55 protein-coding genes and 2 pseudogenes (1 of these 57 running past the window's edge) are annotated in these 56042 nt (G+C 72.1%); 38 read left to right on the plus strand and 19 right to left on the minus strand.

Annotated elements, in window-relative coordinates; translation table 11 throughout:
- Positions 1-128: 128 nt before the first annotated feature.
- From tsf to ACWED2_RS28295, 4 genes are all read left to right on the plus strand, one after another.
- Positions 129-944, plus strand: coding sequence for a translation elongation factor Ts (gene tsf / locus ACWED2_RS28280; protein ID WP_191310245.1), 816 nt, complete (start codon positions 129-131; stop codon positions 942-944).
- A gap of 156 nt (positions 945-1100) precedes the next feature.
- Positions 1101-1844 carry a UMP kinase gene (gene pyrH, locus ACWED2_RS28285; RefSeq protein ID WP_013223864.1) on the plus strand — a complete coding sequence of 248 codons (744 nt, stop codon included), beginning with the start codon at positions 1101-1103 and terminating at the stop codon, positions 1842-1844.
- 48 nt (positions 1845-1892) lie between these two features.
- Positions 1893-2450 (plus strand): ribosome recycling factor, encoded by a 558-nt coding sequence (frr, locus tag ACWED2_RS28290; protein WP_003065592.1) that lies wholly within the window; start codon positions 1893-1895, stop codon positions 2448-2450.
- On the plus strand, positions 2450-3550 hold the full coding sequence (locus ACWED2_RS28295) for a CDP-archaeol synthase (RefSeq protein ID WP_449693535.1): 1101 nt from the start codon (positions 2450-2452) through the stop codon (positions 3548-3550). The genes frr and ACWED2_RS28295 overlap by 1 nt, the downstream gene beginning before the upstream one ends.
- Here the strand turns inward: ACWED2_RS28295 and ACWED2_RS28300 are convergent.
- Positions 3547-4392, minus strand: coding sequence for a VOC family protein (locus ACWED2_RS28300; protein ID WP_449693536.1), 846 nt, complete (start codon positions 4390-4392; stop codon positions 3547-3549). The two genes, ACWED2_RS28295 and ACWED2_RS28300, sit on opposite strands and share 4 nt — an antisense overlap.
- Positions 4393-4506: 114 nt before the next feature.
- On the opposite strand from ACWED2_RS28300, the gene ACWED2_RS28305 reads away from it, so the two are divergent.
- Positions 4507-5313 (plus strand): class I SAM-dependent methyltransferase, encoded by an 807-nt coding sequence (locus ACWED2_RS28305; protein ID WP_449693537.1) that lies wholly within the window; start codon positions 4507-4509, stop codon positions 5311-5313.
- On the opposite strand, the gene ACWED2_RS28310 is transcribed toward ACWED2_RS28305, so the two are convergent.
- The gene (locus tag ACWED2_RS28310) at positions 5256-5873 is read right to left on the minus strand and encodes a PadR family transcriptional regulator (protein WP_449693538.1); all 618 of its coding nucleotides are present in this window, start codon (positions 5871-5873) and stop codon (positions 5256-5258) included. The genes ACWED2_RS28305 and ACWED2_RS28310 overlap by 58 nt on opposite strands.
- A gap of 162 nt (positions 5874-6035) precedes the next feature.
- Here ACWED2_RS28310 and ACWED2_RS28315 point away from each other — a divergent pair, with 162 nt between their 5' ends.
- The 6 genes from ACWED2_RS28315 to ACWED2_RS28340 all read left to right on the plus strand — a co-directional run bounded on the left by ACWED2_RS28315 (position 6036) and on the right by ACWED2_RS28340 (position 12790).
- Positions 6036-7043 carry a FecCD family ABC transporter permease gene (locus ACWED2_RS28315; RefSeq protein ID WP_449693539.1) on the plus strand — a complete coding sequence of 336 codons (1008 nt, stop codon included), beginning with the start codon at positions 6036-6038 and terminating at the stop codon, positions 7041-7043.
- A complete protein-coding gene (locus ACWED2_RS28320; RefSeq protein WP_449693540.1) occupies positions 7040-8065 on the plus strand; it encodes a FecCD family ABC transporter permease in 1026 nt (341 codons plus the stop codon). The genes ACWED2_RS28315 and ACWED2_RS28320 overlap by 4 nt, the downstream gene beginning before the upstream one ends.
- Before the next feature lie 8 nt (positions 8066-8073).
- Positions 8074-8892: an ABC transporter ATP-binding protein gene (locus ACWED2_RS28325; RefSeq protein WP_449693541.1), complete on the plus strand. Its 819-nt coding sequence runs from the start codon at positions 8074-8076 to the stop codon at positions 8890-8892.
- Positions 8882-9889, plus strand: coding sequence for an ABC transporter substrate-binding protein (locus ACWED2_RS28330; RefSeq protein WP_449693542.1), 1008 nt, complete (start codon positions 8882-8884; stop codon positions 9887-9889). The genes ACWED2_RS28325 and ACWED2_RS28330 overlap by 11 nt, the downstream gene beginning before the upstream one ends.
- Positions 9890-9902: 13 nt before the next feature.
- Positions 9903-10388, plus strand: coding sequence for an Lrp/AsnC family transcriptional regulator (locus ACWED2_RS28335; protein WP_449693543.1), 486 nt, complete (start codon positions 9903-9905; stop codon positions 10386-10388).
- 107 nt (positions 10389-10495) lie between these two features.
- On the plus strand, positions 10496-12790 hold the full coding sequence (locus tag ACWED2_RS28340; RefSeq protein ID WP_449693544.1) for a transketolase-like TK C-terminal-containing protein: 2295 nt from the start codon (positions 10496-10498) through the stop codon (positions 12788-12790).
- Here ACWED2_RS28340 and ACWED2_RS28345 read toward each other — a convergent pair.
- Positions 12783-13355, minus strand: coding sequence for a hypothetical protein (locus tag ACWED2_RS28345; RefSeq protein ID WP_449693545.1), 573 nt, complete (start codon positions 13353-13355; stop codon positions 12783-12785). The genes ACWED2_RS28340 and ACWED2_RS28345 overlap by 8 nt on opposite strands.
- A 175-nt stretch (positions 13356-13530) precedes the next feature.
- On the opposite strand from ACWED2_RS28345, the gene rlmN reads away from it, so the two are divergent.
- From rlmN to ACWED2_RS28380, 7 genes and pseudogenes are all read left to right on the plus strand, one after another.
- Positions 13531-14637: a 23S rRNA (adenine(2503)-C(2))-methyltransferase RlmN gene (gene rlmN / locus ACWED2_RS28350; protein ID WP_449693546.1), complete on the plus strand. Its 1107-nt coding sequence runs from the start codon at positions 13531-13533 to the stop codon at positions 14635-14637.
- 35 nt (positions 14638-14672) lie between these two features.
- Positions 14673-14939, plus strand: a complete 267-nt coding sequence (locus ACWED2_RS28355) for a hypothetical protein (RefSeq protein WP_449693659.1) — start codon at positions 14673-14675, stop codon at positions 14937-14939.
- A 175-nt stretch (positions 14940-15114) separates the two neighbouring features.
- The gene (locus ACWED2_RS28360; RefSeq protein ID WP_449693547.1) at positions 15115-15594 is read left to right on the plus strand and encodes a hypothetical protein; all 480 of its coding nucleotides are present in this window, start codon (positions 15115-15117) and stop codon (positions 15592-15594) included.
- Between the two features lie 97 nt (positions 15595-15691).
- A pseudogene (locus tag ACWED2_RS28365) lies at positions 15692-15784 on the plus strand (sigma factor); the annotation flags it as partial.
- 108 nt (positions 15785-15892) lie between these two features.
- Positions 15893-16006: pseudogene (locus tag ACWED2_RS28370) on the plus strand (23S rRNA (adenine(2503)-C(2))-methyltransferase RlmN); the annotation flags it as partial.
- 33 nt (positions 16007-16039) lie between these two features.
- Positions 16040-16306, plus strand: a complete 267-nt coding sequence (locus ACWED2_RS28375; RefSeq protein ID WP_103343090.1) for a hypothetical protein — start codon at positions 16040-16042, stop codon at positions 16304-16306.
- Between the two features lie 92 nt (positions 16307-16398).
- The gene (locus tag ACWED2_RS28380; RefSeq protein WP_449693548.1) at positions 16399-16707 is read left to right on the plus strand and encodes a hypothetical protein; all 309 of its coding nucleotides are present in this window, start codon (positions 16399-16401) and stop codon (positions 16705-16707) included.
- Positions 16708-16726: 19 nt separating this feature from the next.
- Here the strand turns inward: ACWED2_RS28380 and ACWED2_RS28385 are convergent, their stop codons facing one another.
- The 3 genes from ACWED2_RS28385 to ACWED2_RS28395 form a co-directional block, all read right to left on the minus strand.
- Positions 16727-17806 carry an MAB_1171c family putative transporter gene (locus ACWED2_RS28385; protein WP_449693549.1) on the minus strand — a complete coding sequence of 360 codons (1080 nt, stop codon included), beginning with the start codon at positions 17804-17806 and terminating at the stop codon, positions 16727-16729.
- Positions 17803-18318, minus strand: a complete 516-nt coding sequence (locus ACWED2_RS28390; protein WP_449693660.1) for an ImmA/IrrE family metallo-endopeptidase — start codon at positions 18316-18318, stop codon at positions 17803-17805. Before ACWED2_RS28390 ends, ACWED2_RS28385 begins: the two co-directional genes overlap by 4 nt.
- Before the next feature lie 89 nt (positions 18319-18407).
- Positions 18408-20633 carry a molybdopterin-containing oxidoreductase family protein gene (locus ACWED2_RS28395; RefSeq protein ID WP_449693550.1) on the minus strand — a complete coding sequence of 742 codons (2226 nt, stop codon included), beginning with the start codon at positions 20631-20633 and terminating at the stop codon, positions 18408-18410.
- A 212-nt stretch (positions 20634-20845) separates the two neighbouring features.
- Between ACWED2_RS28395 and ACWED2_RS28400 the strand changes: the two genes are divergently transcribed.
- Entirely contained in the window at positions 20846-21877 is a 1032-nt protein-coding gene (locus ACWED2_RS28400; protein WP_449693551.1) for a serine hydrolase domain-containing protein, read from the plus strand.
- A 3-nt stretch (positions 21878-21880) separates the two neighbouring features.
- Here the strand turns inward: ACWED2_RS28400 and ACWED2_RS28405 are convergent, their stop codons facing one another.
- Positions 21881-23506 carry a DUF2079 domain-containing protein gene (locus ACWED2_RS28405; RefSeq protein WP_449693552.1) on the minus strand — a complete coding sequence of 542 codons (1626 nt, stop codon included), beginning with the start codon at positions 23504-23506 and terminating at the stop codon, positions 21881-21883.
- A 138-nt stretch (positions 23507-23644) separates the two neighbouring features.
- On the minus strand, positions 23645-23887 hold the full coding sequence (locus tag ACWED2_RS28410; RefSeq protein WP_449693553.1) for a helix-turn-helix domain-containing protein: 243 nt from the start codon (positions 23885-23887) through the stop codon (positions 23645-23647).
- 151 nt (positions 23888-24038) lie between these two features.
- Here ACWED2_RS28410 and ACWED2_RS28415 point away from each other — a divergent pair, with 151 nt between their 5' ends.
- Positions 24039-24656 (plus strand): DNA-binding response regulator, encoded by a 618-nt coding sequence (locus tag ACWED2_RS28415; protein WP_449693554.1) that lies wholly within the window; start codon positions 24039-24041, stop codon positions 24654-24656.
- Here the strand turns inward: ACWED2_RS28415 and ACWED2_RS28420 are convergent.
- Positions 24653-28255, minus strand: a complete 3603-nt coding sequence (locus ACWED2_RS28420; RefSeq protein WP_449693555.1) for an AAA family ATPase — start codon at positions 28253-28255, stop codon at positions 24653-24655. The two genes, ACWED2_RS28415 and ACWED2_RS28420, sit on opposite strands and share 4 nt — an antisense overlap.
- Positions 28256-28357: 102 nt before the next feature.
- Between ACWED2_RS28420 and ACWED2_RS28425 the strand changes: the two genes are divergently transcribed.
- The gene (locus tag ACWED2_RS28425) at positions 28358-29389 is read left to right on the plus strand and encodes a hypothetical protein (protein WP_449693556.1); all 1032 of its coding nucleotides are present in this window, start codon (positions 28358-28360) and stop codon (positions 29387-29389) included.
- 25 nt (positions 29390-29414) lie between these two features.
- On the opposite strand, the gene ACWED2_RS28430 is transcribed toward ACWED2_RS28425, so the two are convergent.
- Positions 29415-29846, minus strand: coding sequence for a MerR family transcriptional regulator (locus ACWED2_RS28430; protein WP_449693557.1), 432 nt, complete (start codon positions 29844-29846; stop codon positions 29415-29417).
- 24 nt (positions 29847-29870) lie between these two features.
- Between ACWED2_RS28430 and ACWED2_RS28435 the strand changes: the two genes are divergently transcribed.
- The 6 genes from ACWED2_RS28435 to ACWED2_RS28460 all read left to right on the plus strand — a co-directional run bounded on the left by ACWED2_RS28435 (position 29871) and on the right by ACWED2_RS28460 (position 35437).
- On the plus strand, positions 29871-31259 hold the full coding sequence (locus ACWED2_RS28435) for an MFS transporter (protein ID WP_449693558.1): 1389 nt from the start codon (positions 29871-29873) through the stop codon (positions 31257-31259).
- A 262-nt stretch (positions 31260-31521) separates the two neighbouring features.
- Positions 31522-31893 carry a YciI family protein gene (locus ACWED2_RS28440; RefSeq protein WP_449663394.1) on the plus strand — a complete coding sequence of 124 codons (372 nt, stop codon included), beginning with the start codon at positions 31522-31524 and terminating at the stop codon, positions 31891-31893.
- 49 nt (positions 31894-31942) lie between these two features.
- A complete protein-coding gene (locus ACWED2_RS28445; RefSeq protein ID WP_449693559.1) occupies positions 31943-32767 on the plus strand; it encodes an NAD(P)H-binding protein in 825 nt (274 codons plus the stop codon).
- Positions 32768-32850: 83 nt separating this feature from the next.
- Entirely contained in the window at positions 32851-33729 is an 879-nt protein-coding gene (locus ACWED2_RS28450; protein ID WP_449693560.1) for a M48 family metalloprotease, read from the plus strand.
- Positions 33730-33836: 107 nt separating this feature from the next.
- Positions 33837-34187: a YciI family protein gene (locus tag ACWED2_RS28455; protein ID WP_449693561.1), complete on the plus strand. Its 351-nt coding sequence runs from the start codon at positions 33837-33839 to the stop codon at positions 34185-34187.
- A gap of 5 nt (positions 34188-34192) precedes the next feature.
- Positions 34193-35437: an RNA polymerase sigma factor gene (locus tag ACWED2_RS28460; protein ID WP_449693562.1), complete on the plus strand. Its 1245-nt coding sequence runs from the start codon at positions 34193-34195 to the stop codon at positions 35435-35437.
- Between the two features lie 63 nt (positions 35438-35500).
- On the opposite strand, the gene ACWED2_RS28465 is transcribed toward ACWED2_RS28460, so the two are convergent.
- Together ACWED2_RS28465 and ACWED2_RS28470 are read right to left on the minus strand one after the other, a co-directional pair.
- Positions 35501-36124, minus strand: a complete 624-nt coding sequence (locus ACWED2_RS28465) for an enoyl-CoA hydratase/isomerase family protein (protein WP_449693563.1) — start codon at positions 36122-36124, stop codon at positions 35501-35503.
- Positions 36121-36714 (minus strand): TetR/AcrR family transcriptional regulator, encoded by a 594-nt coding sequence (locus tag ACWED2_RS28470; protein ID WP_449693564.1) that lies wholly within the window; start codon positions 36712-36714, stop codon positions 36121-36123. The genes ACWED2_RS28465 and ACWED2_RS28470 overlap by 4 nt, the downstream gene beginning before the upstream one ends.
- Before the next feature lie 53 nt (positions 36715-36767).
- On the opposite strand from ACWED2_RS28470, the gene ACWED2_RS28475 reads away from it, so the two are divergent.
- Positions 36768-37121 carry an arsenate reductase family protein gene (locus tag ACWED2_RS28475; RefSeq protein ID WP_449693565.1) on the plus strand — a complete coding sequence of 118 codons (354 nt, stop codon included), beginning with the start codon at positions 36768-36770 and terminating at the stop codon, positions 37119-37121.
- Here the strand turns inward: ACWED2_RS28475 and ACWED2_RS28480 are convergent.
- Positions 37118-38329: a threonine synthase gene (locus tag ACWED2_RS28480; protein ID WP_449693566.1), complete on the minus strand. Its 1212-nt coding sequence runs from the start codon at positions 38327-38329 to the stop codon at positions 37118-37120. The two genes, ACWED2_RS28475 and ACWED2_RS28480, sit on opposite strands and share 4 nt — an antisense overlap.
- 30 nt (positions 38330-38359) lie before the next feature.
- On the opposite strand from ACWED2_RS28480, the gene ACWED2_RS28485 reads away from it, so the two are divergent.
- The gene (locus ACWED2_RS28485) at positions 38360-39139 is read left to right on the plus strand and encodes a DUF1295 domain-containing protein (protein WP_449693567.1); all 780 of its coding nucleotides are present in this window, start codon (positions 38360-38362) and stop codon (positions 39137-39139) included.
- Positions 39140-39185: 46 nt separating this feature from the next.
- On the opposite strand, the gene ACWED2_RS28490 is transcribed toward ACWED2_RS28485, so the two are convergent.
- The 3 genes from ACWED2_RS28490 to ACWED2_RS28500 all read right to left on the minus strand — a co-directional run bounded on the left by ACWED2_RS28490 (position 39186) and on the right by ACWED2_RS28500 (position 42161).
- Positions 39186-39932 carry an SDR family NAD(P)-dependent oxidoreductase gene (locus ACWED2_RS28490; protein ID WP_449693568.1) on the minus strand — a complete coding sequence of 249 codons (747 nt, stop codon included), beginning with the start codon at positions 39930-39932 and terminating at the stop codon, positions 39186-39188.
- An 82-nt stretch (positions 39933-40014) separates the two neighbouring features.
- Positions 40015-40908, minus strand: a complete 894-nt coding sequence (locus tag ACWED2_RS28495; protein WP_449693569.1) for a LysR family transcriptional regulator — start codon at positions 40906-40908, stop codon at positions 40015-40017.
- On the minus strand, positions 40908-42161 hold the full coding sequence (locus ACWED2_RS28500) for a cytochrome P450 (RefSeq protein ID WP_449693570.1): 1254 nt from the start codon (positions 42159-42161) through the stop codon (positions 40908-40910). Before ACWED2_RS28500 ends, ACWED2_RS28495 begins: the two co-directional genes overlap by 1 nt.
- Positions 42162-42208: 47 nt before the next feature.
- Here ACWED2_RS28500 and ACWED2_RS28505 point away from each other — a divergent pair, with 47 nt between their 5' ends.
- Positions 42209-42937: an alpha/beta fold hydrolase gene (locus ACWED2_RS28505; RefSeq protein WP_449693571.1), complete on the plus strand. Its 729-nt coding sequence runs from the start codon at positions 42209-42211 to the stop codon at positions 42935-42937.
- Positions 42938-43178: 241 nt separating this feature from the next.
- Positions 43179-46424 carry a tetratricopeptide repeat protein gene (locus tag ACWED2_RS28510; RefSeq protein WP_449693572.1) on the plus strand — a complete coding sequence of 1082 codons (3246 nt, stop codon included), beginning with the start codon at positions 43179-43181 and terminating at the stop codon, positions 46422-46424.
- An 82-nt stretch (positions 46425-46506) separates the two neighbouring features.
- Here ACWED2_RS28510 and ACWED2_RS28515 read toward each other — a convergent pair whose 3' ends face one another.
- Complete coding sequence (locus ACWED2_RS28515) at positions 46507-47289, minus strand: class I SAM-dependent methyltransferase (RefSeq protein ID WP_449693573.1); 783 nt, start codon at positions 47287-47289, stop codon at positions 46507-46509.
- A gap of 28 nt (positions 47290-47317) precedes the next feature.
- Here ACWED2_RS28515 and pdxR point away from each other — a divergent pair, with 28 nt between their 5' ends.
- From pdxR to ACWED2_RS28530, 3 genes are all read left to right on the plus strand, one after another.
- Positions 47318-48772, plus strand: a complete 1455-nt coding sequence (gene pdxR / locus ACWED2_RS28520) for a MocR-like pyridoxine biosynthesis transcription factor PdxR (RefSeq protein ID WP_449693574.1) — start codon at positions 47318-47320, stop codon at positions 48770-48772.
- 146 nt (positions 48773-48918) lie between these two features.
- Entirely contained in the window at positions 48919-49107 is a 189-nt protein-coding gene (locus ACWED2_RS28525; RefSeq protein ID WP_449693575.1) for a hypothetical protein, read from the plus strand.
- A gap of 239 nt (positions 49108-49346) precedes the next feature.
- Positions 49347-51116, plus strand: a complete 1770-nt coding sequence (locus ACWED2_RS28530) for an MFS transporter (RefSeq protein ID WP_449693576.1) — start codon at positions 49347-49349, stop codon at positions 51114-51116.
- A 48-nt stretch (positions 51117-51164) separates the two neighbouring features.
- Here the strand turns inward: ACWED2_RS28530 and ACWED2_RS28535 are convergent, their stop codons facing one another.
- Complete coding sequence (locus ACWED2_RS28535; protein WP_449693577.1) at positions 51165-51824, minus strand: peptidylprolyl isomerase; 660 nt, start codon at positions 51822-51824, stop codon at positions 51165-51167.
- A gap of 26 nt (positions 51825-51850) precedes the next feature.
- On the minus strand, positions 51851-52108 hold the full coding sequence (locus ACWED2_RS28540; protein ID WP_176172087.1) for a DUF2631 domain-containing protein: 258 nt from the start codon (positions 52106-52108) through the stop codon (positions 51851-51853).
- Between the two features lie 94 nt (positions 52109-52202).
- Here ACWED2_RS28540 and dxr point away from each other — a divergent pair, with 94 nt between their 5' ends.
- From dxr to ACWED2_RS28560, 4 genes are all read left to right on the plus strand, one after another.
- Positions 52203-53405 (plus strand): 1-deoxy-D-xylulose-5-phosphate reductoisomerase, encoded by a 1203-nt coding sequence (dxr, locus tag ACWED2_RS28545; RefSeq protein WP_449693578.1) that lies wholly within the window; start codon positions 52203-52205, stop codon positions 53403-53405.
- A 3-nt stretch (positions 53406-53408) separates the two neighbouring features.
- Complete coding sequence (locus ACWED2_RS28550) at positions 53409-54641, plus strand: M50 family metallopeptidase (protein WP_449693579.1); 1233 nt, start codon at positions 53409-53411, stop codon at positions 54639-54641.
- 114 nt (positions 54642-54755) lie between these two features.
- Complete coding sequence (gene ispG, locus ACWED2_RS28555) at positions 54756-55907, plus strand: flavodoxin-dependent (E)-4-hydroxy-3-methylbut-2-enyl-diphosphate synthase (protein ID WP_449693580.1); 1152 nt, start codon at positions 54756-54758, stop codon at positions 55905-55907.
- A 16-nt stretch (positions 55908-55923) separates the two neighbouring features.
- Positions 55924-56042, plus strand: partial view of a class I SAM-dependent methyltransferase gene (locus tag ACWED2_RS28560; RefSeq protein ID WP_449693581.1) — the start only. 553 nt of this gene lie beyond the right edge of the window; 119 of the gene's 672 nt are visible here — the first part of the coding sequence; it begins with the start codon at positions 55924-55926; its stop codon lies beyond the right edge, outside the window.

Raw genomic sequence — 56042 nt, forward strand, 5'->3', positions numbered from 1 at the left:
CCACCCCCCCACCAACCAGCCCCCCGCCTCTGCCGGAGCCACCCCCCGCCCGGGCGGCCCCCCCCCCGGGCCCCGCCCCCACGGGTGTGGCAACCCACAGATTTCCTGCAAAGGACGGATTTACCAGAATGGCGAACTACACCGCCGCCGACGTGAAGCGCCTGCGCGAGATGACCGGCGCCGGCATGATGGACTGCAAGAAGGCCCTCGAGGAGAACGGCGGCGACTTCGACAAGGCCGTCGAGTTCCTCCGCATCAAGGGCGCCAAGGACGTCGGCAAGCGCGCCGAGCGCGCCACCGCCGAGGGCCTGGTCACCGGCGACGGCGGCGTCCTCATCGAGCTCGACTCCGAGACCGACTTCGTCGCGAAGAACGCCGACTTCCAGGCGCTCGCCGCGAAGATCGTCGAGGTCGCGAAGACCCTCAAGACCTCCGACGTCGAGGCGCTCAAGGGTGCCGAGCTCGACGGCAAGACCGTCAACGAGGTCGTCCAGGAGCTGTCCGCCCGCATCGGCGAGAAGCTCGAGCTGCGCCGCGTCGTGGCCTTCGAGGGCCAGACCGCGACCTACCTGCACCGCCGTGGCTCCGACCTGCCGCCGGCCGTCGGCGTGCTCGTCGAGTTCACCGGTGACGACGCCGAGGCCGCCCGCGGTGCCGCCATGCAGGTCGCCGCGCTGCGCGCCAAGTACCTGACCCGCGACGAGGTGCCGGCCGAGATCGTCGAGAACGAGCGCCGCATCGCCGAGCAGACCGCCCGCGAAGAGGGCAAGCCGGAGCAGGCCATGCCGAAGATCATCGAGGGCAAGGTCAACGCCTACTACAAGGACAACGTCCTGCTCGAGCAGCCGTCGGTCAAGGACAACAAGAAGACCGTCAAGGCCCTGCTCGACGAGGCCGGCGTGACCCTGACCAAGTTCGCGCGCTTCGAGGTCGGCCAGGCCTGAGTTCAGGCCAGGGCGTAGGTTCTACACCCACAGTGCCCCGTCTCCGTCCATCGGGGACGGGGCACTGTCGGGTCCGGAGAAGAAAAGCACGCTCGAGGGCGCCCGCCGACGTACTCCCTCCCGCGGAGGCGGCCAACAACACAGGAGGCGACATAGATGGGTGACCGGGTCGAAGGTGGCTACCGGCGGGTGCTGCTGAAACTGGGCGGCGAGATGTTCGGCGGTGGTTCGATCGGCGTCGATCCGGACGTCGTCCACTCGGTCGCGCAGCAGATCGCCGACGTCGCCCGCACCGGTGTCCAGGTCGCGGTCGTGATCGGCGGCGGCAACTACTTCCGGGGCGCGGAGCTTTCGCAGCGCGGCATGGACCGCGACCGCGCCGACTACATGGCGATGCTGGGCACCGTGATGAACTGCCTGGCGCTGCAGGACTTCCTGGAGAAGGAGGGCCTGCCCACCCGGGTGCAGACCGCCATCACGATGGGCCAGGTCGCCGAGCCGTACATCCCGCGCCGCGCCGAACGGCACCTGGAGAAGGGCCGCGTCGTGATCTTCGGCGCCGGGGTCGGCATGCCGTACTTCTCCACCGACACCGCGGCCGCGCAGCGGGCGCTCGAGCTGGGTTGCGAAGCCGTGCTGATGGCCAAGGCCGTCGACGGCGTCTACACCGCGGACCCGAAGGCCGACCCCACCGCCGAGATGTTCCGCGAGATCACCCACCGCGAGGTGCTGGAGCGGGACCTCAAGGTCGCCGACGCGACGGCGTTCAGCCTCTGCATGGACAACAACATGCCGATCATCGTGTTCAACCTGCTCACCGAGGGGAACATCGCCCGCGCGGTGAGTGGTGAAAGAATCGGCACGTTGGTCAGCACCCCCACTGCCGGGGTGCCGGCCTAGACCTGCTGGGATCAGCAAGCGCCACCCATCACAACTACGGGAGTGACCGTGATCGACGAGACCCTCCTCGATGCCGAGGAGAAGATGGAAAAAGCGGTGTCCGTCGCCAAGGACGAGCTGCAGTCGGTTCGCACCGGCCGGGCGTCGTCGGCGATGTTCTCGCGGATCGTCGTCGAGTACTACGGCTCGCCGACCCCGCTCAACCAGCTGGCCAGCGTGAACGTGCCGGAAGCCCGCATGGCGCTCATCAAGCCGTACGACCAGTCGCAGCTCGGCGCGATCGAGAAGGCGATCCGGGAGTCGGACCTCGGGGTCAACCCGAGCAACGACGGCCAGGTCATCCGCATCGTCATCCCGCAGCTCACCGAGGAGCGGCGCAAGGAGATGGTGAAGGTCGCCAAGGGCAAGGGCGAGGACGCCCGCGTCTCGATCCGCAGTGTCCGCCGCAAGGCCAAGGACGAGCTCGACCGCATCGCCAAGGACGGCGAAGCCGGCGAGGACGACGTCGCGCGCGCGGAGAAGGAACTGCAGAACCTGACCGACACCTACGTCCACAAGGTCGACGAGCTGGTCAAGCACAAGGAAGCCGAGCTGCTCGAGGTCTGATGGCACAGGTGAGCGAGGAACGCGAGGACCGGGTGGACGCCACCGGAGCACACCCGGCGGCCACGCCCGGGACGCCGGAGCCGGGCGACGCCGGCACCCCGGCCACGCCGGAGTTTCCGGGAGCCGCCGGGGCTTCGGCGACCTCGGAAACCGGCCGGGCGGCGGGGACGCCGGTCGTGCCGGAGACCACGGGCACCGGCGAAGCAGCCCGGTTGTCGGCCGCCGGGACCGTCGGCGCCGAATCGGGTGCGTCGGACACGCCGGCGCCGCCGGAGGTCGTCAAGAAGGCCTCCAAGGCCGGGCGCAACCTGCCCGCGGCCATCGGGGTCGCGCTGCTGCTCGGCGCCGCGATCATCGTTTCCCTGCTCACCGTTCGCTACCTGTTCATCGGGATCATCGCGATCGCGATCGCGGTCGGCACCTTCGAGTTCGCCGGGGTGCTGCGCCGGGTCGCCGACATCCGGGTCGCGATGATCCCGGTGCTCGTCGGCGGGCAGGCGATGATCTGGCTCGCCTGGCCGTTCGGGCGGGAAGGCGCGCTCACCGCGTTCGTCCTCACCGTGCTCGCCTGCCTGCTCTGGCGGCTGCCGGGAGGGGCGAAGGGCTACCTGCGCGACATCAGCGCGTCCGTCTTCGCCGCCGCCTACCTGCCGCTGTTCGCCGCCTTCGCGGCGATGCTCGTGCCCCCGCACGACGGCGTCGGGCGGGTGCTCACCTTCCTGATCGGTGTCGTCGCGTCGGACACCGGCGGCTACATCGCCGGCGTGCTCGGCGGCAAGCACCCGATGGCGCCCACCATCAGCCCGAAGAAGACCTGGGAAGGCTTCGCGGGTTCGGTCATCGGCGGGGTCGTCGCCGGAGCGCTGACCCTCAGCCTGCTGCTCGACGGGCACGTCTGGCAGGGCGTGATCTTCGGTGTCGCCGTCGTGCTGACGGCGACCCTGGGCGACCTCGTCGAGTCGCTGATCAAGCGGGACCTCGGCGTCAAGGACATGGGCACGCTGCTGCCCGGGCACGGCGGGATCATGGACCGCCTCGACTCGCTGCTGCCCTCGGCCGTCGTGTCCTGGCTGCTGCTTTCGGCGTTCGTGCCGGTCTAGTCGTCGTAGGGGTCGTCGACCTCCGCGCGGCCCCAGCCTTCGGCGACGCGCGAGTGGTCGATCACCGCGAAGACCGCGCCCTCGGGGTCGGCGAGGATCGACATCCGGCCGAACGGCGTGTCGTACGGCTGGATCACCACCGTGCCGCCGTGCATGATGGCCTCGCCCGCGACGGCATCCACGCCCCGGGCCGGGTCGATGTCGAAGTACACGAGCCAGTGCGGCGGGGTGTCGAGGCTGTACTCCGAACCCATCACGTACCGGTACAGCACCGGCTCGTGCTCGATGAGCCATTCGACGTAGTCCAGCATCTCGCCGTCGCCGATCTGATGGCTGCCGTAGGTGAACAGCTTGGTGTAGAAGTGATCCGCCGCGACGCCGTCGTGGGTGTTGAGGTCCGCGCCGCTGAAGGTGTTCGGGATGCCGGTGACGAACTCCCAGTTCGGCGGCACCTCCCAGAACACCACCGGCGCGCCGCACGCGTCGAGGGCGTGCATGATCGTGCCGCGGTCCGGGATCGCCACCGGCCCGAGGGTGATCCGCCCGCCGAGGTGCTCCACCCACTCGGCCGCGCTCGCGGTGTGCGGCACCGAAATGTGCGGCATCCACCCCAGCGGCGCGCCCTGGGCCGCGCGGTAGAGCCCGCCGACGGGCAGGCCGTTGAGCGCCCCGATGGCGTAGCGGCCGTCGGAGGTCGCCGGGTCCCGTTGAGTGGTGTACTCCCAGCCGAAGAGGGCACCGTAGAATCTCTCCGCCACGGCCTGCTCGCGGCAGGCCAGCTCGATCCAGCACGGAATTCCGGCCGGGACCGGGGACGGGGTACTGGACGGGCCGATTGCCATGGGTGCTCCTCCCGATACCCACCGGATTCTAGGCGTGATCCGTGAGTTTTCCGCCAAGAATTCGCCACCGTGCGGGCACGGCCCGGCGACGAGGACCCGGAAGGAGCAGCGGGGGTGCGGTGGTCGTCGCGGCGCGCGGAGGTCGTGCCGAGCCCCAACATCTGGTACTACCAGGCCGATTACGAGCTGGAGAACCGTGCGCAGGACAGCGGCGGGGAGATCTGGCGGGTGCTTCGGGAGGAGCACGACTGGACCGGCCTGGACGTGCTGGACGTCGGCTGCGGCGACGGGTTCCACTTGCCCCGCTTCGCCCGTGACGCGCGCTCGGTGCTGGGTGTCGAGCCGCACGAGCCGCTGGTGCGAAGCGCGTTGAAGCGCATCGAAGGACTGTCGAACGTGGACGTCCGGATGGGCCGGGCCCAGCGGCTGCCGGTCCGCAGCGCGAGTGTCGACGTCGTGCACGCGCGCACGGCGTACTTCTTCGGCCCCGGCTGCGAGCCGGGGCTGGCGGAGGCGGAGCGGGTGCTGCGGCCGGGCGGCGCGATCCTGATCGTCGACCTCGACGTGACCAGCGAGCCCTACGGCCGCTGGATGCGCGCCGACCTACCGCACTACGACCCGGGCGCCGTCGAACGGTTCTTCGCCCGGGCCGGGTTCGGCTGCCGCCGCGTGGCCACCGAATGGCGTTTCGCGACCGCCGCGGACCTCGAAGCGGTGCTGAAGATCGAGTTCAGCAAGCCCGTCGCCGAACAGGCGATCGCGGAGTCCTTGCAGCGTAACGGGAATCGCGGCCAGGACCTGACGCTGCCGGTGGGCTACCGCGTGCACGCGCGGGGCAAGCCCACCGGCCTCGTCCTGCCTGGTCACTCCGCCGTCTCCGGCGAAGCGGATTCCTCGTCGTCCTCGCCGAGGATGCCGTAGAGCGAGCGCCGGGCGTCGTTGAGGATCTCGGCCGCGCGGGCCTGCTGGCTCTCGCTGCCCGCGCGCATGATCTGCACGACGGCGGCGGCCAGGTTCTTGCCCGCTTTCGCGAGCCCGACCTCGACCGGGTCGACGTCCTGCGCGATCTGCTCCCACGGCGGGGTGCTGTCCTGTTCCTCCGCGGCGCTGCGGCCGGCGTCGGTCAGCTCGAACAGCTTCTTGCCGTGCTCGTCCTTGCTGATCACCAGGCCTTCGTCGGCCAGCAGCTGCAGCGTCGGGTAGACCGAGCCGGGGCTCGGGCGCCAGAAGCCGCCGGAGCGCTCGCCGATTTCGCGGATGATCTCGTAGCCGTGCCGGGGCTGCTCGGCGAGCAGCGCCAGGATCGCGGCGCGGACGTCACCGCGGCGGCTGCGCCGCCCGCCGTGACCCCGCCGGTGCGGGCCGTGGCCGCGACCGCGTCCGCCGGGGCCGAAGCCCGGGGGGAACTCGCCGAAACCACCGAAGGGCCCGAAAGGTGCGCGCCCACGCTCGTGGGCGAAGGGGTGTCGTTGCCTACGCATGTCGGTTGTCCTTTCTCGAACTGTTGCGACACGTTCACGATATATCGGAAACAGTCGGCTGGCAACCCGCCGCCGGTGAGCTCGCTCACGGAACTTGAGTCTCCAAGATCCGGCGACCTAGATTAGGCATGCCTAACCACCTGTTAGCAAAGGTAATGACCTGTGCGGACCCGCTCGCTCCCGCTGACGGCCGGGCTGCTGGTCCTCGCCGCGGCCGTGGCCGCCGCCGTGCTGCTCAGCATCGGCGTGGGCACCCGTGGCCTGAGCCCGGGCACCGTCCTGGACGCGCTCTTCCACTTCGACGCGGGCAACCCCGACCACCTCGTCGTCCGCGAACTCCGTCTCCCGCGCACCCTCGCCGGGGTCCTTGCCGGCGTCGCGCTCGGCCTCTCCGGCGCGGTCATCCAGGGCGCCACCCGCAATCCGCTGGCCGATCCGGGACTGCTCGGCGTCAACGCGGGCGCGGCACTGTTCGTCGTCCTGGGCATCGGCACGTTCGGCATCACCAGCGTCGGCGGGTACGTCTGGTTCGGCTTCCTCGGCGCCGCGGCCGCCGGTGGTGTCGTCTACGGCGTCAGCTCCCTCGGCCGGGCCGGGGCGACGCCGGTGAAGCTCGCCCTCGCCGGCGCCGCGGTGACGGCGGCGCTGGCCTCGGTGACGAGCGCGTTGCTGCTCACCGACCAGACGACGTTCGACCAGTACCGGTTCTGGCAGGTCGGCTCGCTGACCGGCCGGGACGCCGCGACGATCACCGAGGCCGTGCCGTTCGTGGTGGCGGGCGTGCTCCTCGCGCTGGTCGCCGCGCGTCAGCTCAACGCGCTCGCCCTGGGCGAAGACGTCGCCCGCTCGCTCGGCCAGAACGTGCCCGTGGCGCGGCTGGTGTGCGCGCTCGCCGTCGTCGTGCTCTGCGGTTCCGCGACGGCGATCGCCGGGCCGATCGCCTTCGTCGGGCTGACCGTGCCGCACGCCGCGCGGCTCGTGACCGGACCCGACCACCGGTGGCTGCTGCCGTACTCGGCGTTGCTCGCGCCGCTGCTCCTGCTGGTGTCCGACGTCGTCGGCCGCGTGGTCGCCCGCCCGGCCGAGGTCCAGGTCGGGATCATCACCGCGCTCGTCGGCGCGCCCGTGTTCGTGTTCCTGGTGCGGCGCCGGAAGGTCGTGGCGGTGTGAACGCGGTCGAGGAGTTCGCCGCCGCGCGCCGGCGGGGCGCTGCCCGGGCGCGTGGGGTGTCCTTGCTCCTGCTCGTGGCGCTCGTGGTCGTCTTCGCGCTTTCCCTGGCCGTGGGCGACTTCCCGGTGCCGATCGCCGATCTTCCGGGGCTCCTCTTCGGGGACGAAGGGGGCCGCGCGGCCTACGTCGTCACGGAGCTGCGGCTGCCGCGCGCGATCACCGGCGTCCTCGTCGGCGTCGCCTTCGGGACGTCGGGCGCGCTCTTCCAGCGCCTCCTGCGCAATCCGCTGGCCAGTCCGGACGTCATCGGCGTGACGCAGGGCGCGAGCGCGGCGGCGGTCGTGGCGATCGTGCTGTTCGGCGCGGCCGGGCCGGTGGTGTCGGCCGCGGCGCTGGCGGGCGCGCTGCTCACCGGAGCCACCATCTACCTGCTCGCCCGCCGCGGCGGTGTCCACGGCTACCGCCTGGTCCTGGTCGGCGTCGGCGTCGGCGCGGTGCTGACCAGCGTCGTGTCGTACCTGATGACCTGGGCCGACGTCACCCTCGCCCAGCAGGCCCTCGTGTGGCTGACCGGCAACCTCAACGGCCGGAGCTGGGACCACGTCGTCCCGCTGGCCACGGCGCTCGTCGTCCTGCTGCCGGTGACGCTGCTCCGGAGCCGGGCCCTCGCCGGGCTCCAGCTCGGCGACGACACCGCGGCGGGACTGGGGCTCGACGTCGAACGCAGCCGCGTGACGCTGCTGCTGATCGCCGTCGCGCTGGCCGCCTTCGCGACGGCCGCCGCGGGCCCGGTCGCGTTCGTCGCTTTCGTGGCCAACCCGATCGCGACCCGGCTCGTCGGCGGCGCCCGGGCGGGACTGCTCCCCGCGGCGCTGACCGGCGCGCTCGTCGTGCTGCTGGGCGACTTCGCGGCCCAGCACCTGCTCGGCGAACAGCTGCCGGTCGGGGTCGTCACCGGCGCCGTCGGCGCCCCGTACCTGCTGTGGCTGCTGGCCACCGCCAACCGCGCCGGGCGAGTGTGAGGAACGCCGTGACACTGCACACCGAGAACCTCGAACTCGGCTACGGGCCGCTGCGCGTGGTCAAGGACCTCTCCGTCGAGATCCCGCCCGGCAAGGTCACCATGATCGTCGGGACCAACGCCTGCGGGAAGTCGACGCTTCTGCGCGGTCTCGCGCGGTTGCTGACGCCGACGGCAGGCGCGGTCTACCTCGACGGCAAGGGCATCACGACCTGGCGCAGCAAGGACGTCGCGACGGTGCTCGGCCTGCTCCCGCAGTCGCCGACCGCGCCCGAGGGCATCACCGTCGCCGACCTCGTCGGCCGCGGCCGCTACCCGCACCAGGGCGTCTTCCGCCGCTGGAACGCCGAAGACGACGACGCCGTCGCAAAGGCCCTGGCCGCGACCGACACCGTCGAGCTGGCCGGCCGGCCCGTCGACGAGCTGTCCGGCGGGCAGCGCCAGCGCGTCTGGATCGCCATGGCGCTGGCCCAGCGGACGCCGTTGCTGCTGCTCGACGAACCCACGACGTTCCTCGACATCGCCCACCAGGTCGAGGTACTCGACCTGCTGTCCGACCTGAACGCGCAGGACGGCCGGACGATCGTCATCGTCCTGCACGACCTCAACCTGGCCGCCCGCTACGGCGACCACCTGATCGCGATGAAGGACGGCCGGATCGCCGCCGAGGGTGCGCCCGCCGACATCCTCACCGCCGAGCTCGTCGCCGACGTCTTCGGCATGCCCTGCCGGGTCATCGAAGATCCGGTCTCCGCCACGCCCCTGGTCGTCCCGATCGGCAGGCGGCGGGCCACTCCCCGAGAAGAAGGAACCCCTGATGCGTCCTAAGTGGACATCGATGGTCGCCGTCCTGGCGTCGGTCACGCTCCTCGCCGCCTGCGGCCAGCCGTCGAAGCCCAGCAGCTCCGGCGTCGGCGATCAGGAAGTCGCCACCGGCGGACGGCTGTTCTCCACGGCGGACACCGAGACGGCCAAGCTCGGCGCCGATGTCGGCCCCGGCGTCTTCCCGCGCACGGTCACCCACGCGCTCGGCAAGACGAAGCTGGACAAGAAGCCCACCCGGGTCGTCGTGCTGGACAGCGGCGAGCTCGACGACGTCCTCGCGCTCGGCGTCACCCCGGTCGGCATGGCGACGACGTCCGGCCAGAGCGGCGTGCCGTCGTACCTCGCCGACCGCGTGAAGGGCATCCCGATGGTCGGGGACATCAACAACCTCAACCTCGAGCAGATCGCCGCGCTGACGCCGGACCTGATCGTCGGCAGCAAGCTGCGCGCCAACGACCTCTACCCGCAGCTGTCGAAGATCGCGCCGACGGTGTTCAGCATCCGGCCCGGGTTCCCGTGGAAGGAGAACCTGCTGCTGATCGGGGCTTCGCTGGGCGACGAGACGAAGGCCGTCGGGCTGCTGAACGACTACCAGAAGCGCGCGAACGAGGTGAAGGCCGGGATCAAGGGCGCCCCGAAGGTCTCGCTGCTGCGGTTCCTCTCCGGCAACATCCGGCTCTACGGCAACCTGTCCTTCATCGGCGTGATCCTCAAGGACGTCGGCATCGCGCGGCCGGCGAACCAGAACATCAACGAGCTCGCCGCGCAGATCTCCAAGGAGCGCATCGACGAGGCCGACGCCGACTGGATCTTCTACTCCAGCTACGGCGCGGGCCCGAGCGCGGACGAGAAGGCCGTCACGAGCAGCGGGTTGTGGGCAGGGCTGGGCGCGGTCAAGGCGCAGCACGCCATCCCGGTGGCCGACGAGGTGTGGTTCCTCGGCCTCGGCCCGATCGGGGCGATGAAGGTCCTCGACGACCTCAAGAAGTACCTGGGCTGACAAGATCGGGCGCGTGCCGGAAACCATCGACGAGATCGACGCGCGCCTGCTGGAGGCCCTGGGGGAGGACCCCCGGGCCACCGCGGTCGCGCTGGCCGAGCGGCTGGGCCTGTCCCGCAACACGGTGCAGGCCCGGCTCGTGCGGCTCGAACAGCGCGGTGTCCTCCGGTCGTTCGAACGCCGCATCGACCCGGCGCGGCTGGGCTACCCGCTGCGGGCGTTCGTCAACGCGATGGTCGACCAGCGGCGCCTGGCCGAAATCGCCGGCGCTCTGGCCACGATTCCCGAGGTGACCGAGGTGTGCGGGCTGACCGGGGCGAGCGACCTGATGGTGCAGGTGGTCGCCGTCGACGCCGACGACCTCTACCGGATCGCCGGGCACATCCTGGCCTCGCCCGGGGTGGAGCGGACGAACATTTCCCTCGTCATGCGCGAGCTCGTCCCGTACCGGCTGACGCCCCTGCTGGAGCGCGTGCATTCTGCGCAGCCGGAGGCCTGAGCCTTCGGCGTCCGGTGTGCATTCTGCGCACTTTCGGCGGCATCGGTTGTGCGATGCGTCCACCAGTGCTGTCCTGGTGTGCGCTTCCTGCACGAAAGGTGTCGACGATGACCCACGCCCCCGTGACCGCCCCGGCGCTCACCGCGATCGAGCAGCGGGTGCTCTGGCTCGCCACCGCGATCGTGCACCAGGCCAACCGGGTCCGGCCCAACCCGTCGGGGCTGAAGGTGGGCGGGCACCAGGCGTCGTGCGCGTCGCTGGTGTCGATCATGACGTCGCTGTGGTTCCGGCACCTGCGTCCCGAGGACCGCGTCTCGGTGAAGCCGCACGCGTCGCCGGTGCTCCACGCGATCAACTACCTGCTCGGCGAGCTCGACGAGGCCTACCTGCCGACGCTGCGCGAGTTCGGCGGCCTGCAGAGCTACCCGAGCCGCGCGAAGGACCCCGACCCGGTCGACTACTCGACCGGCTCGGTCGGCATCGGCGCCACCGCCCCGATCTGGGGCGCGCTGGCCCGCCGCTACCTGACGACCCGAGGGGCCGACGCGGGCACCGGCCGCCAGTACTCGCTGGTCGGCGACGCCGAGCTGGACGAAGGCGCCATCTGGGAGGCCATCCTCGACCCGGCCGTCACCGAGCTGGGCGAGATCGTCTGGATCGTCGACCTCAACCGCCAGTCCCTCGACCGGGTCGTCCCGAACATCGCCGCCGGGCGGCTGCAGGGCATGTTCGACGCGGCCGGCTGGCAGGTGCTGACGCTGAAGTACGGGCGGCTGCTGGAGGAGCTGTTCACCCGGCCCGGGGGCGCCGAGCTGCGCGCCCGCATCGACGGGATGCCGAACCCCGAGTACCAGCGGCTGCTGCGCTGCGACGCCGCCCAGGTGCGCGACCGGCTCCCCGCGGGGAACGCGGCCCTGGCGTCGCTCGTGGCGTCACTGGACGACGAGACGCTGCTGGCCGCGATCCGCAACCTCGGCGGCCACGACCTCGGCTCGCTCGACGAGGTCTTCGCGTCCATTGCGGACGACCGGCCGACGGTGATCTTCTGCTACACCGTCAAGGGCCGCGGGCTCCCCACGCAGGGGCACCCGCAGAACCACTCCTCCCTGCTGACCGTGGCGCAGATGGAAGAACTGGCCGCGTCTCTCGGCACGAACCTCGCTTCGCCGTGGGAGCGCTTCGCTGAAGGGTCACCCGAAGCCGCGTTGTGTCTTGAAGCTGCTTCGCGACTTCGCCGTCCGGGCGTTCCTTCGGCGCCTTCGCTCGATCTGCCGGTCGACATCGGACGTACCCCCTCCGGAACCGCGACGACGCAGGCGGCGCTGGGCCGCGTGCTCCTCGACTTGACGCGCGAAGCGCCCGAAGCGGCGAAGCGCGTTGTCACCGTGAGCCCGGACGTCAGCTCGACGACCAACCTCGGCGGCTGGGTCAACAAGGTCGGCGTCTGGTCGGCCACCGAGCGCCGCGACTGGTTCGAGGACGACCCCGAGACGATCATGCACTGGCGGGAGAAGCCGACCGGCCAGCACGTCGAGCTGGGCATCGCCGAGACGAACCTGGTCGGCCTGCTGGGCGAGCTCGGCGCGACCTGGAGCCGCTGGGGCGAGCCGCTGCTGCCCATCGGCGTCATGTACGACCCGTTCGTCGAGCGCGCGCTGGAGCCGTGGTCCTTCGGCATCTACGCGGGCGGGCAGTCGATCCTGATCGGCACGCCGTCCGGCGTCACGCTCGCCCCGGAAGGCGGCGCGCACCAGTCGATCACCACGCCGTCGATCGGGATCGAGCAGCCCGGCTGCGTCAGCTACGAACCGGCGTTCGCGATCGACACCGAGTGGACGCTGCTGGCCGCGCTCGGCCGGCTCGGCAAGCCGGGCGGGACGTCGTCGTACTTCCGGCTCTCGACGCGTCCGGTCGACCAGACCCTGGCCGCGGTGCCGGCCGACCCGGCGGCGCGCGAACGCCGTCGCCGCCAGGTCGTGGCGGGCGCCTACCTGCTGCGGCGGGCCTCCTCGCCTTCGGTCACGCTCGCGGCGATGGGCGCGCTGGTGCCGGACACCCTGGCGGCGGCCGAGCGGCTCGCCCAGGTCGGCGTCGAGGCCGACGTCGTCTGCGTGACCAGCCCGGGCCTGCTGTTCGAGGCGCTCCAGGCGCGGTCGGGCCGGGGCCACGGCGAGACGTGGATCCTGGACCAGGTCTTCCCGGCCTCGCGGGCCCGCCCGCTGGTGACGGTCCTCGACGGGCACCCGCACACGCTGGCGTTCCTGGCCGGGATCAACCGGGTCCCGTCGGTCGCGCTCGGCGTCACGGGCTTCGGGCAGTCGGGATCGCTGGAGGACGTCTACCGCCACCACGGCATCGACACGGACGCGATCATCCGGGCCGCGCTCGACGCCGTCAGCTGAAGGTGGCGCCGGCGAGCAGGTTGTCCATCTTGGTGTCCCAGCCGGGGAAGGACCCGTACTGGACGATCAGGATCTTGCTCGTCGGCAGCCACCACATCCGGACCTGGTTGTTCTGCGCCGAGTTCTCGCAGGTGACCTGCCAGCGGCCGTACTCGGCCTTCTTGGGCCCGACCGGGGCGAACCCGGAGTCGAGGAGCTTGCTGTCCTTGGCCCCCGACGCCTTCCCGGGCGGCGACGCGGGCGTGATGCAGGTGGGCAGGTCCGTGCCGGTGTACCAGCCGAAGGGCCGCTTCGTGCTCGGCAGGTTGACCGGCGCGCCGGGGCTCGCCTTGCGCAGATCCACGACCCGCGCCTCGCAGGCCACGCCGCCTTCGGCGATGCAGCCGTCCAGCAGGCCGTCCGGGCTGTGCTCGGTGTACGTCGCGCCCGCCGGCAGGGGCAGCCGCAGCGACCCCGCGGTGGCGTTCGGCCCGCTCGGCGCCGGGGGCGGGGGGTCGGCCGGGGTGCCGCAGGCGGCGACGCCCAAAGCGACCGCGACCACCAGGACAAGGTGCCGGAAGGACACGCGCTCACCTCTTTCGTCGGACGCGTTTTCACGGTGGATCATCCAGGTGGGTGATTCCGCCGTGGATCATCCAGGTGGGTGACACGGCTTCGCCGACCGGGGCCGGTGACCTGGGGTACACCTCGCGGGGGCGCCACGGGCGGCCGGGGTGGGCGCGTGGGACACTGGTCCGGTTATGACTGCCCTTCCCCTCGTCTTCGACGCGCCCAAGCGCGGCCTGCCGCCGCGCCACCTCGCCGACCTCTCGGTGTCCGAGCGGGCGGCCGCCGTCGCCGAGCTGGGGGAGAAGCCGTTCCGCGCGAAGCAGCTGTCGAACCACTACTTCTCCCGCCTGACGGTGGACCCGGAGGAGATGACGGACATCCCGGCGGCGTCGCGCGCGCGGCTCGTCGAGTCGTTGATGCCGACGCTGCTGACCGAGGTCCGCGCCCTGGCGGCGGACAACGGCGCGACGCGCAAGACGCTCTGGCGGGCGCACGACGGCACGCTCCTGGAGAGCGTCCTGATGCGCTACCCGGACCGCGCGACGCTGTGCATCTCGAGCCAGGCGGGCTGCGGCATGGCGTGCCCGTTCTGCGCGACGGGCCAGGGCGGTCTCGACCGCAACCTGTCGACGGCGGAGATCGTCGACCAGGTCCGTTCGGCGGCGGCGGTCATGCGCGACGGCACGATGCCGGGCGGCCCGGGCCGGCTGTCGAACATCGTCTTCATGGGGATGGGCGAGCCGCTGGCCAACTACAAGCGGGTGGTGGCCGCGGTGCGCCGGATCACCGATCCGGCTCCCGGCGGGCTGGGGATCGGGCAGCGGTCGGTGACGGTGTCGACGGTGGGGCTGGCGCCGGCGATCCGGAAGCTGGCGGACGAGAAGATGCAGGTGCGGCTGGCGGTTTCGTTGCACACGCCGGACGACGAGCTGCGGGACACGCTGGTGCCGGTGAACAACCGGTGGTCGGTGGACGAGGTGCTTTCGGCGGCGCGGTACTACGCGGATACGTCGGGGCGGCGGGTGTCGATCGAGTACGCGTTGATCCGGGACATCAACGACCAGCCGTGGCGGGCTGAGCTGCTGGCTCGCCGGTTGCGGAAGCATCTGGGTCAGTTGGTGCACGTGAACGTGATTCCGCTGAACCCGACGCCGGGGTCGAAGTGGGACGCCTCGCCGAAGCCGGTGGAGCGGGAGTTCGTGCGCCTGGTGAACGCCGGCGGCGTCGCGTGCACGGTCCGGGACACCCGTGGCCAGGAGATCGCCGCGGCGTGTGGGCAGTTGGCTGCTGAAGGCTGAGATTTGTTCGTGTCGATGATGGAGATGCTGTCGTGATGTATGCCCCCAGCCTGTTGGATCCGGCTGCGGAGGAGCTTCGGCTCGCTGATTTCACCGGGGCGACGGACGTCGCTCGCGAGGCGCGGACCCTGTTGGGTGAGCGGTTCAGCTCGGTGACCTTCATGTACGTGCTGATGCGGGCGTTCGAGGTGGAGTACACGGCGGCTTGTGACGCCGCGCGGTGGCACGAGTTCCACGGTGGGCCGCGGGCGCTGTCGGACGCCGACCTCGAGGTGTTGCTGGCTCCGTGGCTTGACCGCTGACCCGGTTCAGCTGAGCCGGTAGAGGCGTCCACCTTGGACGGCGAGCACCGTGGCCGGTCCGCTTGCCGGGGCCGCCGTGGCTTGCCACGCTGTTGCGCCGGGCGAGGCCGTGGTGGCTTGCCCGGCCGTGAGCGGCAGTGGTTCCACAGTCCTCATTACAAGAAGTGGTGAGCACATGACATCCGGGGCAGGCCACCGGCTCCTCGAGTTCCTCGGCGAACTGCGGGCGACCACGGGGTGGACGGTGGTGGTCACCGACGAGATCGGCGCCTTGTCGAGGTGGCGGCTGAGCGGGGCGACGTGGCAGGCCGTCGTGACGGTGGAGCCGCAGCGCTGGCTCGGGCTGGAGTTCGAGGCGCGGGACCCGGTGACCGGCAAGCGTGCCACCTACGACATCGACACGGATCTGTACGACATATCGCGGGACGACCAGCGCCAATTCGCGGAGGAAATCGAACGGGACATCATCGAATTCCTCGACGACTTGCGGAGGGGAGTCGTGCTGCGCGGAAACGACGGGAGGAAATTCGTGCTCGTCTTCCCTCTGGACGGTTCCTATGTCCGCGTGGTCCAGGGTCGCGTCATGACCAGCGCTTCCACGCACGCCGATCTGGCGGCCGCGCGGAAGGGCGGTGACTATGTCCCGTTGGAATGAGGAGCGGACCGGTCCGGCCCGGAGGCCCGGCATGATGGGCTCGTGTGTGCGCCTACGTGCTGGTGGCCGAGGTTGATCCCAGTCAGGCCGAGCTGGTCCGGCTGAGGACGTGCTTCAGGAAGCCCTCGTCCGGGCTTGGCGCAGCCTCGGCGGACTGGACGAGCGCGGGTTCGTCCGGGCCTGGCTGTACAAGATCGCGGCAACCGCTGCCGGCCCCTGGAGCGACTCGGCCGCCACGAGTTGCCCTTTGATGAGTAGGCCGCAGGTTGGAGATTCGGGTAGAGCAGAAACGGATGAGCGGGAGCGAGAGTTCGTGCGGGTGGTGAACGCCGGGGGAGTAGCGTGCACGGTGCGTGACACGCGCGGCCAGGAGATCGCCGCCGCCTGTGGGCAGCTTGCTGCCGAGGGCTGATTTTTTCGTTTCGGTTATGGAGAATTCGTCGTGATGTATGCGCCCAGCCTGCTGGACCCGGCTGCGGAATCGTTGAAGCTGTCGGACGTTTGCGGCGCGACGCAGGTCGCCCGTGAGGCGCGGACGCTGCTCGGTGAGCGGTTCAGCTCGGTGACTTTCATGTACGTGCTGATGCGGGCGTACGAGGTCGAGTACAACGCGGCGCGGGACGCTTCGCGCTGGCACGAGTTCCATGGCGGCCCGCGGGCGCTGTCGGACGCCGACCTGGAGAAGCTGCTCGCTCCGTGGCTCGACCGCTGACCGGCTGAGCCGCCGAACGGCCGGGCCGGGCTCGCGAACGGTGGCAGACAGGCCCCTGCCGCGCTGTTAGAACAGTATTCATGATGCGACGGATGGCTCGGTACACAGCAATCGCCGTGGGGGTCGTTTCGCTGACCGGTGCCGGGGTCGGGCCGGCGCACGCCGTCAGCGGCCCGATCCAGAGCTTCACCTTCCGCGGGAGCACGTTGACCGCGGTCAACGAGTATTCCTACTTCCCGCTCGGGCCCATCATCCCGTTGCCCGTGTCGATTTCCCGGCTGACCGGCGGTGCCGCGCAGGTCGTGGCCAGCGGCAAGGGCTTCGTGCAGTACCAGTGCAGCGGTACGGCGGCCAACACCTACACCGCCAACGGCGTGGAGCTCACCGTGCCCTGCGGCTGAGCGGGGGACGACGCTGCGGTCAGCCCGCGAGTGATTCGGACAGGGTGACCAGCTCGCGGGCGTCGTCGTCCAGGCTGCCGCCGTCCGGGATCGCGATCGGCATCGGCTCTTCCGGGGCCGGTTCGCGGCGGGCGTGGGCGCGCAGGGCCTCCGTCAGCCGCTCCGGCAGCGGGCCGTCCAAGCGGGCGACGTACGGGCTGATGCGGACCAGCCCGTCGCGGCATTCGATCACCCGGCGGTAATAGCGGCGGTGGACGCCCAGCAAGCTCAGCGTGTCCCAGCGGCCGAGCGGGGTGCGGCTCAACGCGTCCTCCGGGAACGCCTCGTGCAGCCTCGTCCACAACGGACGGAGGCGGTGGTACGTCCGCAAGTGCTGCCACCACACGCGGGCCGCCGCCAGGCGGGTTGCGACGCCCGGGTACGACAGGCCGACCACGAGCAGGATCGCGCTCGGGAACACCATGAACACCGTGGCCTGGACCAGCAGCCAGGGGATCGCCGCGCCGGCCCAGTGGACCAGCACCACCGCGATCAACGTCGCTCCGCCCACCGCGCCGAACGCGAACCCCACCGACGCCACCGAAAGGCCGCGGGCCAGCCGTGGTGCCGCCCCGCGTGCGTAGCGCCGGGCGAAGAAGCAGGCGCTCGCGATGCCGTAGGTGAGGTACAGGTCGGCCGCGAGGTAGAACACCGAGACACCGGCGCGGGGGTACTGCGCCGGCGGGACGTCCGGCATGAGCACCGTGACCGTCGCCATCACCAGGATCGCCGCGCCCAGCGGGATTGCTTCCAGCCGGGCCCGCCGCCGTGCGCGAAAGCCCGGCAACGCCGAGAACAAGAAGAAGCACGCCAGGGAAAAGACCAGGCCGCACAGGAAAATGTGCTGGAACAGCAGCGGCACGATCCGCCCGGGCTCGGGCTGGTTGACGTCGCCCGCCAGCAGGCCCAGCGGGTACGCGGCCGCGAAACAGGCCAGGCAGGCGGTGACCATCCAGCGTGCGACGTCGCCCGGGGCGCGGGTCAGCTGGTAGCTCTTCCACAGCAGCGCGGGGAACAGGATGACGCCCTGGACCACGATCAGCGTGACCTTGCTGTTCACAGCCAGCCCAGCCGTTCGTCCAGCGCGGCGTCGATCCGCCGCGCGGCGCCCTCGCCCGACGACGGCGGGGAGACCCGGTCGAGGACCGACGCCCACTCCAGGATGATCGTCGCCACCGTCTCGGCCTCCCGCTCGTGGTCGGTGTCGTAGGAGGTGCGCAGCAGGGCCCGGCGGACCGCCGCCGGCTCCAGGCCCGGCGCCAGCTGGGAGACCAGGTCGAAGTTCTCCGCGGTGGCGCCGTGGCCGGCCAGCAGGTGGCCCAGCTCGTGCAGGATGATGTGGCGCTGGTGGGCCTTGCTCGTGTCCTGCTGGTAGACGATGTAGTCGGCCTGGGCGGTGGCGATCCACGCGCCGAACGGTCCCGGCACCGGGATCCGGTGCGGCAGCAGCCGGATCGGGCGGCCGCGCTGCTCGCCGACGCTGCGGCACAGCTCCACGACGTCGAGGGGCGGCCGGATGCCCAGTTCGTTCAGCAGCCGCCTGCAGCGGCGCCGCAACTCGCGTTCCTTCACCAACCGCCTTGCCATCGCCGTCGGACCCACGGACGGTCCTACCGTAGACGACGCCGCCCCAGTCGATCATCGCCCGCCCCGGGGACCCGCTAACCGTTCTCCAGCGCGATTTCGCAGAGTGACGCGCGCAGCGGTGAACTGCCGCTCACCGGGTCGCTCGGTCCCTGGCCCAGCACGAGGTTGAGGTTGGCGCTGCCCTCGCCGACGACCGGGTAGCCCGGCTCGCCGAGCCCGGCGGCCGGTTGCCACCAGCCGTGCTGGCCGCACACGACGCCCGGGTCGAGGTTGACGTTGAACTTCGCCCGTGCGCGGACGCTGCCGCGGGGCGTCTCCAGCCGCACCCAGTCGCCGGCGGTGATGCCGCGCGCCGCCGCCGTGTCGGGGTGCAGTTCGACCTGCGGGTCGGGGGCGGACTTGCGCAGGCTGGTGATGGCGCGGTGCTGGGTTTCGCAGAAGAACAGCGACTTGGCGCAGGTGAGGATCAGCGGGTACCGGGCCGCCAGGTCCGGCCGGGACAGCGGGCTGAGCGACGGCTCGTCGTAGGTCGGCAGCGGCGGGTATCCCTCCCGCAGCAGCGCCGCGGAGTACAGCTCGACGACGCCGGACGGGGTCCGGAAGCCGCGCTGCTCGTACTTCCGGTGGACCGTCCGCAGTGGCAGGCGGACGCCCTCCGGCGCGGCCCGCAGCTGCTCGAGGCCGAGGCCGCTGGGCGCGAGCTGGTGGCGCCAGGCCGCCTCGATGTCGCCGTCGAAGAAGTGCTCGCCCAGCCCGAGCGCGAGCGCGAGGTCGAAGATGATCCGCAGGTCGGGACGGGCTTCCCCGCGCGGGGCGACCAACCGGCGCCGCAGCTGGACGGTGGCCTGCGCGTCCTGGCCGGTCTCGAACCCGATCCGCAGCGCTTCGGCTTCCCACGCGCTCGTCGCCGGCAGCACGAGGTCGGCCTGTTCCGCGGTCGGGGTCATGAACAGGTCCGTGTGCACGAAGAAGTCCAGCGCGCCGAGCGCGTCCCGGCCGCGGGCGCTGTCGCCGTGGGCCAGCACCAGGTTGGCGCCGAAGTTGACCAGCGCCCGGGCCCGGTACGGGACGCCGTCGAGTGCCGCCCGGTAGAAGTCCTCGCCGGTGACGAACTCGAACCGCGCCGGGCCGAGCGGCCGCTCGCCGACGCCGATGGCCTTGGCCCGCTGGGCGGGGGCGAGCAGCGCCGCGCCGTCGACCGGGTTCGACGGCACGGGCGTGAACAGGACGTTCCCGCCCGGCACGTCGAGGCAGCCGGTGAGGGCGTACAGCTGGCCGATGGCGCGCACGGTCTGCGTCGCGTTGCTGTGCTGTTCGAGCCCGCTCCAGGTGTAGAACGCGACCGGACGCGCTTCCCACAGCAGCCGGGCCACGGCGGTGATCCGGTCCGCGGGCACGCCGGTGATCCGCTCGGCGGCCTCGGGGGTGAACCGGGCGCACTCCTCGGCGATGAGGTCGAGGACCCGGCGGGTCGCCACGCCGTCCGGCGGGGGCGTGCCGGGCGCCAGCGGCTCGCCGGTGTCGGTCCGGACCGCCCACGACGCATTGGTCCACCGGTTCGCGAAATCGTGGTCGTACCAGCCGTTTTCCAGCATCTGGCCGGTGATCGCCAAGGCCAGTGCGGCGTCCGTGCCGGGCCGGACGCGCAGCCAGTGGCCGGCCTTGCTCGCCAGGCCGGCCCGGCGCGGATCCACCACGACGAGCTTCGCGCCCCGCCGCAGCGCGGCCGTGGTCGCGGTGGCGTGCGCGAGCCGGGACACCGACGGGTTGTACCCCCAGTAGAGGATGCAGCCGGCGTTCTCGAGGTCGGGCAGGTAGCCGCCGGGCACCGGCTCGCCCCAGGTGTAGGTGGTGGCCAGGTGGCGGCCCCAGCCGCACAGCTCCATGTAGCTGACGAGGTTCGGGCTGCCGAAGGCGCGCCGGAGCCGCGTCAGCCAGTCGACGGAGTCCGACATGGCCGACGTCGACGGCGAAGCGCTGCCGAAGACGACGGCTTCCGGCCCCGACTCCGCGGCGATCGCGGTCAGCCGCGACGCGACGGTGGCCAGCGCCTCGTCCCAGCTCAGCCGTTCCCAGCCCGGGTCCGCCGCGCCCTTCGGAGCGGTCCGCCGCAGGGGGTGCAGCAGCCGGCCGGGGTGCTCGACGATCTCCGGCGCGGCCTTCCCCTTGACGCACAGGGCCTGCCCGGTGGGGTGGCCGGGCAGCGGGCGCAGGGCGAGCAGGCGCCCGTCTTCGACGGTGGCGGTGGCCCCGCACCGGGACACGCACAACGGGCAGAACGTCGCCACTTCCGTCGCCATCGGTGCACCCCCGAGAACTGGCAAGGACTGGCACTGCTCCATCCAGAGCATTCATCGTGGCACCGGCGCGCCCGGGTGGCGCACTACAAGTTGATAAAGGACATTTCGTGGGGAATTCGCCGATTTAATTCGGTGGCGTGGTCGGGGGAGACGGAGTTGAGTCGGCTCCCATGGTGCAGGTGCACGGGACGTGCGATGAACGGTTCGGAGAGGTGCGCGACGCGCTCGCGGAGTCCTTGGCCAAGGACGACGTCGGCGCTTCGGTCGCGGTCGTCGTCCGCGGCGAGCCCGTGGTCGACCTGTGGGGCGGGTACGCCGACGCCGGCCGGACCGTGGCCTGGGAAGAGAACACGATCACCAACGTCTGGTCCACCACCAAGACGATGATCGCGTTGTGCGCCTTGATCCTCGCCGATCGGGGAGACCTCGACCTCGACGCGCCGCTCGTCCGGTACTGGCCCGGGTTCGGCGCCGCGGAGGTGCGGGTGCGGCACGTGCTGTCGCACACCGCGGGACTGCCCGTCTGGGACACCCCGATCACGCTCGAAGACCTGGCCGACCGGCCCAAGGTCACCGCGCTGCTCGCCGCGCAGGAACCGCGCTGGACGCCCGGGGAAATCGGCTGCTACCACGCGGTGACCCAGGGATTCCTGCTCGGTGAGGTGGTCCGGCGGATCACCGGGAAGACGATCGGCGCGTTCTTCGCCGCGGAAGTGGCCGGCCCGCTCGGAGCGGATTTCCACATCGGACTGCCCGATGCCCTCCACGACCGCGTCGCGCCGTCCCTGGCGCCGCCCGGAGGGTTGACCGTGCCGCCGCCCACCGAACTGTTCGACGCCGCCCCCAATCCCGCGTTCGTGCCCGAGGACACGAACACCGCGGCGTGGCGGCGCGCGGAGATTCCCTCGGGGGCCGGCTACGGCAACGCCCGGTCGGTCGCCAGGGGCCAGTCGGTCCTCACCTCCGGCGGTGCCGGGCTGCTGTCGCGGGCCGGGTGTGAGCGGGCCCTGGAAGAGCAGTACCACGGTCTCGACTACGGCCTGGGCGTCTCGATGCGGTACGGCATGGGCTACGGCATCAGCGGCCGCAACTGCTTCTGGGGCGGCATGGGCGGTTCCCTGGTGTTCAACGACCTCGACGCCGGCCTCACCGTGGCCTACGTGATGAACCAGATGCTCGACGCCATCACCGGCGACGGCCGCGGCATGACCATGGTGGGCGCGGCCTACAGCGGCCTGGGGTGAGTGTCAGCCGATCCGGTACAGGAGGCCGTCGCGGACGGCGACCACGGCGAGCGGCCCGTTCGTGGGACCCGCCGTCGCCTGCCAGGCCGTCGCGCCCGGTGCCGCGGCCTGGCCGGGGGTGAGCGGCAGGCCCGCGCTGCCGCCGCCGGTCACCGTGCCGGCCGGGTCGGTGACGAGAAGGCAGTCCGGCTGCGGGCCGTCGAGGGCGACCCAGCCGGTGATGAGCGCGCCGGGGTCCGTGGCCGGGGTGTCGAGCGCGCCGCGCACCGGCCGGGCGGTGCCCAGGTCGACGTGGCTGCCGAGTTCGGGACCGTGGCAGCCCAGGGTGAACGCGCCGGTGAACGGGTAGGCCTGCAGCGCGCGGGCGGCAGGGCGGGCGGCGCGCTGGATGTGCAGCGCCTCCAGCGCCGCCGGGGCGTCGACGCGCAGCGCGACGGCGGACAGGGTGAGCGGGGCGTAACTGCGGCGGACCTGGTCGGCCTTGCCACCGCCGATCGCGTGCGTCACCAGTGCCAGGGTGACCACGGCCGCGACGACGTACCGGTGTGGCCACTGTGGACGGTGCAGCGCGGCCAGCACGGTCAGTGCGCTCGTCGCCAGCGCCGCGACCAGGACGTACCGGCTGATGAGCCCGACGTTGCCGCCGGGAACGTTCGCCGTCGTGCGGCCGAGCGCGAGCATCGCCGCCAGCGCGAAGGCGTAGAGCGCCAGACCGGCCCAGCCCGCGTCCGCGGCCGTCCGGGTGGCGATCGTCCGGCGCAGCAGCAGGCCGAGCAGGGCGATCGTGCACCCGCCGGCGATCACCGCGACGACGGCGATGTCGACCGACCACAGCCCGCCGACGGCGGCGGCGCCGACGGACAGGCGTCCGTCGGGGTCGAAGGCCGCTGTCGCGCCCGACTGCGTCCCGGCGGGCTTGGTGAGCCACCACGCGACGAGGACGACCACGCCGGCCACGGCCGGGATCGCCACCCGGAGCCGGGATTCCCCGCGCAGCCAGGCGACGAAGGCGATGACGAACCAGATCGGCAACGCGGCGCCGAAGCAGAGGCACCCGACGACGGCGGCCGCGGCCGCGCCGCCCTGCCGCCCGCGGTGGGCACAGGCGAGGGCGATCGTGCACGCCGTCACCGCGGGGACCCAGCTGATGCCGTTGGTGCCCTGCACCCAGAGTTCGGTGGCGTGGGAGGAGAACAGCAGCCACGAGACGGCGGCCGTCAGCGCGCCACGGGCGGGCTGCTCGGGCAGCATCGAGCGCAGCGCCAGGACGGCGACGGCGAGCAGGACGACGGTCAGGACGGTGAGGACGCGGTTGTCACCGCCGAACCACGCCGCGTCGGCGTAGAAGAGCAGCGACGGCACGACGAACGGCTGGTCGAGGTGGTAGGTGAAGACCTGGCCGAGCAGGAGGTGCCCGTCGTCGTCGGTGATCTTGGCGAAGACGTGCCAGTAGTCGAGCAGCACGTGCATCCGCGGCGCGCGCACGGCGGCCAGCAGCGCCAGCCCGGCGGGCAGCGCGGCGAAGAGCCACCAGGCGAGGCCCGCCGGCCGCCTGCCCGGCGAGGCGACCCGCGCGATCGGCGCGGCGACGTCCGGTCCGACGGCGTCGGCGAGCGCTGGCTGCGTCATGGGTCTCCTGCCGGGGAACGAGGTGCGGTCCGGCGGCGGCCGGACCGCCCGGCATCGTATCCGGCGGCCGTTCTCCCCAGGGCGCCCTGGTGACCTGCGCTTTCGCGGCGGAGATGGCTTTCTGGCCTCGGAGCGGTGCTACCTCGCCGTCCGGCCGATCACTGCCAGGACCGCGTAGACGTGATCGAGTTGGAGCCGGTAGCCCTCGTCGCGCATGCGGTCGAAGATCTGCTCCGCTGTCCAACGCGGCTTCGTTGCCACCAGCTCCACGATGCGGTGCCGCTGCTGCTCCGGAATCTGGGAGAGGTTCTTCGGGACCACCCGGTCGGATCCGGAGGTGGCGTGATGTGGTGGGTCGTAGGTGTCGTCGTCGTAGACCATGTGCCCTCCCGGCGCCAGTCGTAGGGTCCGACGCTAGGAAGTGCCGAGGTCGCAGAGCTACGACCGGTTGTGGCGGGAACATGACCGACGGCGTGGCGGACGTCGGCAGCGTTGCGACGTCAGGCGGGCGGTCGTGCCTAGGCTGACAACGGTGACCGTGCCCGTTGCCGTCGTCGACCCGCTGCCGATGTACCGGCAGGGAGTGGCCGCCGTGCTGTCACCGGCCGGCTTCACCGTGGAGTGCCCGGAGGACGTCGTCTCCTGGGCGCGGGGAGCGCAGCGCACGCTGGTGCTGCTGACGCTGGCCTCGGAACGCTCGTGGGACAGCCTGCGGCGGCTCCGCGAACTGGGCCTCCCGCATCTCGTGGTCGCGCTGGTCGAAGAGAACGCGTCCGGACTCGGGGCCACGGCCGTGCGGTCGGGCGCCCGGTCGGTGTTGTGGCGGGATGTCGCTCCGGCGGTGCTGCGGCGCACCGTCGAAGCGACGCTCGACGGTCATGCCGTGCTTCCCGCCGCCGTCGCGGATGTGCTGGCCGCCGGGCCGGCCCGGGCCGGCCTGCCCCTGCCGGAGCAGGTTTCGTGGTTGCGCCACCTGGCGGCGGGCTCGACCGTGGCCCGGCTGGCCGACGAGGTCGGCTATTCGGAGCGAGCCATGTTCCGCCTGCTGCGGACGCTCTACGAGCAGATGGGCGTCGGCAACCGGACGGAGGCCATCATCCGGGCCCAGGAACTGGGGTGGCTGGTGCCGGCGATGATCGCCGAGGACTAGTCCGGTGTGCCGGAGTGGCGGGATCCGGTGCCGCAGGCGTCGATGGCCGGTTGCAGCAGTCCCGGGTCCGGCGAGCTCCGGTCGAGCCGCGTCAGCATCAGCTTCAGGCGATCGATGAGGACGGGAGCCGGGGACGTCGGGATGCTTCGGGCGGTCCGGAACGCGGTCACCGCCCGGCCGAGTGCGTCCGGGTCGGCAGGATGGCGAGCGCACAGCGCGAAGCCCAGCATGTCCCAGGCGGTGAAGTCGGTTCCGTCCCGCCGGGTTCGCTCGGTCGCTTCCTCGTACAGCCGTTGGAAGTGGTCCTCGGCCTTGCCGGTGTTGCCGCGCAGCCGCTCGGTCAGCGCCAGCAACGCCACCACGATCAGCGCGCGTCCTCCGAGCCGGTACCGGTGGGCCCTCGTGATCTCCTGGGCGGCCGTCTTGGGGTCGTTGTCGGCGAGGGAGGCGACGCAGAGCGTCGTGCGGGCCTGCAGGAGCGTGACCGGGTCGGAGATCTTCAGCGCTTGGTCCACGGCCTCGGTCGCGATTCTCGCCGCGGCACCGGTTTCTCCGCGGCTGAGCTCGAAGTCGGCTTCCGCGTCGAGGTAGGAGCCGGTCAGCCACAGGCCAGGGCGTTGCTCGGCCGTTCTTTTCGCCGCGTCGAGATAGCCGGTCGCGTCGTCGGGCTGCCCCAGTTCCGTGTGCCAGCGGGCCAGCTTGAGCGTGCACCGGAACGCCGTCGTCGCGGCTTGGTGACCCGCTTCGCGGGCCGGGGTCTGCGCATACACGGCCAAGGCTCGCCGGGCGTGGGCGATGGCCTCGTCGTAGCGCCCCCACCGCCGGAGGCAGCTCGCCAGACCTTCCAGGGCGCCCAGCACGACTTCCGGCTGCTCGCCGTCGAGTGCCTCCCGGAGCGCCAGGTCGTGGTAGCCGAAGGCGAGCGAGGTCTCGTTGCGGTACATGTACATCGCGGCCATGTTGGCGCGCAGCCGGGTCCGGCTGGCGTCGTCGTCGCGGTGCTGGGCGATCTTCAATGCCCGGCCGTAGGCCTCGCTCGCTTCCGCGGTCATCCCCTTCTTGGCATACAGGTCGCCGAGCGCGTTTTCGTTGGACATCTGCTGGTGGGAGTCCTCCAACAGGTCTCGGATCTCCTCCCGTTGGGACAGCAGGAGGTGCCGGCAGTTCCAGCCGTCCAGGATCCGGTCGATCGGCTCGAGCACCGAGTAGGCCGTGGCGAAGTGGCGATACCTCAGCAAAGCGGTGAACTCGGCGAGCCGCGTCCGCAGCTCACCCGGGTTGTGCACCGGCGCGGGGTGGCGCTCGCGCAACTCCTCCGCGGCACGGAGAAGCAGGTCCGAACGGCTGCGGTCCAGCTCCTTGCCGAGCATGCGTTCGAGATCGGAGCCGGTCAGGGAGACCTGGCCCGGTCTCCGGCGCACGAGACCCCAGGCGACCAGCTGCCGGAGAGCATTGTCGACCACGGGCCTGGGGGCCTCCTCGAGGACGGTGGCCAGGGCTTCGACTTCGACCGGCGTGGCGAACGCGGCCAGTGCGTCGAGGACGCGCCGTCGTTGCTGGCCGATGCGTTTGAGCAGGGTCTCGACGAGGTGCCCGGCCACGTCGGCGCGCGGAAGGGTGCTGATCCGGTCGATGAGGGTGCCGGCGTCGTCGGCGGTTCCGTCGAGCGTGAGGATCGCGTGCGCGACTTCCGCGGTGCGCGGGTTACCCTGCACCGCTCGGTGGAACCGGTCAAGCAGAGCGGGGGGCTGCTCGGAGAGACCGGAGGGCTGAACGTCGTCCCGGGAGGCGAGGAACTCCACGAAGTATTCGTACGGAAGGTCTTTCACCGGTACGGCGTCCGCCGCGCCCGGCCACGTGGCGCGGGGCGATTTCGGCGGGGTCGTGGTGACGAGGACCAGCTTCACCCGGTGCCGCTCGGTCGCCAGCACCTCGAACGCCTCGTCGAGGTCGAGGTCGGCCAGCTGCTCCGTCTCCGGCCGGAGCAGGTGCTCGGCGGACTCGACGACGACGACCACCGGCTCGTCGCCGAGTGCTGCCTCGAGCTGGGCGAGCGAGGACCGGGGCGGTTGGTCCGCGTGGTGCGGGAGCGGGCCACCGCCCACGGCTTCGGTCAGGGTGCGCACGTCGAACGGGATGTCCGGGAGGGCCTCGCGACGCTCCACCCGCAGACCGGACTGCTCGAGCCCCTCCAGGACCCAGTCCACCAGCACGGTTTTGCCGACACCCGAAGGGCCGTGCACGATGACGATCCCGCCGTTGCCCGCCGACAGCAGGGTGCGTAGGTCGCGTTCGTCGGGCTCACGGTCGAACATCCGGCGGTTCCGGCGGGCACGGGCGGCGGCCGGCGCCGGTTCTCCTCCCCGGCCGGCCGGGGACGACACCGTGACGGGAACCGGTGAGTGCGGGATCAGGATGGGGGGCAGCGGGTCCTGGTCTTCTTGCGGCACCGCCTGGTCGGCCAGTTCGGTGGCGGCGTGCGCAGCCAGCCAGAAGTACCACTCACGCTCGCGGGGACCGATGATGCTGCGGCCGGAGAGGATGAGCCCGATCGCGGCCACGCAGGTCAGGCGGAGCTTGCGCCAGTTCGTGACCTGGCCATCAGGACGGACGTACTCCTGCTCGGCCAGGTGGATGCCGGTGATCGTCTGGGCGAGCCGGACCGGCAGCTTGGGCTGCGGGGTGGTGGGGTCCAGCAGGCCCTCTCGCAGGTGCTGCCGTTGCCGGGGCCTCATGCGTTGCAGGTAGGGCGCCGCCGCGGTGAGCATGAGGTAAGCCGGATCCCACGGGAGCGGTCCGTCCGGCTGGTACCGGGACAGGTCGACGAGGTGGTACTCGACCGGCTTGGTAGCCGTTCTGGCGACCAGCAGGTTGCCCGGGTGGAGATCACCGTGGATCTTGCCGGGGAAATCGAAGACGGTGACACCCGGTGCGAACGACTCGTCTCCGGCCAGCGCGAACGGGTTGACCAGCAGTTCGGAGCCGTGGGCCAACCAGCGCCTCGAGCCGTCGAGGAGCCCGCGGTGCGGCGCGGCCCACGCGTGGAGGGTGCCGCCCGGCTCGACCCGGGGTCCGAGCAGGCGTGCCAGCACCTTCTGCACCGGTACCCGCGTGGGAGGGGCGGGGGCCCTGTTCCATTCGGTGAGCAGCGAGGTGACGATGTCGCGGTAGGTGTCCACCGCGGAGATGTGTTTTTCCCCGATTTCGGCGGACCCGATGAGTTCGCCGAAGCCGCCGCCGGCCACGTCCTGGAACATGATCTGACCGCCGTCCGGAAGCGACAGGACGTCGTAGGGGAGGCCGGTCATGTGGTCTCGGGCGAACGACTCCGCGTCGAGCCGGGCCTGTCGGTGCGCCGATTGTTCGCTGCCGGGCGAGCGACCCGGATGCGGTTTGATCTTCACCACCGTGCAGCGGGGAGGCGAGCCCGGCCGGGAGACGGTCACCCCGACCAGTTCCGCCGACGTGAACCCCGAGCCGGACCAGTTTTCCGAGTGCAGCCGGATGTCGTTGTCCGCCGCCCAGCGCCCTAGTACCTCTCGTGCCGGCTTGAAGCGGATCTCGGTGAGGAAGTGTTCCGTGGCCTGATCAAGGGGCACATCCGTCTCCAAAGTGTGCCGCACAGTCTAGGTCTCCGCCCGCGACGTCGAAAGGTACGATCGGCCGAAGCTGCCCCGTCGGACCGTGTGCGGAGAACCGTCGTGAAGAGGAGTTTCGCCGCCATCGGCGCGGGCATCGGCATCGGCGTTCTCATCGAAATCGGCTACGCCGCCGGAGGCGATCGCGCGATCCAGGCGCTGGCCGTCCTGCTCATGGTTTCCGCGGCGGCCTTCGTTTCCGGCGGTTTCCTGGGATTCCTGTTCGGTGTGCCGAAGATCCTGGCGACACGAACCGCCGACGACAGCCGGTCCGGTGCCCGCACGAGTGGTTATGCCGCCAACACGAACCTCGAACAGATCTCCGACTGGCTGACCAAGATCCTCCTCGGGGCCGGGCTGACCCAGATCGGCTCCCTGGGTCGGGAGTTCGGCGCGCTCGTGGGTGTCATCGCCCCGGCCGTCCGGCCCGGCGGCACCGCGGTCGCCTTCGTCGGCGCGATGCTGATCTCCTTCGGCGTCGGCGGGTTCATCGCCGGCTGGCTGACCACTCGGCTGCTGCTGGTGGCCGCGCTGACCCGGGCGGACCAGGACGCCCTCGACCGGTTCGTCGAGGCGCAGTACGCGGAACTCTCCGGAGATCCCGGTCAGGCGGAGGCACTGCGCAAAGAGGCGATCGGCTACCTCGGGAAGGACGTCGAGACCGTCGCCCGCCGGTACGACGAGAGCAGGCAGCTTCCCGCCGGGCCACTGCGCACCAGCGAGATGGAAAACATCACGAACCTCGCGCGCCAGGCCGCCACCGGTCAGCAATGGAGCGCGGACCAGGCTCGGCAGCTCTTCACACAGGAGAGCCCCGGCGCCCGCATCTTTGCGCTCGGCCTCATGCAGGGGAACACCGATCTCGCCGACTTCGGCACCGCCGTGGCCGCGGTGGGGCAGTCGAAGTCCGCGTTCGAGCAGTACCAGGGACTTCTGCTGGCGAGGTCGATGCTGGACGGCCTCGACGAAAGCCAGCGGAAGACGCTCCGCGAGGTCGTGTCGGCGCAGTTGGCGCCGGGCGGCTGGATCCGGAACGAAGGCGCGCGGTGGACGGTCGCCCGGTCGATCCTGGCGCGGTTGCCCGCGCCGGACTGACCACGCCGAGTCCCGCGGCCGGGGGTCAGTGCGGTTCGGCCGGCGCCCACAGGCTGTCCGCGTCGCCGGCCTCCAGGCGGCCTCGGTACACGCCGATCTTGCGGTCGATCAGCTTCAGGTTCTCCTGCAGCTCCGCCAGCCTCGCCAGGACGTCGGCGCGGTGCTCCTCCAGCAGCGCCAGGCGCTCCGGCTCGTTGCCGCGGCCCGCGGCGACCAGGTCGGCGTAGCGGCGGATCGTCTTGATCGGCATGCCGGTCGCGCGGAGCTTGGTGCAGATCTTGATCCAGTCGAGGTCCAGCTGCCGGTAGCGGCGACGGCCGCCGCTGGTGCGGTCGACGTCGGTCACCACCAGGCCCGCTCGTTCGTAGTAGCGCAGCGTGTGCGCGCTGACCCCGGTGCGGCGGGCCGCGTCCGCGATGGTCAGCCCCTCCGCGGGGATCGGGTTGACTTCGAGCACGCTCTAAATCCTAGCGTCGGAGGCATGACCGTTCCGACCACCCATCGCCCGGGGCTCGTGCTCGCGATCTGCTGCGCCAGCATCGTCGTCGTGGTGATGGACATCTCCATCGTCACCGTCGCGCTGCCCGCGATCCGCCGTGACCTGGGCGCTTCCGTCTCCGGCCTGCAGTGGACCGTCGACGCCTACACGCTGGTGCTGGCCGCCTTCCTCGTGCTCGCCGGGTCCGCCGCCGACCGGTTCGGCCGCAAACGCGTCTTCCGGTGCGGGCTCGCCGTCTTCGGCATCGGGTCGCTGCTGTGCAGCCTCGCCCCCGGCGTCGGCTGGCTGATCGCCGCCCGCGCGCTCCAGGCCGCCGGCGGCACCATGCTCAACCCGGTCGCGATGGCCATCGTCGCCACCACCTTCCCCGCGCCGGCCGAGCGCGCCCGCGCCATCGGCGTGTTCGGCTCGATGTCCGGCCTGGCCCTGGCGCTCGGGCCGATCCTCGGCGGTGCGCTCGTCGACGGCTTCGGCTGGCGGGCCGTCTTCTGGGTCAACGTGCCGATCATCGCCGCCGCGCTCGTGGCCACCACGTTGTTCGTGCCCGAGTCGCGCGCGCCGCGGGCCCGCCGCTTCGACCCGGTGGGGCAGGTGCTCGTGCTGCTGGTGCTGGGCAGCGTCGTCTCCGCGCTCATCGAGTCGCCCCGGCTGGGCTGGACGTCGCCGTGGATCCTCGGCCTGCTCGCCCTGGCCGGGCTCGGCGTGCTGGGCCTCCTCGCCTGCGAGCCGCGCCGCGCCGATCCGCTGCTCGAACTGCGCCTGTTCCGGAGCCTGTCCTTCAGCGGGGCGATCGTCATGGCGCTGTTCGCGCTCTGCGGGTTCGGCGCCTTCCTGTTCGTGACGACGCAGTACCTCCAGGACGTCCGGGGCCTGACCCCGCTGACGGCGGGGCTGTGCCTGCTGCCGGTCGGCGTGCTGGTCCTGGTCCTGTCGCCGCGGACCGGGCGGTTCGTCGGCACGCGGGGGCCGCGCCGGCCGCTGGTCGTCTCCGGCGTCGCGCTCGCCGCGGGCGGGGCCGTCTCGGCGTTCCTCGGCCCGGCCACGCCGCTGCCCGCCGTGCTCGCGACCTTCCTGCTGTTCGGCGTGTTCCTCGGCACGGTGAACCCGCCGATCACCAACACCGCCGTCTCCGGGATGCCGGGGTCGATGGCCGGGGTGGCGGCGTCGCTGGCCTCCGCGGGCCGGCAGACCGGCACCACCCTGGGGGTCGCGCTTTCGGGCCTGGGACACGGCGTGTGGTGGCTGGTCGCCGGGCTCGGAGCCGCTCTGGTCGTCCTCGCCCTGCTCGGCACCGGACGCCGGGCGGCCGCGACGGCCGGCCGGGCGGCGGCGCTGTTCGACGAGCTCACCCTCCCGCGACCGACGGGATGAGCTGCACGTCGGCGCCGGCGCGCAGCCGCCGCTCCAGCGCCGGGTACCCGTCGAGCCCGCCACAGATCCTTGCGGGTACCGATCGCGAGCGGGACGGACTCGGACACCTCTCGGCGGTGATGCAGGTCACAGATATCCTGCCGGAAAATCGCCCCGGGGAAATGTCGAACGCCGGCCGCGGCCGTTCGACGCGGGGGTGAAGGCCGGTCAGCGCGTCCGGGAACGCACCGGACCCCGGCCGAAGAACACCAGGGAGCACACCATGCGGTTTCTCATGATGCACCGGGTCGACGAGCACGACCCCAAGTCGTGGAACCCCAGCCAGGAGTTCATCGAGCAGATGGGCGGGTTCATCCAGGAGGCGGCGGAAAAGGGCATCCTGATCACGGCGGAGGGCGTCCACCCGACGGAGAAGGGCTCGCTGGTCCGCAAGCCGCGCGGCGCCGCGATCCGCGTGACCGACGGGCCGTTCGCCGAGGCCAAGGAGGTCATCGGCGGGTTCGCGCTGATCAACGCGGCGGACCGGGCGGAGGCCGTCGAGTTCGCCAAGCGGTATGTCGAGCTGTTCGACCAGGACATCGAGGTGGAGGTCCGCCAGGTCGTCGAGTTCGAGGACCTGCCGACGCAGGACTGACGACGTCCGGTGGCGCTAGGCTGGCCCGGAGCGGCTCTGGGGGTGAGCGATGTTCCTGGTCACCGGCGCCACCGGCAACGTCGGCGCGGAAGTGGTTTCGGCACTCGCGGGGGCGGGCGCCGGAGTCCGGGCGCTGGTGCGCCGGCCGGACGTCACCCTGCCGCCCGGGGCCGAAGCCGCGGTGGGCGACCTCAACGCGCCCGGCAGCCTCACGGACGCGCTCAAGGGCGTCGAGGCCGTCTTCCTGTTGCCCGGGTACGAGGACATGCCCGGCATGCTGGCTTTGGCCAGGGATGCCGGGGTGCGGCGGATCGTGCTGCTGTCCGGCGGTTCGGCGGCGCTGGCGGACATGGGCAACGCCGTGTCCCGCTACCTGGCGCTGTCCGAGCGCGCGGTGCGGGAATCGGGCCTGGACTGGACGTTCCTGCGGCCGCGCGCGTTCATGTCGAACGCCCTGCGCTGGCTGCCGCAGCTGCGCGCGGGCGACACGGTCCGCGTGCAGTTCCCGGACGTCCCGGTGGCGTGCATCGATCCGGCGGACATCGCGGCGGTGGCGGCGCTCGCCCTGGCCGGCGGCCACGAAGGCCTGGTGCACGAGCTGACCGGGCCGGTGGCGATGCGGCCGGTCGAGCAGGTTTCGGCGCTGGGTTCGGTGCTGGGGCGGGACCTGCGGTTCGTGGGGCTGTCGAACGACGAGACGCGGGCGGAACTCGAGGCGGCGATGCCGCGCGAGTACGTCGAGGCGTTCTGGAGCTTCTACGTCGACGGGACCCTGGACGAGGCGACGGTGTATCCGACGGTGCCGGAGGTGACCGGGCGGCCGGCGCGGACCTTCACCGAGTGGGCCGAGGCTCACGCGGACGCCTTCCGCTGACCGCCGCCGTCCGGTGGACGGCCGTTGTGCCGCGGGGCCGGTTCGGGCCAGGGTGGGTTCCTGCCGTCGGAGAGGGAGCGGACTTGCGCGGAGACCGGGCCAGGCCTGACCTCTCCGCCGTGCTCGCCGTCGTCCTCGCCGTCCCCGTCGTCGCCAGCGGCCTGCTCGTGCTCGCCCTGGCCGGGAAACTCGTCTGGCCAGCGCAGTTCTGGGTCCTTCCGGCCGGCTGGGTGCTGCTCGGCGCGATCACCTTCGTGCCCGCCTTCGAGCACTTCCTGCTGCCGTTGACCTTCGGCATGCGGCAGCCGACCACGCGCGAGCTCGCCCGGCTCACGCCCAGCTGGCAGGCCGTCTGCGCCGCCGCCGGGGTCGACGGTGCGCGCTACCGGCTGTGGGTCGACCGGTCCCGCGAGCTCAACGCCTTCGCCGCCGGGGGCCGGACCGTCGCCGTCACGCGGACCGCGTTGGACCTGCCGCCGCACGGCCTGGAGGCGATCCTGGCGCACGAACTCGGCCACCACCTGGCCGGGCACACCCGGATCTCGCTGTACGTGTGGTGGCTGGAGCTCCCGGCCCGGCTCCTGACCCGGCTGGTCCGGCTGCTCGCACGGGCCGTCCCGTACGCCGGGCGTGCGTTCGCCGCCTTCGGGCGGTCGGTCGCCGTTCTCGTCACCGTGCTGCTCACCCTCGGCATCCTCACCGCGCTCGCCTTCCTCGACCCGTGGCTGCTCCTGGCACCCCTGCTCGGCCCGGTGCTGGCCTGGTCGAAACGGCTCGGCGAGTACCGGGCCGACCTGGTGGCCGCGCGGCTGGGCTACGGGCCGGCGCTGATCGCGCTGTTCCGCGAGTGGATCCGGGCCGGTGGCGGCGACGAACGGCGGATGTGGGCGCGGCTGCTGGCCGGGCACCCCGCCCACGTCGACCGGATCAAGAAGCTGCAGGACCGCGGCTTCCGGGCGTGAGCCGCCCGGTGGTTTCCCGGCACGGGAAAATTCGCCCGCGGGCCTGTCCAACGGGCCGGCCGTCGTTCGTAGTGCCGGCGTACGGCAACCGAGCCACTGGAGGAACCGTGAAGTACCTGATGCTGATCAACGCCGCGCTCGACGCCGACGGCGTGCCCACCGGCTGCAGCACGCCCGAGGACTGGATGCTGTTCGACAAGTCCCTCAAGGAAGCCGGCGTCTACGTCGGTGGCGACTCGGTCGCCGACTTCACCACGGCCGCCGCGGTCCGGGTCGACGAGCGCGGCGAGCGGATCGTCACCGACGGCCCGTTCGCCGAGTCCCGGGAGGTGCTGGGCGGCTACTTCGTCGTCGACGTGCCGGACCTCGACGTCGCGCTCGGCTGGGCGGCGCGCTGCCCGGGCGCCCGCGACGGCGGGTCGATCGTGGTGCGGCCGCTCGCCGGCCACGGGGGCTGACGGCGGTGGCGGGGCGGGCGGACGCGTCGGTCGAGGCGGTGTTCCGGGAGGAGCGCGGGCTGCTGCTGGCCGCGCTCGTCCGCCGGTTCGGCGACCTCGACCTGGCCGAGGAGGTGACGTCGGAGGCGATCGAGGCGGCGCTGGTGCACTGGCCGGCCGAGGGCGTGCCGCCGAAGCCGGGCGCCTGGCTGATGACGACGGCCCGGCGCAAGGCCGTCGACCGGCTGCGCCGCGACCAGGCCTACGCGGCCCGGCTGGCGGTGCTGCAGGTCGAGGCCGAGCGAGCGGCGCCCGCCCCGCCTTCCGACGGCGGTCTCCCGGACGAGCGGCTCCAGCTGTTCTTCACCTGCGCTCACCCGGCGCTGCCGGCCGAGGACCGCACGGCGCTGACGTTGCGCTGCCTCGCCGGGCTGACGACCCCGGAGGTGGCCCGGGCGTTCCTGGTGCCGAGCGCGACGATGGGCAAGCGGATCGTGCGCGCGAAGAACCGGATCCGCACGCTGCGGATCCCGTTCCGCGTGCCGGACGCTCTTGAACTGCCCGGCCGGTTACCGGGCGTGCTGCAGGTCGTGTACTCGGTCTTCACCGAGGGCTACGCGGCGAGTTCGGGCCCGGACCTGCAGCGGCTCGACCTGGCGGAGGAAGCGATCCGCCTGGCCCGCATCCTGCGGCGCTTGCTGCCGGAGGAGCGGGAGGTGGCGGGCCTGCTGGCGTTGATGCTGCTGATCCACGCCCGCCGGGACGCCCGAACGGGCCCGGAGGGCGACCTGGTGCTCCTCGACGGCCAGGACCGCGCCCGCTGGGACCGGGCGATGATCGAGGAGGGGGCGGCCTTGGTGGTCACGGCGCTGACCGGAGGGCCACCGGGCCGGTACGGCGTCCAGGCGGCGATCGCGGCCCTGCACGACGAGGCCACGGACGTGGCGGGCACGGACTGGCCGCAGATCGTGGCGCTGTACGACGTGCTGCGTGGGCTGGCACCGTCGCCGGTGGTGGAGCTGAACCGGGCGGTGGCGGTGGCGATGCGCGACGGCCCGGCGGCGGGGCTGGAGTTGCTGGAGGAGCTGGCGGACGAGCCGCGGCTGCGGGGGTACAGCCCGTTCCCGGCGGCGCGCGGGGACTTGTTGAGCCGCATGGGCCGGCGCGAGGAAGCGGCGGCGGCGTATCGGGAGGCGTTGTCACTGGCGGGAACCGAGCCGGAGCGGGTTCACCTGCGGGGGAGGTTGGCCGAGGTGATCGGGGAGCGGTGAGGCAGCGATCTCGCCGCATCCGCGATCCGGCTGTGGCGTCTTTGCGCCCGGCGGGCCGGAGGCCTACCCCGCCGCGCGCAGAGCCGCCACGGCCGGGGCGAACATCGTCGCCTTGATCGCGCCCAACGTTCCTCGGTCCTTTCCCGCCAGCTCCCGGACCCGCTCCGAAGCCACCTTCACCACCTCGCCCTCGGCCGCGACTTCGTCCACCAGCCCGATCTCCGCCGCCTCCGGGCCGCCGAACCGCCGTCCCGTCGTCATCGACGCGATCGCCGCCGACGGGGTCAGCTTGCCCTGGATCAGTGCCGCCATCCCCGGGGTGAACGGGATGTTGATGTCCGCCTCCGGGAAGCAGAAATACCCCCGGTCCGCGCGCATCACGCGGAAGTCGTGGGCCATCGCCAGCATCGCGCCCGCGCCGAACGCGTGGCCGTTGATCGCCGCGACCGTCGGGACCGGCAGCGTCAGCACCCTCGCGAACAGCTCCTGCACCTCCGCCACGTACGCGGATGCCTGGTCGCCGTGGGCCGTCAGCCAGTCGAGGTCGAGGCCGTTCGAATAGAACTTGCCGCCGCCGGTGGTCACCAGCGCGCCCTCCACACCGTCCAAAAAGGAATGCACGCGCTGCAGCCAGTCCGGGGAAAACCGGTTTTCGTCGGAACCCAGGTCGAGTACGGAAACGGTCACGGTCGGTCCTTTTCTCGAGGGGGCACGGTCAGCACGGCCCGCACCGCGGCCGCCAGCCTGTCCCGCACCAGCGGGTCGGTGATGTCACGCCGGAAGAACGCCGTCGGCAGGTCGACGACGCACGTCGTGATCACCTCGACGGCCTGTCCGTCGCCGCGGCCCCACACCTGCCCGGCCAGCCGCACCAGCAGCGCGACCAGGCGTTTGTCCACCGCGTGCAGCGCTTCCGCCAGCTCGTCGGGCAGCTCCGGCCCGAAGAGCCGGTCTCCTCGCACCTTCAGCAGCATCCGCGCGCCGTCGGGACGGAGCGAAGCGAACGCGGCGGGCGCGTCCGCCGCCGCGACGACCGCCTCCACCGGCGACGAAGCCTGGTCCACGAGCGAGGTCTGCAGGTCGAGGAACGCCGTTGCCGCGCGTAGCCAAACCTGGGCCTTCAGCGCGCTGAGCGACCCGAACGCGTGGTAGATCGTCCCGTTCGGGACGCCCGCGGCCGCCGCCAGGCCGCGGACCGTCACCTCCGTCGAGGAGGCGACGAGCCGCTCGGCGACGTCGAGGAGCGCGTCGAGGTCGTGGACGCGGGGACGGGGCATGCCGCGACCATAACAGAGCAGGTGCTCCAAAACCAGGACGGTAAGCTGCCCGCGTGGAGATCTGGATCAACCCGGCGTGCTCGAAGTGCCGGTCGGCGGTGTCGTTGCTGGACGAAGCCGGCGCGGAGTACACCGTGCGCCGCTACCTCGAGGACCCGCCGACGGTCGCCGAGCTCGAAGCCGTCCTGGAGCGCCTCGGCCTCGAACCGTGGGACATCACGCGCACCGCCGAGCCCGTCGCGAAGGAACTCGGCCTCAAGGGCTGGGGCCGCACGCCCGCGGACCGGCCGCAGTGGGTCAAGGCGCTGGCCGAGCACCCGAAACTCATCCAGCGGCCGATCATCACGGCCGACGACGGCGCCACGGTCGTCGCCCGCGATCCCGAAACCGTGCGGTCGGTCCTCTAAGGAATCGCGTCGGTCTTCGACAGGAGCGGGACGTCCAGGGGCACCGTCTCCGGGTACTTGATCCCGGCGCCGGTGTTGAGCACGACGACGTCTTCGTCGCCGCCGAGCCACCCGGACTCGCGGAGGTGCCGCAGCGCGGCGAAGCACGCTCCGCCTTCCGGGCAGACGAAGGTGCCCTCGTAAGAGGTCAGTTCCCGTTGCGCCGCAAGCAGTTCCTCGTCGGTGACGGCGACCGCGGTCCCGCCGGTCGCGTACACGGCGTCGAGCACGAGGAAGTCGCCGAGCGCCTTGGGCACGGTGATGCCGAAGGCGACCGTCCGCGCGTCCGGGAACGGCGTGCTCTCCCGCTCGCCGCGCGCGAACGCCGTGACGATCGGCGCGCACCCGGTGGCCTGGACGGCGACGAGCCGGGGCAGCGGCCCGGAAACCCAGCCCAGCTCGCGCATTTCCAGCAGTGCCTTGTGGATCCCGATGATGCCGACGCCGCCGCCGGTCGGGTAGAGGATGACGTCGGGCAGCCGCCAGCCGAACTGCTCGGCGAGCTCGTAGCCCATCGTCTTCTTGCCCTCGATGCGGTACGGCTCCTTCAGCGTCGAGACGTCCTGCACGCCGGGACGCCGCCCGACGGCCGCCGCGACGAGCTTGCCCGCGTCGCCGATCAGACCGTCCACCCGGTACAGCTCGGCACCGGCGGCCACGCACTCGCGCATGGTGATCGCCGGGGCGTCGTCGGGCATGGCGACCAGGCTCGACAGCCCCGCGCGCGCCGCGTACAACGCCCACGCCGCGCCGGCGTTGCCGTTCGTCGGCATCGCGATTCCGCGCACGCCCAGTTCGGCCGCCCGCGAGACGCCGACGGCGGCGCCGCGCGCTTTGAACGTGCCGGTCGGGACCAGGCCTTCGTCCTTCATCCACAGGCGCGACAGCCCCAGCTCCCGGCCGTAGCGCGGCAGCCGCAGCAGCGGCGTCATGCCCTCGCCGAGGCTGACGACGTGCTCGGCCGAGCGCACCGGCAGCACCTCGTGGTAGCGCCAGAGCGTCGGCTCCCGCCCGGAGATCTCCTTCGGCGTCACGGCTTCGCGGACGCCGTCGAGGTCGTAGCGCGCGAGCAGCGGCGCGCCGGCCGGGGAGAGGCCCTGGACGGCGTCGGCGTCCACGCGTTCGCCGGTTCGCGAGCACTCGAGGTGGTTGAGGAACGAGTACGGCACAGCGCCGATCCTAGGTCCTAAAGTGAGCACATGGACGCGCTGCGGGTGTGCCTGTACGTCTTCGCCGGGGTGACCATCGGCACCTGGCTGGTCTCGGTGCTGACCAGGGAGTATTCCTGGGTCGACCGGATCTGGTCGATCGTGCCGGTGGCCTACGTGGGGATCTTCGCGGGCGCCGCCGGGTTCGCCGACGCGCGGCTCGACGTGATGTTCGCGCTGGTCGCGCTGTGGGGCGCCCGGCTGACGTTCAACTTCGCCCGCAAGGGCGGCTACGCGCCCGGCGGCGAGGACTACCGGTGGGCCGTGCTGCGCGAGCGGATGGCGCCGTGGCAGTTCCAGCTGTTCAACTTCTTCTTCATCTCGCTGTACCAGAACGTGATCCTGCTGCTGATCACGCTCCCCGCGCTGACCGCGCTGGAGCACCCCGGCGGCTTCGGGGTGGCGGACGTCGTCGTGGCGGTGGTGTTCGCCGCCTTCCTCGCCGGCGAGACGGTCGCCGACCAGCAGCAGTGGGAATTCCACCGCGAGAAGCACGCCGGCCGCGCGCCGACGCGGTTCCTGCAGGCCGGGCTGTTCCGCTACTCGCGGCACCCGAACTTCTTCTTCGAGCAGGCGCAGTGGTGGGCGATCGCCGCGTTCGGGGTGGTGGCCGGTGGTCTGCAGTGGACGGTCGTCGGCGCGGTGCTGCTGACCCTGCTGTTCGTGGGTTCGACGCGGTTCACCGAGAGCATCACCAAGTCCCGGTACCCGGAGTACGCGGACTACCAGCGGCGGACGTCGGCCGTGGTGCCGTGGCCGGTCCGCGGATGACGGCGTCACCTTCCTGCACTGACAGGTGACGCCGTCCCGCGGGGGCTCACACCGCCAGCCGGCCGCCGTCCACCGGGAGGATCGCGCCGTGGACGAAGCTCGCGTCGGCCGTCACCAGGAACGTGATCGCCGCCGCGATCTCCTCCGGGGCGGCCACGCGCCCGGCCGGCCCTGCCGCCGCCAGCTCGTCGAGGCCGTCGCCGAAGGCCGCCGTGCCTTCCGTGCGGGTCGGGCCCGGGCTGACCGCGTTGACCCGCACGCCCGAGGGGCCGAACTCCGCCGCCCACGCCTTCGTCATCAGCTCGATCGCCGCCTTCGACGCGCCGTAGCCGGCCATGCCCGCCATGCCGGCCGTCGCCACGACCGTGGACACGTTCACGATCGCGCCGTGCCCGCGCGCCGCCATCTCCGGCGCCAGCGCGGCGACCAGGAAGAACGGCACCTTCACGTTCGTCGTGAACACCGCGTCGAAGTCCGCCTCGGCAAAGGATTCGGTCGGCCCGGTGGGGAACACCCCGGCGTTGTTGACCAGCACGTCGATCGGGCCGCCCAGCTCCCGCGCCCGGTCCGCGAGGGCGCGCGCCGAGGCCGCGTCCGTCAGGTTCGCCGCGACGAAGTCCGCCTTGCCGCCCGCCGCGCGGATCGCCGAGACGACGTCGGCGCCACGCCCGGCGTCCCGGCCGGACAGGACCACGTGCGCGCCGAGCCCGGCCAGCGCGATCGCCGTCGCCCGGCCGATCCCGCTCGTCCCGCCGGTCACCAGCGCCGTCGCCCCGGACAGTTCTGCAGTCATCGCTCAAACTCCTTCGCATTCTCGGTCGAAGGGTTCAAGCGAGACCGTCCGGAAGGACTTCCGGCTGCGGGTTCGGCCCTCCTTATACCCCCGATCCGTCTCGCCGATGGTCTTCCAGCGCCGCGACGAACTCCGCGACGTCCCGCCGGCGCGAGGCCGCCGGCCACACCGCCCAGGTGCGCCGGACGATCGGGGTCCCGGCCAGCGGCACCCACCGGACCGTGTCCGGCAGCGGGTACGGCCACTCGGGCGGCGCGAACGCGTACGCCCCGCCCGCGCTGACCGCCGGGATCTTGAGTTCGACGATCAGCCGCTGCTCCTCCGGGACCTCCGGCCCGACGTCGAGGCCGTGGCTGCGCAGGATCGCGGCCAGCTCGTCGTACCAGGCCGGGCTGCCCGCGCGCGGGAAGGCGAACCACTCCAGGCCGGCCAGGTCCTCCAGCCGGACCGGCGAGCCCAGCTTCTCCGCCAGGTCCGCGGCCAGCAGGACGCCGACGTCCTCGGTCACCACGAGCACCGCGTCCAGGTCGGGCCCGGCCGGGCGCTCGCGGACCAGCCCGACGTCGAGCTCGCCGGCCCGCAGCGCGGCCACCTGCGCCACCGACGACAGGTGGCGCGCCTGCACCCGCGTGTCCGGCAGCCGCGCGAGCGCCGACGGCAGCAGGTCCGGCGGGAGTTCCAGCGGGACGCCGACGCGCAGCACGCCGCCGCCGTCCGCGGTGTGCCGGGCCATGGCGGCGAGGGCCTGGTCGTGGCGGGCCAGCACGGCGCGGGCCTCGCCGAGCAACGTCGTCCCGGCGTCCGTGACCTGCACCCCGGTGCTCGTGCGCACCAGCAGCTGCACGCCGAGCCGCCGTTCCAGCGCGGTGATCGTCTGGGACAGCGCCGGCTGGCTGAGGTGCAGCTGCCGGGCCGCCTTCGACATCGCGCCCGCCTCGACGACCGCGACGAACGCCCGCAGTTCCCGGATCTCCATCAGCGGCCCCACCGGACCGGCAGCGACTTGAGCCCGTTCTGGAAGTTCGACCGCAGCCGCACCGGGGTTCCCGCCAGGGAAACGTGGCCGAGCAGGTCGAGCACCGCGTCGAACATCGCCCGCATCTGCACCCGCGCGAGGTGCGCGCCGAGGCAGAAGTGCGGGCCGTGGCCGAAGGTGAGGTGGTCGTTCGGGGCCCGGCCGATGTCGAAGGTGTCCGGGTCGGGGAACACCGCAGGATCCCGGTTGGCCGAAGAGAACCAGACCACCACCTTGTCTCCCGCGCGGATGTCCACATCGGACAAACGGACGTCGGAAACGGCCGTGCGCCGGAAGTGCATCACCGGCGTCCACCACCGCAGCATCTCTTCGACCGCCGAGGGCAGCAGCGATCGGTCGTCCAGGAGCCGCCGGTATTCCGCGGGGTGGGAGAGCAGCGCGAGCAGCCCGCCGGGCAGGCCGTTGCGGAGGGTTTCGTTGCCCGCCACGGAAAACAGCCAGAACAGGTTCTCGAACTCGGCGAGCGAGACGCGGCCGCCGTCGTCGCCGACGTGCCGCATCAGGTTGCTCATCACGTCTTCGCCCGGGTGCTCACGCTTGTACTCGCCCAGAGCGTTCGCGTACGCGTAGAGATCCGGCATGCCCGCGCGCGTCCGCGGGTCCGGCATCGATCCGTCCGGACCGGGTGATGGGCGGACGGCGAGCGCGGCCCGGGCGAGGTCGCTGACCTCGGAAACGGAAACCGTCGAGCTGACCGCGTACTCGGCGTCCTGGTAGCCGATCACGCGGTTGCTCCAGTCGTACATCAGCCGCCGGTCCTGTTCCGGCACCCCGAACACCCCGGCCAGCGTGCGCAGCGGCAGGTCGGCGGCCACCTGCGCGAAGTCGCACTCGCCGCGGTCGGCGACGGCGAGGACGAGCTCCCGCGCCCAGCTCTCGATCTGCGAAGTCAGCTTCGCGATCGCCCGCGGGGTGAACGCCTTCGTGAGCAGCCCGCGCAGCCTGCCGTGCTCCGGCGGGTCCATGTTCAGCATCATCCGGCGCACGTAGGCGAGGTCGGCCGCGTCGCGGATCTGCGTCCCGCCGAGCTGCGAGGAGAACACTCCCGGGTCGCGCAGCACCCGCCGCACCTCGGCATGGCCGAGCACGGCCCAGAAATCGTCGACGCGCACCACCGGGCCGGCGCGCCGCAGCCGCGCCAGCTCCTCGTACGGGACACCTCGCACGTAGGTGTCCGGATCGGTGATCGTCACGGGCCCGACCCTAGCCGCGCCCACCGACAGTTTGGGAGGCTGCGCGGATGGACACGCTCAACATGCGCACCGGCGGCAAGGGCGAACCGGCCGTCCTCCTCCTGCACGGCCTCGGCGCGACCGGCGCCGTCTGGAACCACTTCGCCGTCCAGCTCGACCGCCGCGTCCTGGTGCCCGACCTGCCCGGCCACGGCCCGTCCGCGCCGCTGCCGCACTACAGCTTCGCCACGCTCGCCGAGGCGGTCGCGCGGGCGCTGCCGGACGGCGGGCCGCTGGTCGTCGCCGGGCACTCGCTCGGCGGGGTGCTCGCGCTGGAACTGGCCTCGGACCGCTACGACGTCGAGGTCGCCGGCGTGCTGGCCCTCGGCGTGAAGGTCGAGTGGAGCCAGGACGACCTGAACCGCGCGGCGTCGTTCGCGGCCAAGCCGCCGCGGGTGTTCGCGACCCTGGAAGACGCCGAGCAGGCCTACCTGAAGGTGTCCGGGCTGCTCGGGATCGCGCCCACCGACCCGGCCGGGCTTCGCGAGACCGAGGGAGGTTGGCGCCTCGCGATGGACCCGGCCGCGTTCGGCCTCGGCACACCGGACATGCCGGCCCTGCTGGCCGGGGCGCGCTGCCCGGTGGTGCTCGCCGCGGGCGAGCACGACCCGATGAGCCGTCCGGAGCAGCTGCGGGCGCTCGATCCCGACGCCGTCACGCTCGCCGGGCTCGGGCACAACGCCCACGTCGAGGACCCGGCCGCCGTGCGGGCCCTGCTCAAGCGCTTCGGCGTGTGAGGGGAGCGGGTGCAGCCGTCGTACCCCACTCGACGGCTGCTCCGCGAACCCCTCGTCACCACCGGACGCGAGAAATACTAGGAAACCGTGGTGGACGAGCGCCTGTACTCGTGCTCCTCGCCGCCGTCACCGTCCGTACCTGCGGAAACGGGTATCTTCGCCGATCGGTGGTACAGCTCGGGCGGCACGATCGAGATGCTGGAGAGGTACGTTCGCTCGGGGCACGCAGGAGAGGACGCCTGTGGACGAAGGCCTGTCGTTCGCCGGATGGCTGCGGGACCGGCGTGTGCTCGCCGGCCTCACCCAGGCCCAGCTCGCCGAGCGTGCCGGGCTGAGCCTGCGCGCGGTGCGCAACGCCGAGCTCGGCAGCGTCCGGCGGCCCCGGCCGGAGACGGCCCGGAAGCTGCGGGAAGCGCTTGCCGAAGCGCCGCCGGAGCCGGTCCGGCTCGGCGTCCTGGGGCCGCTGACGGTGACGCGGGGCACCGAGGCCGTGGAGATCGGCGCGGAGAAGCAGCGCCTGCTGCTGGCGCTGCTGGCCCTGCAGCCGAACCGGACGGTCCGGCGCGAGGACCTCGTCGACGTCATCTGGGACGAGCCGCCGCCGTCGTGCGCGGAGCTGCTCCACACCTACGTCGCGCGGCTGCGGCGGGCGCTGCGGCCCGCCGACCTGATCGTCACGGACAAGGGCGGCTACCGGCTCGTCGCCGGCGAGGACGAGCTCGACCTCCTGCGCTTCGAGGCTCTCCTCGCGCGGGACGCCCACCGGGAAGCCCTCGAGCTCTGGCGTGGCCCGGCGCTCGCCGACGTCGAACGGCTGCGCCAGCACCCGGCCCGGCTCGCGCTGGCGATGCGGCGCGCCAAGGCCGTGCTGGCCTACGCCGGGGTCGCCGACCCCGAAGACGCGGCGGTGCAGCTGCGGACGCTGACCGCCGAGGAGCCGCTGAACGAGTCCGCGCACGCCAAGCTGATGCTGGCGCTCGCGGCCTCCGGGCGCCAGGCCGCCGCGCTGGACGTCTTCGCCGAGGTCCGCCACCGGCTCGCCGGCGAGCTCGGCCTGGAACCCGGCCCCGAGCTGCGGGCGGCCCACCGCCAGGTGCTGCGGCAGGACTTCGCCGCGCCGGAGCCGCCGGCCCGCGTGCCGGCGCAGCTGCCCGCCGACGTCCCCGGCTTCCGCGGCCGCGCCGCCCAGCTGGCCGAGCTGGACGCCCTGCTGCGTCGCGACGAAGGCGACACCGGCGCGCGCATCGCCGTCCTGTCCGGCACCGGCGGGGTCGGCAAGACCGCGCTCGCCGTCCACTGGGCGCAGCGCGTGCCCGCGGAGTTCCCGGACGGCCGGCTCTACCTCGACCTGCACGGCTACGGCACGGTCCGGCCGGTGGACCCCGGCGACGCGCTGTCCGGGTTCCTGCGCGCCCTCGGCGTCGACGGCGCGGACATCCCCGCGGAGCCGGACGAACGCGCGGCGAAGTTCCGCACCGCGCTCACCGGGCGGCGGATGCTGCTGGTGCTGGACAACGCGAACGCGGTCGGGCAGGTGCGGCCACTGCTGCCCGGCTCGCCGACCTGCCTGGTGCTGGTGACCAGCCGGGACGCGCTGCCCGGGCTGGTCGCCCGGCACGGTGCCCGGCGGGTGCTCGTCGACCTGCTCACCGAGGCCGAAGCCCGCGACCTGCTGCGAGCGCTGCTCGGCCCGCGCGTCGACGGCGAACCCGAGGCCGCCGCGGCGCTGATCGGGTACGCCGCCCGGCTGCCGCTGGCCCTGCGGCTGGTCGCGGAGCTGGCGCTGAGCCGGCCGGGCGAGCGGCTGGCCGCGCTCGCCGGGGAACTCGCCGACGAGCGGCGGCGGCTCGACCTGCTCGACGGCGGCGGTGACCCGCTGACCGCCGTCCGCGCCGTGTTCTCCTGGTCCTACCGCAACCTCGCGCCCGACGCCGCCCGCGCGTTCCGGCTCTGCGGCCTGCACCCGGGCCGCGACCTGACGCCGCCCGCGCTGGCCGCGCTCGCCGGCGTCCCCCTGCCGGAGGCCGAGCGGCTGGCCGGCGCCCTGGTGCGCGCCCACCTCGCACAGCAGACCGGCGACGACCGCGTCCAGCTGCACGACCTGCTGCGCGTCTACGCCGCCGAGCTCGCGGACGGCGACCCCACCGAGAGCCACGAGGCCCAGCAGCGGCTGTTCGACTTCTACGTCAGCTCGGCCGGGCAGGCGATGGACGTCGTCCTGCCGCAGGAACGGCACCTGCGGCCGCGCGTGCCGGACCCGGAGGTCAAGGTGCTCGACGCGCCGGCGTGGCTGGAGGCCGAGCGCCGCAACCTGCTGGCGATCGCCGCGCACGCCACGCGGCACGGCTGGCCGGAGCACCTGCGGCTGCTGTCCGGGATCCTGTGGCACTACCTCGACGTCGGCGGCTACCACGAGGAAGCGCTGGTGCTGCACACGCACGCGTCGGCGCTGGCCCACCACACCGGCGACCGCGTCGCCGAGGCCGAACCGCTCATCCTGATCGCGCTGGGCCACTGGCGGGTGGGCCGGTCGCCGGAGGCGCTGCGGTACCTGGAGGAGGCGCTCGTCCTGGCCCGGGAGACCGGCGACTGGCGCACCGAACTCCACTCGGTCAACACCCTGGGGCTCGTGTGCCGCGCGCTGGGCCGGTTCGCCGACGGCATCCGGTACTCGACCGAGGCCCTCGCGCTGGCCAGGAAGACGGGCGACCGCACCAGCGAAGGCCTGGTCCTGGTGGTGCTCGGCTGCTCCTGCCGCGGCATCGGCCGCTACGGCGAAGCGATCGGCCACCTCGAAGCGGCGCTGGCACTGGCACGCGAGACCGCCGACCGCACGAGCGAGGGCTACGCGCTGGTCAACCTGGGCGACACGTTGTCGGCACTGGGCCGGCACGACGAAGCCGTCCAAGCCGTGGAGGAGGGGCTGGGGCACCTGCGCGCGATGGGTGTCCGGGTGAGCGAGGGGTACGCCCTGAGCATCCTCGGCGACGTCGAGCACGCGCGCGGCCGGTACGCCGAAGCCGCGGCCCATCTGGAGCGGGCGCTGGAAATCGCGCAGGAAACGGGCAGCCCGCCCAACCGCAGCATCTCGCTGAAGCACCTGGGCGACGTCCGGCTGGCGCAGGGCCGGTACGCGGAAGCGGCCCAGCGCCTCGAAGAGGCGCTGAGCCTGGCGCGTGAATGCGGCGACCGCGGGGTGGAATCCCGCATCCTCAACAGCCTCGGCAGCCTGGCCGCGGCGCGCGGCGCCGCTGCGGACGCGTTGCGCTACCACCGGGAAGCACTGGCCGTGGCTAAGGAAACGGGCTGCCGTCCCGAACAGGGCCGGGCCCACTGCGGGCTCGGCGAAGTCCACTGTGGACTCGGCGACCCGGAGGCCGCGCGCTCGCAGTGGGAGCGCGCGCTGGCCTGCTACGCCGGGGAGGGCCTGCCCGGCGAGATCCGGGTGCGGAACCACCTGATGGCCTTGGAGCGCGTTTCGCGGTGATCGGGTTCGCGGGCGGCCAGGTCGTGTTCGAGCCGTTCGAGGTCGCGGTCGACGACGTCGGTGCTGCCCGCGAGCCGGGGCCTCACGGCCTGCTCCCGGTGGCCTTGAAGAACGTGTAGCAGAAGGTGCCGTCTTCGCCGGTGGTCCGGTGCAGGTCCGCGACCCCGTGGGCCCAGCGGTCCGGCGGGATCAGCCCGCGGGCCACGGCGGTTTCGCCGACGCCTTCGACCATCGCGGTGAAGGTGTCGCGGGTGAACCCGGTGACCAGGCCGGGCCGGGAGGCGTCGGCGTAGACCATCCGCGGTTCGACGGTGACGCCGTCGAAGCCGGCGTCGGTCAGCAGCGGGTGCAGGCGCCGCCCGATGAGCGCGTCGCCGCCGGCGTCGGCCTGCAACCGGACGAGACAGTCGATGGCGGCCTGCGCGTGGGCGCTGCGCGGGTGGAAGAACGCCGACCCGTGGTCGCCTTCGATCACCGTGATCGTGCCGCCCGGGCGCAGCAGGGTCTTCAGGTGCGCGAGGGCTTTCCCCGGCTCCGGCAGGTGTTCGAGGACGAAGCAGACGAAGACGTGGTCGTACTCGCCGTCCAGCTCGAACAGGTCGGCTCGGACGAAATCGACGCCGTTCACCTTCTTTCGCGCCTGGGCGAGGGACGCTTCCGCGATGTCGACAGCCGTCAGGCGCGCGCCCGGGCTGCGGGCCACGAGGTGGACGGTCTGGGCGCCGACGCCGCAGCCGGCCTCCAGCACGCGGCTGCCGGCGGGGTAGGCCGTCCCGGCGTGCAGGAGGTCGGCGAGGACGTCGGCCTGGTCGCCGAGGCGGCGGGTCTCGGGTTCGGTGTAGCCGTGCACGTAAGCGGTGTCCATGAGGTCAGCGTGCTGCGACAATGGCTCGATGGACAGAGCCAAAACTGTGCGCTCCGAGGGGTCCATAGGGTCGGACTTCCTGCAGCTGGACGTCCGGGAAGCGCCGCCGGGCGGCCTCGCGGACTGGCTCGCCGCACAGCTGCGCGCCGCGGTCGCCGACGGCAGGCTCCCCGTCGGCGGCCGGCTGCCCGCGTCGCGCGTGCTGGCCGCCGAGCTGCGCGTGTCGCGAGGCGTGGTCACCGAGGCCTACCAGCGGCTGATCGACGACGGCCACGCGGCGGGGCGCGGCCGGGCGGGCACGGTGATCGTCGCCGCGCCCGTGCTGCCGCCGTCCCCCTCGCCGGACCTCTTCTCTTCGAAAGTGATCACGCCCCTGCCCGGCGCGGAAGTCTTCGACGCGGTCCGCGCGGCGCCGGCCCGGATCGACCTCACCCCCGGCGTCCCCGACCTGACGGCGTTCCCGCGGGCGGCGTGGCTGCGCGCCGAGCGGGCGGTGCTGGCCGAACTGGAGCCGGCCCACTTCGGCTACGGCGACCCGCGCGGGGCGCCGTCGATGCGGCTGGCGGTGTCGCGCTGGCTGGCGCGCAACCGCGGGATCCGCGCCGACCCGGGCGAGATCATCGTGGTGTCCGGGGTGGCGCAGGCGCTGACGTTGGTGGGACAGGTGCTGCGGCAGCACGGCGTTTCCGCGGTGGCCGTCGAAGATCCGGGGTCGCTCGGGGCCCGCCAGCACCTGCACCACTGCGGCATGGCGACGCCGCCGGTCCCGGTCGACGACGACGGCGTGCAGGTCGCTGCGCTGGAGGCCCCGGCGGTGCTGCTGACGCCGGCCCACCAGTTCCCGACGGGCGTGGTCCTGGGCGGCTCGCGGCGCCGCGAGCTGATGGACTGGGCGGCTGCCGGCGGCATCGTGCTCGAGGACGACTACGACGCCGAGCACCGCTACGACCGGGCGCCGGTGCCCGCGGTCCGGTCGATGCTGCCGGAGGTGTGCTACATGGGCAGCGTGTCGAAGCTGCTGGCGCCGGCGCTGCGGGTGGGCTGGCTGCTGGCGCCGCCGCGGTTCTTCGCCGACCTCGTGGCCGCGAAGCGGTTCGCGGACCTGGGGAACGCGGTGCTGGCCCAGCTGGTGCTGGCCCGGTTGATGGAGACGGGCGAGCTGGAGCGGCAGCTGCGGGTGGTCCGCGGGCGCCACCGCCGTCGCCGGGACGCGATGATCCGCGCTCTCGCCGCGGAGTTGCCGGGCGCGGTGGTCCACGGCGCGGCGGCCGGCTTGCACCTGACGGTGACCTTCGACTTCGACGTGGACGATGTCGGGGTGGCTTCGGCCGCGCTGGGGGAGGGGGTGAAGGTCCAGCCGCTGTCGTGGCACCGCCAACTTCCGGGACGGCCGGGGTTGGTGCTGGGGTATGCGGCCCGGACGGCGACGGAGATCGCCGAGGGCGTGGCCGTGCTCGGGCGGCTTGTGGGGCGCCGGCCGTGAGGGGGACCCCCGGTTTCAACGTTACCGGGGAGCACCGACAGTTCCGGGCCCGTGCGCCGGAGTTGTCCACAGCCAGGCTCCGAGTGCGCACCTTGTGCACAACCCACCCGGCATGAAGCCGAGCTGGCCGGTGTACTGGAGTTTCCGTGAGTTCGGTGTCGGCCGTCGTCTGCGCCAGCAGGTGCTTCGCCGCATTGCTGCGCACCTGCCGCGACCTCGCGAACGAGCGCGGCCCGGCCGGGCTCAAAGCGTTCGCCGACGTGATCCGCGCCTTCGCGGAGGCGGTGCGGGCCTTCTGGGCCAGAAACCATGACCCCACCCGGCCCTCGCCGTGAGGGGGACCCCCGGTTTCAACGTTACCGGGGAGCACCGACAGTTCCGGGCCCGCGCGCCGGAGTTGTCCACAGCCCGGCCGCGAGCACGCACCTTGTGCACAACCCACCCGGTAAAGAGTCCTCAAAGGACGGTCAAGCGACTGTGATCATGCTCTCCCATGCATTTCGCGTTGTTGGTTGCCATGCGCAAGCAACTTGCTTAGCCTAGCTAAGGGACTGGCGAGCGGAAGGGTTGCACAGTGGCGGAACGCCGGACGTATTCGATCGCGGAACTGGGGCCGCGGTACAAGTGGATCGCGCTGTCCAACACGACGCTGGGCATGCTGATCGCCACGATCAACTCCTCGATCGTGCTGATCGCGCTGCCCGACATCTTCAAGGGCATCGGCATCAACCCCCTGGAACCGGCCAACACGAGCTACCTGCTGTGGATGATCATGGGCTTCCTCGTGGTCACCGCGGTGCTGGTGGTGAGCTTCGGCAGGCTCGGCGACATGTACGGCCGCGCGAGGATGTACAATCTCGGCTTCGCCGTCTTCACCGTTTCTTCCATCATGCTGGCTGTGACCTGGTTCGACGGCGACGCCGCCGCGTTGTGGCTGATCGGCTGGCGGATCGTGCAGGGCGTCGGCGGTGCCTTCCTGATGGCGAACTCCTCGGCGATCCTCACCGACGCCTTCCCGGCCAACCAGCGCGGGCTCGCGCTCGGCATGAACGGTGTCGCGGCCATCGCGGGTTCGTTCCTCGGCCTGGTCGTCGGCGGGGTGCTCGCGCCGGTCGACTGGAACCTGATCTTCCTCGTGTCGGTGCCGTTCGGCGTGATCGGCACCGTCTGGGCATACCTCAAGCTGCACGACACCGGCGTCCGCAAGCACGCGCGGATGGACTGGTGGGGCAACATCACCTTCGCCGTCGGCCTGATCGCGGTGCTGATCGGCATCACCTACGGCATCCAGCCGTACGGCTCGTCGCCGACCGGCTGGGGGAGCCCGTTCGTGCTGAGCTGCCTGATCGGCGGGATCGCCGTGCTGGTGGCGTTCGTGATCATCGAGTCGAAGGTGGACAACCCGCTGTTCCGGCTGTCGCTGTTCCGGATCCGGTCGTTCACCTGGGGCAACATCGCGAACCTGACGGCCTCCCTCGGCCGCGGCGGGCTGCAGTTCATCCTGATCATCTGGCTGCAGGGCATCTGGCTCCCGCAGCACGGCTACACGTTCGAACAGACGCCGCTGTGGGCGGGCATCTACATGCTCCCGATGACCGTCGGCTTCCTCCTGGCCGCGCCGACGTCGGGCATCCTCGCCGACCGCATCGGCAGCCGCCTGCTCGCTTCGGGCGGCCTGCTCATCACCGCGATCACGTTCCTGCTGCTGATCATCCTGCCGGTGAACTTCGACTACTGGGCGTTCGCGGCGATCCTGCTGATCAACGGCATCGGCATGGGCATGTTCTCCTCGCCGAACCGCGCCGAGGTGATGAACAGCCTCCCGGCGGACGCGCGCGGCTCCGGCGCGGGCATGATGACGACGTTCCAGAACGCGGCGATGGTGCTGTCGATCGGCTTCTTCTTCAGCTTGATCATCGCGGGCCTGTCTTCGAGCCTGCCGTCGACGATGAGCGCGGGCCTGACCGAACACGGCGTCCCGGCGGCGTCGGCGGCCGAGATCGCCAACCTGCCGGCGGTGGCGGTGCTGTTCGCGGCGTTCCTGGGCTACAACCCGATCCAGCAGCTCCTGGGTGGCCAGCTGTCGTCGCTGCCGCCGGACCAGGCGTCGTTCCTGACGGGCCGCAGCTTCTTCCCGAACCTGATCTCGGGCCCGTTCCAGTCGGGGCTGGCGGTGGCGTTCGGCTTCGCGATCGTGGTGTGCCTGATCGGCGCGGTGGCGTCGCTGCTGACGAAGGACACCCGCCCGGCCGACGGCGAGTCGGTGGGCGAGGAGCTGGCCGCGGTGGCCGGGGAATCGAGCGGCGGGCCGAGCGAACTGGTGTCGCCGTCGACCGAGCGCTGAAAGCAGTTTCGGAAGCCGGGTGCCGCATGGCACCCGGCTTTTCCGTGGCTACCAGCCGACCGTGGCGCGCTGGATCTTCACCGGGTGGGCCGGCGCCCCGTCCAGCGGACCGTTCGGATCGGTCGGGATGATCCCGTCGGCCACCATCCGGTCGATCGCGGACATCCCCCGGATCACCCGCCCCATGACCGAATAGTTCGCGGGGATGTTCGCGAACGAGTGCACGATGAAGAACTCCGACCCGTTCGTGCCCGGTCCCTGGTTCCCCATCGCGATCGTCCCGCGCGGGTACGTCTCGGCCCCCGAAACCTCGTCCGGGAACTTGTACCCCGGCCCGCCCTTCTCGACCTCGTAGATGTCCCCGCACTGGAGGACGCCGAGGCGAGCGGAGTTCGAAAGCCGCCAGCACCGGGACCGGTCGTAGAACCGTTGCAGCACCAGCGAAACCATGTTGTGCACCGCGCACGGGGCCGCTCCCGCGCGGTCCAGCCGCACCGTGACCGGCCCGTAGTTGAACCGGAACGTCACATCGACGGTGCCGCGGGTCGCAGCGAACGGCACCGGCCGCACCACCGGCCGCGCCGCCGGGTTGTCCGGGGTCGGCGTGAACGTGCACCGGACCACCGGAACCGAGGCGGGTGCCGGCGCCGGCGCCGCCACCAGCGCACCCAGCACGGAAAGAACGGCCAGTCCCCAGCGCAGCTTCATGCCGGGGGACGTTAGCGAAAAACCGACTACTTGCGCCAGGCCGTGCGCTGCTTGCGGATGTCCAGCACCAGCAGGAGCACGAGGAACAGCGACAGGCCGACGAGCCAGACGTTCTCGGTGTTGTTCTCGTGGTTGCCCTTGATCATCACCAGCAGGATGATCGCGCTGACCCAGCCGGCGATGCGGGTGGCCTTCGGGAACGAGCCGTGCCAGCCCCAGGCCGCGGACGGCTCGTCGCGCGGGTCGACCTCGGGCCGCCTCTTCTCGACCGCCTTGCCTGCCACGATGAACTCCTCAAACCCCGTGAACCTCGGACCCGCCGATGATCCCACACCTCCGGGTGCGCCGCGGAGACGCCCCGCGCGACAATGACCGGCGATGACTACCTCGCGAAGCGTTCTCGTGCTCGGCTCGACCGGGTCCATCGGCGTGCAGGCCCTCGACGTCGCCGCGCGCAACCCGCACCTGTTCCGGGTGGCCGGGATCGCCGCCGGCGGGGCCGATCCGGCCGCGCTCGCCGCGCAGGCGATCGCCCACGGCGTCGAGGCCGTCGCCGTGACCAAGGCCACGGCCGCCGAGGACGTCCAGCTCGCGCTGTACGCCGAGGCGCAGAAGCGCGGGTACGCCCAGGGCGAGTTCAAGCTCCCGCGGCTCTTCGCCGGCTCCGACGCCGTCACCGGGCTGATCGACGCCGTTCCCGCCGACACCGTCCTCAACGCCCTCCCGGGCTCCCGCGGCCTCGAGCCGACGCTCAAGGCGCTCGCCACCGGCGCCACCCTCGCGCTCGCGAACAAGGAGTCGCTCATCGCCGGCGGGCCGCTGGTGCTGGCCGCCGCCAAGCCCGGGCAGCTCGTGCCGGTCGACTCCGAGCACTCCGCCATCGCCCAGGCCCTGCGCGCCGGGCACCGGAGCGAGGTCGCCCGGCTCGTCCTCACCGCCTCCGGCGGCCCGTTCCGCGGCCGCAAGCGCGCCGAGCTGGCCGGCGTCACGGTCGAGCAGGCGATGGCGCACCCGACGTGGTCCATGGGCCCGCTCATCACGATCAACTCCGCCACCCTGGTCAACAAGGGCCTGGAGCTGATCGAGGCGGCCCTGCTCTTCGACATCCCGACGGAGAAGATCGACGTCACCGTGCACCCGCAGTCGATCGTTCACTCGATGGTGACTTTCACCGACGGCTCGACGATCGCCCAGGCCAGCCCGCCCGACATGCGGCTGCCGATCGCGCTCGCGCTGCACTGGCCCGACCGCGTCCCCGGCGCCGCCGCCGCGTGCGCCTGGGACACCGCCGCGACCTGGACTTTCGAGCCGCTGGACGACGAGGCCTTCCCGGCGGTGGAGCTGGCCCGGCACTGCGGCGCCGCGGGCGGTTGCCTGCCCGCCGTCTACAACGCGGCGAACGAAGAGCTCGTGGCGGCGTTCCTCGCGCAGAACACCAGCTTCACGTCGATAGTGGACACTGTTTCCGAGGTGGTGGGAGCCGCCGACGAGTGGCGTCGCGAACCGCGCGACGTCGAGGACGTTCTCGCCGCCGAGCGCTGGGCTCGCGCGCGGGCCGGTTCGATCATCGAGGGGAAGTAGCGGGTGCTCGCCTACATCATCGGGGTGGTGCTCTTCGCGCTGGGGATCTGCGTCTCCGTCGCACTGCACGAAGCCGGCCACATGTTCACCGCGAAGGCCTTCGGCATGAAGGTCCGCCGGTACTTCGTGGGCTTCGGGCCGACGGTGTTCTCCTGGCGCCGCGGCGAGACCGAGTACGGCCTGAAGTGGATCCCGCTCGGCGGGTTCTGCGACATCGCCGGCATGACCGCGCTCGACGAGGTGACCCCGGACGAGGCGCCGCGCGCGATGTGGCGGTTCAAGACCTGGAAGCGCACCGTCGTGATGTCGGCCGGGTCGATCACCCACTTCATCCTGGGCTTCGTGGTCCTCTACCTGATGGCCGTGACCATGGGCCTGCCGAACCTGGCGGCCCAGACCCCGACCCAGCCCGTGCTGGACACGACCTCCTGCGCGGTCGCGACCACGTCGAAGGCCGAGGCCGAGGCCCAGGCCAAGAACCCCACCTGCCCGCCGGGCGCGCTGACCCCGGCGAAGACGGCCGGGCTGCAGCGCGGCGACAAGGTGCTCGCGGTCGGCGGGAAGCCGGTCGCGACCTGGTCGGAGATGCTCACCGCGGTGCAGGCCACCAGCGGCCGGACGGTGTTCGAGGTGCAGCGCGGCAGCCAGCAGCTGTGGCTCGTCGTCGACGTGCCGAAGGTGCCCCGCTGGAACGGCAAGACCGTCAAGGATGTCGGCATGATCGGCGCCTCGCCGGTGCAGGAGCCGCTGACCGTGCAGTACGGCCCGGTGGCCGCGATCGGCGCCACGTTCAGCTTCACCGGCACGATGTTCGCCGAGACGGCGCAGCGGCTCGTCCAGTTCCCCGAGCGCATCCCCGCCGTGGTCACCGCCATCTTCGGCGGCGAGCGCGACCCGAACACCCCGGTCAGCGTCGTCGGCGCGAGCCGGATCGGCGGCGAGGCCGTCGAGCAGGGCATCTGGGTGCTGTTCTTCTTCCTGCTGGCCAGCTTGAACTTCTTCATCGGCGTGTTCAACCTGCTGCCGCTGCTGCCGCTGGACGGCGGCCACATCGCGGTGGTCTGGTACGAGCGCGTCCGCGACTGGGCCCGAGCCCGGCGGGGCAAGACCGCCGGGGGGCCCGTCGACTACACGAAGCTGTCCGGCATCACGATGGTCCTGGTGCTCATCGGCGGCGCCGTGACGCTACTGACGGTCACGGCCGACATCGTCAACCCGATCCGGCTCGGCCAGTAGCCCGCACGGAGGGGTGGCGGCCCGGCGGCGGCCGCTCACCCCGGCCGTAATGCCGCTCACCGTGACGGTTGACATGGTGAAGGGCCCCCACCAGGGGTGGGTACCCTGGAAGCCGTGACCGTCGCACTCGGTATGCCCGCCCTGCCCCCGCCCGTCCTGTCCGAGCGCCGCAAGACCCGCCAGCTCCAGGTGGGTTCGGTCGGCGTCGGCAGCGACCACCCGATCTCCGTCCAGTCGATGACGACGACGCTCACCTCCGACGTCAACGCGACCCTGCAGCAGATCGCCGAGCTGACCGCCGCGGGCTGCGACATCGTCCGCGTGGCGTGCCCGTCGGCCGACGACGCCGAAGCGCTGCCGGCGATCGCGAAGAAGTCGCAGATCCCGGTGATCGCCGACATCCACTTCCAGCCGAAGTACGTCTTCGCGGCGATCGAGGCCGGCTGCGCGGCGGTGCGCGTCAACCCGGGCAACATCCGGAAGTTCGACGACCAGGTCAAGGAGATCGCGCAGGCCGCGAAGGACCACGGCACGCCGATCCGGATCGGCGTCAACGCGGGTTCGCTGGACAAGCGGATCATGGACAAGTACGGCAAGGCGACGCCGGAGGCGCTGGCCGAGTCGGCGCTGTGGGAGGCGTCGCTGTTCGCCGAGCACGACTTCCACGACATCAAGATCTCGGTGAAGCACAACGACCCGGTGGTCATGGTGCGCGCCTACGAGATCCTCGCCGCGCAGTGCGACTACCCGCTGCACCTCGGTGTCACCGAGGCCGGCCCGGCGTTCCAGGGCACGATCAAGTCGGCCGTCGCGTTCGGTGCGCTGCTGCGCCAGGGCATCGGCGACACGATCCGCGTGTCGCTGTCCGCGCCGCCGGTCGAAGAGGTCAAGGTCGGCGCCCAGATCCTGCAGTCGCTCAACCTGCGGCCGCGGAAGCTGGAGATCGTGTCGTGCCCGTCGTGCGGGCGCGCGCAGGTCGACGTCTACACCCTTGCCGAGCAGGTCACGGCCGGGCTCGAGGGCATGGAGATCCCGCTGCGCGTGGCGGTCATGGGCTGCGTCGTGAACGGTCCGGGCGAGGCCCGCGAGGCCGACCTGGGCGTGGCGTCGGGCAACGGCAAGGGCCAGATCTTCGTCAAGGGCGAGGTCATCAAGACCGTGCCGGAGCACGCGATCGTCGAGACGCTCATCGAAGAGGCCATGCGCATCGCCGAAGAGGCGGGCGAGTCCTTGGGTGAGGGTGCTCCGGTGGTCACCGCCGGCTGATCTTCGGGGGGTCCGGGTGGCGGAGCCCCTGGCCCGGGGCGAAGCCCCGGATGTCACAGCTGATCTGCTCTCGGACGACGCTCTGGAAGCGTCGTCCGTGGTGGCCAACCGCGCGATGAACCGCGAGCGCCGGTT

This window comes from Amycolatopsis sp. NPDC005003 (assembly GCF_053600695.1).

What these genes read in the sequence shown, in the direction of transcription:
- ACWED2_RS28310 (WP_449693538.1), bottom strand. Translation starts at nt 5,873, where the DNA reads ATGCGTAGGCAACGACACCCCTTCGCCCACGAGCGTGGGCGCGCACCT.
- pdxR (WP_449693574.1), top strand. Translation starts at nt 47,318, where the DNA reads ATGGACAGAGCCAAAACTGTGCGCTCCGAGGGGTCCATAGGGTCGGAC.
- ACWED2_RS28300 (WP_449693536.1), bottom strand. Translation starts at nt 4,392, where the DNA reads ATGGCAATCGGCCCGTCCAGTACCCCGTCCCCGGTCCCGGCCGGAATT.
- ACWED2_RS28355 (WP_449693659.1), top strand. Translation starts at nt 14,673, where the DNA reads ATGTATGCCCCCAGCCTGTTGGATCCGGCTGCGGAGGAGCTTCGGCTC.
- dxr (WP_449693578.1), top strand. Translation starts at nt 52,203, where the DNA reads ATGACTACCTCGCGAAGCGTTCTCGTGCTCGGCTCGACCGGGTCCATC.
- pyrH (WP_013223864.1), top strand. Translation starts at nt 1,101, where the DNA reads ATGGGTGACCGGGTCGAAGGTGGCTACCGGCGGGTGCTGCTGAAACTG.
- ACWED2_RS28360 (WP_449693547.1), top strand. Translation starts at nt 15,115, where the DNA reads ATGACATCCGGGGCAGGCCACCGGCTCCTCGAGTTCCTCGGCGAACTG.
- ACWED2_RS28440 (WP_449663394.1), top strand. Translation starts at nt 31,522, where the DNA reads ATGCGGTTTCTCATGATGCACCGGGTCGACGAGCACGACCCCAAGTCG.
- ACWED2_RS28405 (WP_449693552.1), bottom strand. Translation starts at nt 23,506, where the DNA reads ATGACGCAGCCAGCGCTCGCCGACGCCGTCGGACCGGACGTCGCCGCG.
- ACWED2_RS28435 (WP_449693558.1), top strand. Translation starts at nt 29,871, where the DNA reads ATGACCGTTCCGACCACCCATCGCCCGGGGCTCGTGCTCGCGATCTGC.
- ACWED2_RS28295 (WP_449693535.1), top strand. Translation starts at nt 2,450, where the DNA reads ATGGCACAGGTGAGCGAGGAACGCGAGGACCGGGTGGACGCCACCGGA.
- rlmN (WP_449693546.1), top strand. Translation starts at nt 13,531, where the DNA reads ATGACTGCCCTTCCCCTCGTCTTCGACGCGCCCAAGCGCGGCCTGCCG.
- ACWED2_RS28505 (WP_449693571.1), top strand. Translation starts at nt 42,209, where the DNA reads ATGGACACGCTCAACATGCGCACCGGCGGCAAGGGCGAACCGGCCGTC.
- ACWED2_RS28395 (WP_449693550.1), bottom strand. Translation starts at nt 20,633, where the DNA reads ATGGCGACGGAAGTGGCGACGTTCTGCCCGTTGTGCGTGTCCCGGTGC.
- ACWED2_RS28445 (WP_449693559.1), top strand. Translation starts at nt 31,943, where the DNA reads ATGTTCCTGGTCACCGGCGCCACCGGCAACGTCGGCGCGGAAGTGGTT.
- ACWED2_RS28330 (WP_449693542.1), top strand. Translation starts at nt 8,882, where the DNA reads ATGCGTCCTAAGTGGACATCGATGGTCGCCGTCCTGGCGTCGGTCACG.
- ACWED2_RS28495 (WP_449693569.1), bottom strand. Translation starts at nt 40,908, where the DNA reads ATGGAGATCCGGGAACTGCGGGCGTTCGTCGCGGTCGTCGAGGCGGGC.
- ACWED2_RS28535 (WP_449693577.1), bottom strand. Translation starts at nt 51,824, where the DNA reads ATGAAGCTGCGCTGGGGACTGGCCGTTCTTTCCGTGCTGGGTGCGCTG.
- tsf (WP_191310245.1), top strand. Translation starts at nt 129, where the DNA reads ATGGCGAACTACACCGCCGCCGACGTGAAGCGCCTGCGCGAGATGACC.
- ACWED2_RS28490 (WP_449693568.1), bottom strand. Translation starts at nt 39,932, where the DNA reads ATGACTGCAGAACTGTCCGGGGCGACGGCGCTGGTGACCGGCGGGACG.
- ACWED2_RS28380 (WP_449693548.1), top strand. Translation starts at nt 16,399, where the DNA reads ATGGCTCGGTACACAGCAATCGCCGTGGGGGTCGTTTCGCTGACCGGT.
- ACWED2_RS28485 (WP_449693567.1), top strand. Translation starts at nt 38,360, where the DNA reads ATGGACGCGCTGCGGGTGTGCCTGTACGTCTTCGCCGGGGTGACCATC.
- ACWED2_RS28340 (WP_449693544.1), top strand. Translation starts at nt 10,496, where the DNA reads ATGACCCACGCCCCCGTGACCGCCCCGGCGCTCACCGCGATCGAGCAG.
- ACWED2_RS28470 (WP_449693564.1), bottom strand. Translation starts at nt 36,714, where the DNA reads ATGCCCCGTCCCCGCGTCCACGACCTCGACGCGCTCCTCGACGTCGCC.
- ACWED2_RS28375 (WP_103343090.1), top strand. Translation starts at nt 16,040, where the DNA reads ATGTATGCGCCCAGCCTGCTGGACCCGGCTGCGGAATCGTTGAAGCTG.
- ACWED2_RS28515 (WP_449693573.1), bottom strand. Translation starts at nt 47,289, where the DNA reads ATGGACACCGCTTACGTGCACGGCTACACCGAACCCGAGACCCGCCGC.
- ACWED2_RS28410 (WP_449693553.1), bottom strand. Translation starts at nt 23,887, where the DNA reads ATGGTCTACGACGACGACACCTACGACCCACCACATCACGCCACCTCC.